This window comes from Nocardia miyunensis NBRC 108239 (genome assembly GCF_001613065.1).
In the GTDB taxonomy this organism is placed as follows: domain Bacteria; phylum Actinomycetota; class Actinomycetes; order Mycobacteriales; family Mycobacteriaceae; genus Nocardia; species Nocardia miyunensis.
In genome coordinates, this window is the sequence record NZ_BDBQ01000078.1 from 1 (window position 1) to 56,377 (window position 56,377).

The window sequence follows — 56,377 nt, forward strand, 5'->3', positions numbered from 1 at the left end:
GAAACCGCTCGATTTTGCCTGTGGTGGTGGGTGATCGGCGTTTGGTCAGGCGCTGGCTGATCCCGTTCTCGCGGCAGACGTGTTCGAACAGCACCTCGGCTGGGAACGGGCGCGTGAACCGGCCGGTGAACTGTTTGCCGTTGTCGGTCAACACCTCTGAGGGGACCCCGTAGCCGCGCACCAGCCGCGACGAACGCCTCCGCGACCGCGCGCCCGGTGGGAACGACAACGACATGGGCGATGACGATGTAGCGAGAGTGGTCGTCGATGCCGGTGACGATCTTGGAATGTCTCCATCTCCTAAAAAACGCAAGCCCGGGCAACTCAATCCGCCGCCCAGGGGGAGGACGATGACTCCGAGAGCTTGTCGGACTCGGGACTCTCATCTGCCAACCACTGGTGGCTTGAAGGCGTTTCCGCATTCGTTCGGTGTTGTTGCAGCCACTGCCGGTAGGTTTCATGCCTGAACTGGTAGGCAGTGCTGGTTACACGGAGGAGGCCACTGCGCCGGGCCCAGTCGAGAAACAGTCTGGGGCGGGCCGGAAAAGGCCCTTTGAATCGGAAGACCAGTGTCGCGATGAAGTACCGACTGGATGCGGTTCCTATTGCGAGCAGGACCGCGAGCCCTAACAAGAGCGTGGCCGCGAAACATATCGTGAGGACGTTTGTGAATTCGATCGTACTGATTGTGTACTGGGCTATTCGGCTGATCGCCACCACGGTTGCGAGTATGCCTAGTCCGGTGACGAGGCCGCTGAGGCCAGCCGTCAAGGCTGTGAACTGGATGTCGGCACGGATGAGGTCTCTTTCGTCGACCGAAAGACGCAACCGGTCCTTCTCATTTACTGAAAGGCCGACAGTTAGTCCGACCGCGAGTCCGACCGCGGGCCCGAAAGAGGTGAATGTGGCCCCGAAAAGGCCGACCGCGAGTCCGGTCGTGAGCCCGCGACGCCATCTCGATCGTCCTGGCACCCGCCACGCTATGCGTCTCGCCGGGGGGTACTTATAAATCGCGGCTGTGATTATGACTGGAAGCCCGTACAAGAGTATGCCTGTGAGCCCACCCCAGGGACCGATCACCAGCCCGGCCACAAGCATTACCGCGAGCACGTGCAGGAGTCGGCAACTGGTGGTCCCTGCGATTTCCCAGATTTCGTCGAGGCGGATGCTGGTGCCGTCGCGGCCGGTGTCGCGGCGATGGTCCAAGCATCGGGCCAATGACTGCATCCATGTTTCGACGTTGTCGCTGCTGTAGTTGCGGAAGGAGCCGTTGCGTGTGGTTCCGGCCACTGCGGCGGGGATCTGCGCGGCGAACAACAGACCACGGACTGCGTCCGAGTCGGGGCAGCCGATCAGCTGATCGGCGGCATCCGGCGTGTGGTGCAGAGCCACCGCCGCGAGTCCGAGCATCCATGGGGTGTCCAGGGCAGTCGCCAACGGTCCGTCGGGTTGGTCGATGATCCTGTCCCAGGCGGGGGTGGTGGCACCGACCGCCTGGCGATAGGTGTTGAGGTAGATTTCGATCTGATCGGCCGCGAAGGAACGCAGGGTTATGGCCGCGGCGCCGTGCAGACCATTGTCGCCGCCGCGGTGGGCCAGGCTCTCGAACTCTCTGCTGCGGCATACGACGACGACCGGCCGGTTCCTCCAGGGGGTTTCGTTGAGACGGTCCAGTGCCGCGCGGGCCCGGGGCTCTTCGGTGTCGTCGGCGTCCATCTCGTCGAGACCGTCGAGCACGGGCAGGACTTGCCCGGCTTCGATCAAGGCTCGCGCTAGGGGTGGACGTAGGCGGTAGTCGAGTCCGAGTCGTGTGGTCAGCCACCCGGAAAGGTCTTCTGTCCCATTCCAGCTGGCGGCGTTGAATCGGACCGGTACCGGTTCTTCGGCGCGGCGGGCATCGGGTAACTCGCGTCGGGCGTCAAGTAGTCCAAGGACCAGGTGTGTGCCGGCTACGGTTTTACCGGCGCCTGGCTCGCCGAGTATGGCCAGCCTTTTGGTGGTGGGCAGCAGGTCGTAGTAGGTGGCGATTTCCGATACTTCGGCGGAGTCGATCACCCCTGCGGGGTGATATCGTGCGGCGGCGGTGAATTCGACGTGCATGAACTCACCCGGTCCTGCCCGCAGCTGGTCACGCAGCCGTTGTTCTTCCCGACGTACCGCTGCCGCCAACTCATCGGACAGCGACGCGATGGCTACCCTATCCGTTTTGGGCCGCCACCACCGCCACAGCATCATCGCCGGTTTGATCAATGACGAAACGCTCCGCAGAGCGACGGCTTCACCCCCTGGCATGCGAACCAGCCTGCCATACAACACCTCCGACAGGCGCGGGTGTTGGATACTTGGCGCAGTCTGCAGTGGAAGTGAGCGGTCCCCGTCGAGTCGTCCTGGTTGATGTACCGGTAGAGCAGGTTCTGGCCGCCGGTGTAGCCGAGTTCGGTGATCTCGGCGAGCAACCGCGGTACCGAGACGCCGGGCTCGGCGGCGCGGCGAGCACGCAGGTGGTCCCGATAGGGGTCGACCAGGCAGGCCCGGTACTGGGGCGGGCGGCGCAGCCGCTGCGGCTCGGGCACCCGCGCGTAGCGTTTCACGGTATCTAGCGAAAGTCCCAGCCGCCGTGAGCAATCCAGCAACCCGGTGCCTTGATCGAGGAGGTTGTGGATGGCGTGCCAGCGTTCGAGGGTGGTCTGTTCCTGGACCAGGGATTGCCGTTTCGGGGCGGTGGCCGCCCAGCAGCGGGAGTGCGCGGCGGCGACTTTCTCGGCCGCCTGCGCGAGGCCGTGCCACAGGTGCCATCGGTCCGATGACTGGATTGCCGCAGGCAGTGCCCGCCGCACAGCCTCGGCATATGCGGTCGACCCGTCACGGACGACGATCTCGACACCGGGGTGTGCGCGCAGCCAGCCGGCGAGGGTTCGGCCTTGCGGTCGGGCAGTACGTCGATGCGTTCGTGGGTTTCAGCATCGATCATGACCGTCGAATATGTGTGCCGACGGCGCAGGGCGAAGTCGTCGACTCCGATCGCTTTCGGGCTCGGCCGCAGCGGGAACGGGACGCGCAGGAGCACCCGGATCGAGGTCTGCCGTGACAGTCTCACCGAGAGTGCCTCCAGCAGCCGCGCCCCGGCGCGGCCGGCCAGTTCAACCGACCGGACCTGCCCGGTCAACCGGGCGGTGCGGCGCTGATAACGCTCCAGCACACCCGGGACCTGCTCACGGAACGTGTTGCGGCAGCCCGTCGTCGGGCATGCCAGCCGACGGACCTGCACCCGGACAACCACCCGGCGGCCATCGAGCGGCACATCCGCCACCGTCTGCTGGTTGTATCCATGCACCCGTGCCGACTCGGCCCCGCAACCAGGACAAACGGCCGGACCGCAGGGCGTCCGCGCCCGCACTGAGACCCACTCACCACCGATATCCACCGTCTCGCCGCGGCGGGCATCGAGGAGATCTTCTTCGACCTGAATTACCTTCCGGGAGCTACAGATCCGCAGTACCAATGGGCCGCGGCGAGCCGCCTGCACGACATCGGCCGCCGCGCCGACACCCTGTTGTAGCCTCTCACCGCGGACTTCGCCCGCCGACGCGGACGCGGCGATCTCCGCGCCGCGCTACGGGCACCAGTGCGTTCCAGTTCGGCGGCGGATGCTACTGCCGAGTCTCGGCACCCTGATCATCGAGGACACGCTCGTCCGACCTCGGCCGTCGAGGCGGCGAGCGAGGTCGTCCGGACCGTACATCCATCCGATCGGATCTACCTCGGCGATTGCCGCCAGCGCCGAACTCGATTGTTGTCAGGGATGTTTCGCCCCTTTAGCGTTCCGCTCCGTTAGTCCGACCGTGCCACGCGGGTCCGGTTCGGTCAGCTTCGAATTCTGGGGGAGAACCCACTATGCGCGTAGGTTTCCTGATGCCCATGGCCGCCGTTTCGGCCGCTCTGTCGATCGGAGTGCCGACCGCCCGTGCAGAGATGCTGCGATTGCCCTCGCACGAACAGAGCGTGACCATGCCCGATGGCTGGAAGCTCACGGTCGGGCATGAGCAGGAGTCGGCGAACCGGGTTCCACCACTCAACTCGATCGGAAGCACGCGCGAGGTCTTCGTGACAAATCAGGCGTACGGATTTCTCTCCGGCAAGGGGGCGAAACTGAAGGACGTGGTGCTCGAGACCGGATACCACCTGGGTTGCGCGGTGAATCTCACCTCGGTGACCGCCGGGGTGACGTTCAGCGCGGGCTTCGAGCCCGGCATCACCATCTCGCCCACGACGATGATCGGCACCGCCTCGATACTCTCGCCCAGTGCCGTGCTCAACATCGGCCCCTCGGCCAGCATCGGCCCCAGCTTCTCGGTGAACCTCGCGCCCGGACAGGTGGTCGATCTGCCGCTGGGTAAGAAGCAACTCGAGGGCCCCAAGGCGTATGTCACCAACCGGGACGTGCACGTGAAGATCGACGGTTGTGTGGGCCCGGCGGCCATTCGCGCGTATACGGTCGTTGCGGCGGAGTCCTCGGAGGCGAACGACTCGGTGGCCGTCTACGGCGCTCCGATCGCGCTGTAGACGGCACGGATCTCCGCACATGCGCACAAGGCTGACGATCGCGACCGGTGTGGTCGCCTCGATATTTCTGGCTTCTCACCTTCCGTCCGCGGCGGCCGATATCGTTCCCGGTGTCGATGCGCACCAGGTCATGAAGATCGCACCGCACGAGCGAACCGTTCGCACCGCGGACGGCCGCACGCTCGTCATCGGGGCTCGTGCGGAACAGGTTCAACGGCTCACGGTCGGTGTTTCGGCGACGCGTGAGGCTCTGGTCACCGACGAGGCATACGCCGTACTGTCTCGCCGAGGCCGTGCGCGGCTGCGGGACGGGACGATCCACATCGGGTACCAGATAGGCTGCGCGGTCGCCCTCGGCAGGTTGTCGACCACCCTCAGCGGCCTGATCTCGGTCCTGGGTATCAACGGGGCCGGAGCACCGGCGTCCACGATTACGGTCACACCGCATCCGGACAAGCCGCCGGAGTTCACCCAGGCCGTTCTGTATCCCGGAATCAGCGTCCAGCAACAGGTCTCGCTCGAGCTCGACCCAGGATCGGTCATCGACGTCCCGCTCGCTACCGGCCCGGTACGGAACTATCACGCCCTGATCGGAGTCCGTAAGACCGACATCAGGATCCAGGGATGCCTCGGCCCGGCGGCGATCCGCTCCTACGCCACCCTGACCACCACATCGGCCCTGTCGGACGACACGGTCGCGGTGTATGGCGATCCGGTGACCATCTGAGTGTTCTCATCCCGGTGGGCTCCTCCTGCGGGAGGAGCCCTTCGTCGTATTTCCTCCGCTCGGAGGAAGAGTTGCGGCACAGCGCTTTTCGATACTGATGTCATGACGAACGGGCTGGGATGGAACGCTATGCGCAGGAATCGGGTGCGTTGTCGCCTCGCTGCGGGGGTCGCGGCCGCGGTCGCGTTCCTGCCGTCGGCGGGGATCGCGCAGGCCATATCGAACGGGACTCCCGTCACCGACCCGAACACGGCGCAGTGGGTCGCGACGATCGATCCCATCGGCACGGGTTCGCTGTTCGACACCGCCGAATGCGGTGCGGCACTGGTCGGTCCGGATCGTGTGGTCACCGCCGGGCATTGTGTGGCCGATGTCGATCCCAATCGGATGCGGATACACATCGACGCCCGCGTGCTGTCCAAGGATCCCGGTATCGAACGTGGCGTGCGGGGAATCGTCGTGGCTCCGGGCTATACGGTCCTGCCGACGCCGATCGACGCCGCAGTGGGCTCCGCCAGCGCGCGCAACGACCTGGCGGTGATCCTGCTCGACAAGCCCGTCACGGGTGTGCCCGTGCTGCCGATCGCGCCGAGCCGCCCCGCGCCCGGCACGACGGTTTCGCTTTTCGCACACGGCAATACCGGCAAGATCGTCGGTTTCGAGGATCCCGACTACCGCGACGACACGCTGCATCGGGGCGACCTTACGGTGGTATCGCAGGCCGACTGCGCGGCGGGCACCCCGGCGACGGTCGACGCGAAGTCGGTGATGTGCGCCCAGGACACCGTCACCCGTTCGGTCGCCACCTGCTGGCGCGACAGTGGCAGTCCCGCGGTGACCTTTCGGGCGGGCCGCGCAGAGCTGGCGGGGCTGTTCAGCTTCGGCGGCGAGACCCTCGGCAAGCCGTGCAGCCCCACGATCGCGGCGTTCGCCGACGCGACCGCATTTCAGGACTGGATCCTCGGATCGCCCGGCGAATTCGAACCGTTCCCGACCGGCAAGCCCGTCGTGCGACGCGTGCACGGATCGCTGCACTGCGATCTGCCGCAGTGGGATCCGGTTCGCGGACGCCGGCCGACGAGCACCTCGGTCGGCTGGTCGACGCTCGGCTGGATGGGGACGCTTCCGGTCATGACTCCGATACCGGGAGCCGATTCCGCGGACATCCCGAATGCCGATGTGGCACAGCGGAAGGCCGATGTGGTCTGCGTCGTCACAGCCACCAACTTCGGCGGGCGCATCCAAACCTGGTCCGACGCTGTGCGTATCGCGGGGTGAGCAATTGCGATTGCGATGTGATCGCGGTGCGAACGAGCGCTGGAAGGCTCGTCGTAGAAGCGAAAAACCGCTTCCGCGAAAACAATTGATGGGAGAAACAATGTCGGACTTCGATCTCGACTTCCAGGTTCGCTCGATCGGCCTGGACGGCCCGGCCAAGCAGGTCACCAGCGTTTCGCTGTGTACTCCCGGCTGTGTCACCGGCGCGATGCAGACCTGCCCCGTGCAGACCGCGACCTGCGGGTGCCCGATCAGCAAGTGATCTGACCGATGAAGGCGGCCCCCGACAGGTGGGCCGCCTTTATCATTTCCCGCGACAACAATTCGTCATCGGAACGGGGGGACGATGGGCGCCGCGTATCGCGCGATCCCTCGCGCAGACATCGTGCTGGGGATCATCGCGCTGTTGTTCGCAGCGGTGTCGTGGCTGCTGGTCGCCCTGACGGTGCACGAGCATCCGATCGAGTACGTCAGCCTTGCCGTATTGGCCACGGGCGTGGCGCCGGCCGTGTTCATCCGGCGCACCCGGCCCGTCCCGGCATTCGTGCTGACCTGTGCACTCTTCGGCGGCATGGCGCTCACGGCGCAGTTGTCGCCCATCTATCTGAGCGTCCCGCCGATCCTGATCTTCGCCCCGATCTCGTTGATGGCGGTCACCGAATACGCGCAGTCCTGGTGGTGGGGCCCGGCCGGGCTGATGGTGGGCATCGTGGAGAGTCTCGGCAGTCCGGCTATCAGGACGGAGAACTACAAATGGTCGATGGCCTACCACATCGTGGTGCTGTCGGCCGCGTTCATCTGGGGAAGCCGCAGACGTGCGGTGCGCACCGCACATGATCGCGAGCTCGAAGCGGCCCGGACCGGGGAACGCAATCGCATCGCCGCCGAGTTGCACGATGTGCTGGGCCACACCCTGGCCGCGGTGCGGGCACAGGCCAGTATGGGGCTCGTGGTCGCCGAGCGTCGCGGTGAATCGACCGCCGAGGTGCTGCGCACGGTCGCCGACATCTCCAAGGACGCCCTCGGCGACGTCCGGCATCTGGTCGGCCTGCTGCGGGACGGTCACGACGGGACGGCGTCCGCGGATTCCTTCACCGACCTGCGGGACACCGTGCGCCGGGCCCGCGCCGCCGGGATCACCGTCCGGGACGATCTGCCCTCCGACGAGACGCTCACGGCCTGGCAACGGGCCTGGCCCGCGGCGACCCGCCTGGCCGTGCTGCGCGTGGTGCGCGAGGCGGTCACCAATGTCATCAAACATGCCGGCCCCGCCGCCACCATGACGGTGGCGGTGATGCTGGAATCCGGCGAGTGCGTGGCGATCGTCGAGAACGTGGGCGTCGTCCCGCACAACCTGGACGCGGGCCGCGGCCTGGCCGGGCTGCGCGAGCGGATGGCCTCGGTCGGCGGCACGCTGGACGTGGCCGCCACCGCGTCCGGGGTGCGCCTGGCCGCCCGGCTGCCGGTCGGCGCCCGGTACGCCGAATCGGCCGAGCACTGGTGACTCCGAACACCTTGTCGCACTTCATATCCCGGCCACCCGCCGGGCGAATGCCCGATTGGCCAGCAGTGCGCAGGCGATCGCCACCACGGCGGCGATGGGTATGGTGACGATCGCCCGAGCCGGTGTCAACAGGACCGCCCACGCCCACGGGACGACCGGTCCGAGCTGCCCGGCCAGGCCGCTGCCGCCGACCAGCGCCCCGAACACCGTTCCCACGACGCCCACCAGCAGGCCGGCCGATCGTCCGGCCGCCGCGGTGACGGCCGCGCCCAGCATGACCAGCATCGCCCCGATCACCGCCGAGACGAAGGTGCACTGCACCGCCAGTCCGAGACGCTGACCCGCGAGGATCGCACCCGCTCCGACGACGACGCAGACGACCGATTCGGTGGCCAGCAGGATCAGCGTCAACCGGACCACCAGCTTGCGCGGATCGTAGGGCCGGACGGCAAGGGCACGGAACCCGTTGCGCAGGCGCGGAATCCAGATCGCCGGCAGAACCGCACAGCCCATCGGCAGCACCAGCAGCGCGAAGAATTCGTATGCCACCCCGGGCTCGTACCGCTGCTGCGTCACGATGACCGCCGCGAGGGCGCCCACCACCAGCGCGCCCACCCAGGAACTGCGCAGAATCAACGTCAGCGCACGAATCGGGCTGTTGTGCAGTCGATCTCGGCCACCGCGGCCGGACCGCGCGAGCCCTCCGGGCAGCCGATACCGCGCCGATTCGACGGCGCTGCGCACGCCGGGTGCGAGCAGCAGCACCGGCACCGCGACCAGCGCACCGAGCAGCACCGCCACCCAGCCGTGGGCTATCCGGTCACCGCCCAGACCGACACCGTTCGCATGCGTGCCGATGAGCGTCAGGGCCGGGCGCACGATCCACGCCGGCGGGACCAGATACCAGCTCGGCGACTCGGCATACAGCGTGCCCAGCGCGCTGAAAACCAGCCCTGCCGCAGCACATCCCGCCATACCGGCGATCTCGCCCGCAACGGTCAGCACCGCGCAGTAACCGAGATAGGACACCCACAGCACGACCAGCAGCCGTGCACCGTCCAGGACCGCCGTCCCCGCGCCGGCCTGGGCCTCCGCGATGCCCGCCGCACCGGTCGCGACGACCACGGCAGCGTGCGCGAGCAGGCACAACGTCGCGGTCACCGCCAGCCGTGCGCTGCGCAACGTCGCGGGCGGCACGGCACGAAAATCGACGCCGCCGGACCGCGCGCGCCGGTCCAGCGTGGCCATCGTGCCGGTCTGGACAGCCACGAACAGCGGTCCCACCGCGACCACCCACATGTTCAGATAGGTGAGCGAATCGGCCCAGGTCGTCGTGCCGGTAGCCGTTTGCAGGCCGACGGCCAGCACCACGTAGATCACCGCCGCCACCGGCAGCGCGAGCAACGGTGCGCGACACCAGATTCGGGCCTGCGACCGCAGCGTCTCGGAGAATCCGGGAACGAGGACACCCATCGGATTCATGCCCGCACCCCACACAGCTCGAAGTACGAATTCTCGATGTTCCCGGTCGGCGCGAATTCGGCCAGCGTGCCCTGGAAGACGGTGCGCCCGGCCACGATGCAGCCGATGTGGTCGGCCGTCGCCGCGACCTCCGAGAGCACATGGCTGCTGAACAACACCGTGCGACCCTGGGCCGCGATGGACCGCATCAGCTCGCGCATCTGCCGGATACCGGCGGGGTCCAGGCCGTTCTGCGGTTCGTCGAGCACCACCAGGGGCGGATCGCCCAGCAGCGCGATCGCGGTCGCCAGCCGGGTCTTCATACCGGTGGAATACCCTCCGGCACGCCGGTCCGCGACCGTGGTGAGATCCACCAGCGCCAGAGCGCGATCGATCTCCCGGTCACCGGCGCCGACCAGATGGGCGTGCACCCGCAGATTCCCGCGAGCCGACAGATGCCCGTAGAAGCTGGGTCCGTTCACCGAGGCGCCGATTCCGGCCAGGGCTTGGCGGCTCCACTCCCGGCCGAACAACCGCAGCGTCCCGCCGTCGGGTCGCAGCAACCCCAGCAGGATGGACAGCGTCGTGGACTTTCCCGCCCCGTTCGGCCCCAGGAGTCCGTACACGGTCCCGGGTGCGACCGACAGGGTGATGTCGCTCAGGGCCTGCGTCCGACCGAATTTCTTGCGTATCTGCTGCATATCGACTATCACCCGAAAAGTGTCGGCGCACAGGGACATTCGCCGCTTCCTCCGGCGGGACGAATCCGGCGGCGGGCTCCTCCCACGGGATGAGCCCTCAGCGCACCAGCCCCGCCGCGTGCGCGAGCACCACCAGCGCGACCCGATCCCGGCACTCGAGCTTGGTGAGCAGATTGCGCACATGCGTCTTGACCGTCGTCTCCGCGATGCAGAGCTGATCGGCGATCTCGGAGTTCGTGCGCCCGGTACCGATCAGGCCTAGCACGTCGAGCTCACGGGGGCTCAGCCGGACCAGGGCCTGATGCGTCCCGGTGTCCGGTCCCGCGGGCGGCTGCTCGGGCGCGGTCTGGCCGCGCCGATACGCGTCGAACAGGTGGGTGGTGGCCGTAGGGGAGATCACCGCACCGCCCGCGTGCACCGCGCGAATCGCCGCGAGCAGTTCGGCCGGTTCGCAATCCTTGAGCAGGAATCCGGCAGCGCCCGCCGCGACCGCGTCCACCACATAGGCATCGACGTTGAACGTGGTCAGCACGATCACCCGCGGGCGCGGGCCCGCGCGGGTGATCTCCCGGGTCGCGGTGACGCCGTCCATCTCCGGCATGCGGATGTCCAGCAGCAGCACGTCGACCGGTTCGGTGCGGCACAGCCGCACCGCGTCGCGCCCGCTCCGACCGCCGGGCAGGACGCGGAAATCCGGCTCGTCGGCGAGCAGCATCTCGAAGGCCGAGGCCACCAGGGGTTGATCGTCCACGACCGCGACGTTGATCGGACCCACTCCGCCCCCCTGTACGGCTCGTCCGGACGTCCCGTCCGGTGACCAGCAGTGCTCGACCGAAAGGATAGCGTCAGTACTGGCCGAGTGAGCCCCGTCGCCGACTCGTGCGCAGACCCCAGCGCAGCAGCAGCGCCCCGGTGGGCACGCTCAGACATGCCCACAGCGCCAATGGCACTGCCGCGGTGAGGATGCTGCGGATACTCGCCCCGCCGAGCAGTGCGGCCCGAAGCAGATCCAGGGCCGTCGTGGTGGGCAGGAAATGGGCCACCGTACGCATCCAGCCGGGCAGCGCGTCCACCGGGTAGAGCACCCCGGACAGCAGCGTCATCGTCGTCACCACGAACCAGGTCACCGGATCACCGCGCTTGGTGACCAGGACGGTGCCGCAACCGGCCATCCCGAATCCGCCGAGCGCGACCAGGGTCAGCAGCAGGCTCACGATCACCCCGCCGACGTTCACATCGAGGCGAAATCCCAGGAGCACCTCGAACAAGCCCATCATCACGGCCGATCCGATGGTGGTGGCCAGGCAGCCGGTGACGGCGGAGAAGATCATCATCCGGGTGATTCCCGGCGGCGAATCCGCCACCGATTCCAGGGTTCCGGTCATCTGCTCCTCCTGCACGTATCGGCTGAAGCCGTGCAGGGCCACCGCGACGAATCCGGTGAACACGGTGCCGGACAGGAAGTACGAGACGATATTCCCGCCGTATCGGGTTATCTCCGGAAAAGTGTTGCCGTGCTGTAGGAACGTGCCCATGAAGGCGAACTGCGCCAGCCCGACGACACTGGTCACCGCGCCGAGCACCATGGCCGTGCGATAGGTGCGCCGTTCCCAGTACAGCCGGAGCAGATAGACGCCGTATTGCCGAAACCAGTTGTGCCGATTCATATTCCCGTCCCGACCTACCGCAACCACGGTGTATCGACCACCTGTTCTACCGCCATGCCGGTCGCTTCCACGAGACCGACCACCTCGGACATCTTCATCTCCGTCGGCACCTCGATCGCGAGTTTTCGCCCGTCGACGGCCGTGGCGAAGCGAGCCGACAGCGTGGTCGGGTCGAAATGCAGCTTGCGCGATCCGACGACCGTCACGGTGCGCACCGGTTTGTGGTCCGATCCGTCCGCGATCCCCGGAGCAGTGATCTCGGCGACGCCGTCGGCGAGGGTCACCACCTTGTTGACCACGCCACGCACATCGGCCATCTCGTGCGTGGTGAACACGGTGGTCAGCCCGTCCAGGCGACGCTGTTCCAGGGCGTCCACGACGACGGCCGTCCCCTCGTCGTCCAGATTGGCGAACGGCTCGTCCAGCACGACCACCGGGGGATCTCCGATCAACGCCCGTGCCAGGCCGAGTCGCTTGCGTTGTCCCAGTGACAGTTCCATGAATTTCGCCCGGGTGTGAGCGGTCAACCCGACCCGTTCGATCAGGCTCGCGCGTTCACGGGAGGCGTTGGCGCCGAACCGATTCCGCAGCGACTGGAAATAGCGCAGATTCTGGTCCACGGTCAGCCGGTAGTAGAAGGCGCGCTCGGAATACATACTGACCCCGATCAATTCGGCGATCTGCCGACGATGCCGCTCGGTGATGAAATCCGCGACTCGTACACTTCCCGCGGCGGGCAGGATATTTCCGGTGATCAGGCGCAGCAGTGTCGTCTTCCCGGAACCGTTGCGGCCCAGGACCGATACGCAGTCCCCCGCCTCGAAACTCGAGGACACGTCCCGCAGGACCCGGACGCCGCCCGCGAACACCACGTCGGCGCCGCGGATCTCGACCAGCGGGCTCATGACGGCCACCGCCCGGTGAACATGCGCACCACGTGCAACGCGTCGGGTGGTGCCGCCAGCGATACCAGCGCCACGGCGGCACCGCCTGACCCGTCCAGCAGACCAGGCGAATCCAAAGTCGGACAGCTGGATTGGATGTTGTCGAAACCGAACGCCCGCTCGGGATTGCGTTGCGCGAGCAGTCCGGCGACATTGTCCGGCACCGTATCCGCACCGAGCATCGCCCGCTCCAGCACCAGCTTCCCGGCAGTGCCGTGACACAGGGTCGGATTGTCCAGGCCCATATCGTCCGCGGTCCGGCCGGAGGTGTCCAGCAGACGGGTCAGCACATCGGGATGGCGGGCCGCGAGGTGGCGGCTGTTGTGGAACGGCAGGGCGGCGCCGAGGTTGCCGTAGCACCAGGCGTATCGGGTACGCGCAGTGCCGGATTCGCTCTCGCCCTCCCGAAAACGGTGCAGCGGCACGTTCGCCGGGACATCCAGGCCCGACCGCGTCGTGGACACCTCGACCAGCAGGTCCGCGAGGCGATCGGTGGCCTCCACGACGACGTCACCGCCGATTCCACGGTCGCACGCCTGCCCCAGCGGATTGAGCACTCCAGCGATGCCGTGCGCGAACCCGCAGTTCAAGTATCCGGCCCACAATTCGGGCCGCAACCGGCCCTCCAGTTCGCCGACCTTCTCCGGCGGGGTCCACAGTCCGCCAGGGAAATCCACCAGCGACAGGGCCGCCAGAGTGCCGATCGCCTGCACGGCCGACTCGCCCAGCTCGGTTTCCCTTGCGGCCGTGGTCATCACGTACGTCACGGCGCCGCACAGCCCGACGATCACGTCGTAGAAATCGGTCGACACACCGGCATGCGGATCGACGCGTTGGAGCTCGCGCCGCAGTCGCGTCGCCAGCATCGCCTCGACGTCGGCGATCGCGCGAGCATAGCGCTCCCCCTCGCGGGACAACGCGCGCAGGCAGAAGGCCAGAGCGCTTGTGCCCGAGAACAATCCGACACCCGCCATGGAGGTGTCCGGGAAGCTCTCCGCCGCGGCGCGCACGTGATCCATGGCGCTGCGATCCCAGCCGCCGTCGGGATCCAGCTGATCGGCGGCCGAGTACACCAGGGCCATCCCGAGATCGCCGTGCCCGATGCCGAGGGGCTGCCAGGTGATGTCGAGTTCGGGATCGAATCCGTAGGGGAACGACATGGTCCTGGCTCGCTCGGCCTCGGTCCGGAACAGCTCGAGCAGTTCCCAGCCCTGCTCCACCGCGAGCCGTTCGGCCGGGCCGTCCGCCCTCGTCGCCGATCTATCGCCCGGCATCGTTGCGCCATCCCTTCGTCGTGATTTCGTTCTTGATCAGCCACATCGCCGCGAACTCCTCGGCGCGCGTCAGGCCGAGCCGGTTGCACATCAGATGACCGGCGCTCTGCGCGATCTCCGGTGTGCGAACCGCACCGACCGGCGGCGCGGTCCAGAATTCGCGCACGGTGGATTCCATCCGCGCACTCGCCGCATCGCGGACGACGGTTCGCCCGCGCAGATCCTTCTTGATGCGATGGGCCGCCTCGGCGAGTTCGTCGAGATATCCGGCGACCGCGAGATCGACTGTGGTGCAGAGCATCTCCTCGTCGCACGCGATACCGGTCAGCCAGCCGGACAGGATCCCCGCCGCCCGTTCGATGCCGTCGCGGATCCCCGCTCGTTCGCCGGATGACGGCTCACCCATGACCGGCAGCGTCGGCAGTATCACGCCGGTCTCGCGGCAGAACAACCGCTCGTAGCTCGGCAGGCTGTCGACGCCGCCGTATCGTTCCAGTTCACGGTGGTGGATCGGCAGACAGAATTCGCCGATCGCGCCCGAGAGCCGGGCCTCGGTCAACCATTCGAGCGCTCGATCCAGCTCGGACAGCGGCCGATGTATCCGCAGCCGGAGTTGTCCGGCGGCGTTCTCCCGATACCTGACGAAGTACCACTGCCCGTCCATTTCGGGAACCGCCGCGCGGAAGTCCGCGAGGACCCGATCGTTCAGCGTGGGCGCGACCCGGACGGTGAGATAGCTCCATTCGCCGCCCGGGGCGAGCAGGCGCTCGGTGTCGGAGCGAGTGTCGAATATCGGATACTGCACGGCTCGTTGCGGTTTCATCGCCTTCGTCGAGCTCGGCACGGTGACGACGACCTCTGTCGCGTGCCGTCGCCGCGCGTCGTCACGGACCACGCCCAGGCCGTCCGGATCGGGTGCATCGTGAATCCAGCGGTGGCCCTTGGCAATCTCCTCCACGAGCAGATCCAGGTGCAACCCGTGGCGGGTGTCCAGGTGCAGCCGGTTGTCCATCTCGCCGACCAGGACGTACCGGCCCACACCGGATTCCGACAACCAGGCCGCCACCGAATCTCTCTCGGCACGAACCGATTCCGGGCACCGCCAGCGGCGTTCGGCGATGACGACGCCGCCGTGACGAACCTCGGGGAAGTAGTGCAGGGTGTCCTCCAGATCCCCCCACCCCCAGTACGGCCGGACGATGCCGTCGTTGGAGATGTCCCGCAGCAGCCGGACCACCTTGGCGCTGGTCTCCACCGCCACCATGTTCAGCTGCTGGCAGCGCAGCGGAGTACCGTCCGCGAGGAACAGCCGAACCCGATCACCGACCAGCCCGAGGTGTACGTCCGCCAGGCGAAGCGTATTTCCCACGCTCCCAGTGGGATCGGCATTCACCACCAGGGTCGCGGGAAAGAATCGTCCGGTGGCGGCGACCTCGTTCACGCCGTCTCGACTACACGCGTAATCGATGTCCGCCACGACTCCGGACCCGTTCTGCGCCCACCATCGACTCTCCCAGGCGGCACACCGCCGGGCGTGCACGTCCGCCCCGGCGATTCCGGGAGTGAACCGGCCGACGGCGGTTCCGCCGGGGAAATTCGCCCCGACCACGGTCGAGGTCGGTCCGGCCGAATCCTGATGCAGCCGAAGGAAGATGTCGTATCCGGAGGCGAGCCGGTCGGGTTCGGGCAGCTCACGCAGATCGTCGTCGGTGATGACGACGGTGTCGGCATCGGCGCGTCGGGCCCGGTCCAACAGACGGCCGCGCAGCTCGCGCTGTGTGCGCTCGCCGGGACTCGGGATGCGCCGAGGCACACTGCCGAGATCGTCGTAGGCGCGCGGGAATCCGATCCCGAGTTCCTCGTCCACGACCCGCATGAGCGGCACCAGGGTGTAGCCGTATCGTTCCTGGAACTCTTCGCAGAACTCGTTCAGCGTGATGTCCCGGCTCCCGAACAGCGCGGTCCGGGCCAGGACGCGCGCGGCTTTCGCGGCGTCCTCGGCGCACCGGGCCGGAATCTCGCCCTGCACCGCAAGTTCCACGTCCACCCGCAGATCCTGCTGAATATCGCCCTCGGATCGGCACAGGTCGAGCAGAGTGCGCAACGCATCGGTGGCCTGCGCGGGCGGGGCACTCGCGTAGCGGCCGATGGCCTCGCGGATCTCGGTCACCCGCGTGCCGTCGGGGAGGCGGTCCAGGACGTCGACGTCGAAGAACGAGGCGTCCGCGGTGCTGAGCAGAACCTCGGCGTCGATCAGTTGGGTGACCAGGTTTTCCACGGTTGCGCGCGGAACGTCCGGATACCGCGCCGCGATCCGATCCTCGACGTCACGGCGCGGGCGCGGTGTCGCGGCGAACTGCCGGGCCAGGGTGACCGGTCCGGTCGCTCGCACCGAGGCGACATCGTGGGCCGAGACACTGCCGCGCATCACCGCGACGACATAGCGGCCACCACGTTCCAGCACAGCGGGATTGGCGACGAGGCCGACCGAGGGACCGCCGCGATCGCTCTCGGCCAGACGTCGTCCCAGCGCCCGGGACGCGAAGACCAACCGGCGGTGTTCGGTCGCGAGGACCGGCTCCCGGTCTCCCAGCGGCAGCATCGTCATACCGGCGAATGTGCCGAAGGGAGTGCAGCGCGAGCTCAGGCGCAGTGCATATTTGAGCAGTCCCCTGTGAATTCGCCGACGCTTCTTCAGCGCGGCGCCCGACTCCTCCGATTCGAGGACCCGCACGGTCTGGGCGGCGAGTACCGGACTGGCCAGCAGAACGGCCTCACGCAACGTCGCGTCCGACCACAATTCCCCGATCGCCTTCGTATCCCCCCATTCCGCGGGGGAATCCGGATACCGGTCCACCGCGCCGATCGAGCACCGCAGCGCGGCGAGTTCGCCCAACGATTCCGGCAGGGGTCGTTCATCAGCCGACATCGGCAATTCTCCACTCCGACAGGATTTCTCGTACGTCGTGCAATGCCTCGTCGACACCATGACAGGCCGCCACCGCCGCGATGTGCACGGCGATTTCATCGATTCCGCACCGGGCGTACGCGCGCATTCGCTCGACGATCTCCGCCGCCGAGCCGTAGACGAACAGCCCGGCACTCAGCGCGGCCGCAGCGGTTGCCGAGTCGTTTCCCGGTTCCACCGCGGCACCGCAGCGCCGAGCGGTCGCCGCGTAATGTGCCAGCGCCAGGTGACCGCCGATTCCGATCTGCGCGAGCCGCCGGGCATCACGGCCGCGCCGCGCCACCGCGACATGCACCGTGGCGACCAGATGAGGTCGAGGCCGGGATTCCCGCGCCGCGGCCGACTCCATCGGCGGAATCAGTTGGTCGCGAAGGTATTCGGGCGTGCCGAGCCAGCTCATCGCCACATCGGCAGACGATCCGGCGACTCGCGCCATCGCCGGACGCAGGACGCCCACACCGATTCGAACCTCCGGCGTCGGAATGACATACAGCAGAGGCGATTCGGTGTCGCGAGCGTGATCGTCCCGCACGGTCGCCGCCCCGGTCGCCACCAGCGTCGACCGCATGTCGTCCAGGTAGCGCCGGGTACTCGCGACAGGCGTGTCGTCGGGCGAGCCACGCAACAGACGCTGCACGTTCCAACTTCCCGGCCCGACGCAGTACATCACCGGCTGCCCGCTGATCACCGCCAGCGAGCGGGCCTCCAACGCCGCCCGCACCGGATGCTGCAGTGTCGTGAGCATGACACCGGTCCCCAGCGCGGGCCGGATCCCGCGCCCGGCAAGATGAGCGAAGGTCGTCGCGGTGTCCACACCGTAGGACTGGCCCTGCCAGAGCCGTTCCAGCAGAGGAGATTCCGACACCAGCCGGGCCGGCTGTTCGGCCTGCTCCGGAACCGCGGGCGCGTTCGGAAGTACCAGAGACACGCGCATCGGCGGCTACCGCCCCGACCGCAGTTCGACCGCGTCGAGCTTGGTCGCCGCGAACTCGATGAACGCCCGGTCGCCGGTCGCCAGCACCGCCCGGGCCAGGCGGGTGTCGATCAGCTCGCGGGTCTCGATCGCCAACGGCGATCGACTGTTCGCCAGACACGGGCCGCTGTAGAGCCACAGTGCCGTGCGGACGTCACCGGACCGCAGTGCGTCGAGTAATTCGATCGCATCGATGACCACCGGCGTGAGCATCCGATAACTCGCTCGCATCGGAATGAATTCGGTGGCTATTCCCAATTTCCGTGCGCGATAGGCCAGGGTCGGAATGGCCGACTTCGACGCGCAGTCCGCGAACAGATCACGCAGCAGCGACGATTGCCGGCGCTCGCCACCGGCCAGCGCAATGGCGAGCACGAATTCGAGTGTTCTGGTCGACACGGATCGATGTCCGTTGACCGATTGATTGCCGAGCACGGTGATGTTGCAACGTCCGACGGCTCCGGGATCTCGCACCCGGAAATCCGAGGTCGTCATCTCCGCTGCTCACACAGCAGACAGCTCGGCCCGTTCGGGCAGGACACCGCCGAGCGCATCGCGAATGTGCTGTAATTCGTGGACATGCAATTCCCGCTGGATTGCACAACGACATCGAGATCGAATTCGGTCGCCATATTTCCCTCCGGTGCGCCGACTCGAAGTTTTCATGGCCGGCGTCTCACGCAGGTACTCTCACACGGCAATCACGGCTACGACGATCGAATGGCCCGGTTGCGGTACGAACCCGCAGGCCAGAACCGGTTACCGGACGTCCGCTCCGGACGTCCGGTAACACTCGGTGTCCGTCCGGCGCGTGCGTACCGAACCGGGCGATGGCTGGTGCTCGGCTATCGGTGCTGATTCATTCGGGTCGGTTCATCTCTCGGGGCGAACCTCGGCTGTCGGCTCGTTGTCCTGCGCGGCAGCGGATACGGATAGCGCGGCCTGGGGCTGCTGGGGTCGAGGGGCGTCAGGCCGGTGGGAGACCGCGTAAATGACGGCGGCTACACCGAGCGCAACGAAGACGCCGACGTTGCTGCTGCCGAGTCCGCCATCGCGGGCGGCCGGGGTGAACAGGTAGCCCAGCAGTGCACCGATATGGGGATCTTTGGAGGTGACCAGGCCCAGCCCGACAGCGGTGGCCGTGATCAGGCTGCCGACCCCGGCCCAGTTGATCCGACCGTAGGCGCCGACGGGGCTGTAGAGCGCCATCCGGTCATAACCGCGACGGCGGCGCTGCCACAGATCGGTCAGGAAAATTCCGGTCCATGCGGCCATCGGCACACCGATAACGGTCAAGAACGCCTGGAACGGGGCAAAGAAGTTCGGGGCCGCGAAGGCAACGTACCCGCCGGCAATCGTCACCAGGCCGGCATCGATCAGCACCGCCCGTTCACGAGGAAGCCGTACACCCATCGTCAGCAGCACCAGGCCGGATGAGTAGAGATCCATGATCGACGCCGACACGAACGCGAGCACTGCCAGGGTGACGTATGGAACGAGGAACCACGTGGGTAGGTGTGCGGCGAGTGCGCCGACCGGATCAGTGGCAGCGGCACGCGCGACGGCTGGGTCCCCGGCTGCCAGAAGAATCCCGAACATCAACAAAACGACTGGTGGCGCACTGCCGGCGAACGTGGTCCAGCCGATCACACCGCGTCGGCTCGCCGACCGCGGCAGATAACGAGAGTAGTCGGCGGCGCAGTTGACCCATCCCAAACCGAACACCGTCGCGGTGAATGCCACTCCACCGCCGAAGGCGCCCCAGCTGAAGTGGCCGGTTGTTGCGAACGAGATCCGGGGGAGAGTCAACACCAAATACACCACGGTGAGAGCGGCGAAAGCCAGTGTGAGCCACTTCTGAACCCGCACAATCACGTGAAAGCCATAGATACCCACCGCCGTCGAAACGGCGATCACCGTCACGAACGCGGCAACCATGACCACTGTCGTATTCGCATGCGGGTTCAGGCGCACCGCAACCGTTTTGGCTGCGAGAGTGGCCAGGACAGCGCCCACCGTCTCCCACCCGACCAATGCCAGATAGCTCAACACAGCCGGGATCTTGTTGCCGTGAAACCCGAACGCCGCACGACTGGCGACCATGGTCGGTGCCCCACCCTGCTGCCCCGCCAGCGCCGCCACACCGACCAGCAGAAACGACAACACCGCACCCACCGCCGCCGCCACGGTCGCCGACAACCAGCCCAAACCGAGCGCCGCGACATACATGCCGAACGACACAATGACCACGTTGATGTTCGGGGCAGCCCACGGCCAGAACAAACTCCGCGGAGCACCCCGACGCTCATGATCGGCTACCCACTCGAGCCCCTTGCGTTCTACCACCCACGCCGTTCGCTCAGCCGGACCGGTTGAAGGCTGTATCGGAGCTGTGGCGGTCCCGGCAAGTCTCGACGCCGGACCACCAGGCTGCACATCCGTTTCAGACACCCGGATAGTGTACCGCTAAATAACGGCTCATTAAATAGCGAAAACCATGTCTCGGCGTGGACCGGCCTGCCGAGCATCGACTCCCGTGTCCGCGTTGTGTCCGTACTCCACCGCGATGGTGGTGATCTGCTGCATCGTCGCCAGGGTGGCGCGTGCAGGTGGTGTCGCACCGGGCCGCAGGGGCGAATTCGCCCATCCAGAAGGCGATCAAGGACTCCGGCGGACCATCCGGGGTTGCAACGCGATGGATGCCTCCGTCGTTGCGCAGGGATCGCAACATTGGCCATGGATCGTGCGCGAAATGCTCGTCGAAGATAGTCAACACACTGCCATCATCTGCTCGGACCGCCCGGAAAGCGTGATCAGGCAACACCTTCCGGGAAGCCGACACGGTGTCCCGCCATGGCGCAGTTGGTTCCCCAGCGATGGCGGGGGTGTTCGGTGTCACTGTCCACCCGGTTGCCCCGGGTCCTCGTCCCCTTCGGGGTCGGCCAGCAGATGGTCACGGGCGAGACTGTCGACCTGGTCGGCGACGATCTCGCTGGTGGCCCGCAGGGAATCGCTACCCGCGTCGAAATAGTGCAGGTGATCTTCGGGGGTATAACCGACGATCGGTGTGTCGTACTTCGCGGGCGCTTCGGCTCGGATCCGGACGGCGCCGTAGTCCGATGAGGTGGGATCGGCCTCTCCGCCCTGCGAGGTCAAATGGCTCACGGTGTTCAGATAGGTATGACCGCCGTGGGCGTTCAGGTCGTGGGATGCCTCGCCGACGTAGACGTGTCCGCCGCGGTCGAGATGGAAGTCGGCGGCGTTGTGGGCTTGATCGGTGCTGACGGGGCCCAGCAGCACCACGTCGTCGGCGTGCATGTGACTCGCGGCGGCCGCGTCGGAGGTCACGATGGCTCCGGCGGAATATCCCACCACAGTTACATGTGAGGCGCCCTGGTGGGTGGCTTGTAACCCGTTGACGTCCTGGGCCAGGAGGTTTCCGCCGGCACGTTCTGCGCTGGGGTTGGCACTTGCCACAGCGGTGATGCCGTTCGTCGGGGCGTCGTATCCCATCCAGGCGACGACGGCGGTGTGATGGTTCGGGTCGGCCGTGTTCGATTCTTCGTACAGGTTCTTCGCTTGCGCGTTCTGTACCGCGAACCAGCCCTTGTCCGAACCGTCGCTGGCGCGCACGCTCTGGCTGGCTCCGGGTACGACCACCGCGGTATTGGCTGCGGTGTCCGGGTTGCCGATAGCGATTGCGGCCCTTCCCTTTCCGCCGAATGCGAGTGGCTGGTAGGCGTACAGGTAGGTGGGGTAGCGGCCGGACCTGGGGGCACTCGGAAGACCGTAGGCTGCCAGACCGGCTCGCACGTTGGCCGCATTTCGGTAGCGTGTCACAGCGTCGGGGGTGAGGCAGTACTTCGCGGGATCCTTCAGAATCGCGTCGACCGAGACCCCTTCGGTTTTCGCCAGGCCCTCGACCAGACCGAGATCGGCGTTCATCACCTGTCTGTTCGCGGTGTCACGGTCGGTGACAGGGATTCCATTGAGATTGCCGATCACATCCGCGTGCGCGTCGATCATCGCCTTCTGCTCGGCGGGCGTGAGGTGCTTCCACCAGGTGTACACCTCGTTCGGGTCGGTATTCTGGGCGGCGCTGTCGAGTTCGATCGGTGGCAGATAACCGGCGGATTCGAGCTTGTTCATGTGTTGGTCGAGAACATTCTCGTAACCGTCGACGATCCCCTTCAATTGTCGATACGTCGCGGCCACTACCTTGGCCGCGGTGTCCTTCAGTTCGGGCAAAATCTCGGCCTGAAATTGCGCTCTGCGGGCTTGCATACTGACCGGCACATCGTCGTACTCCGATTCGAGTGCCTTCAGTTCATGATTGAGAGCATTGATGGGAGCGTGTGTCGTTTTCTGCGCGGTGGCGAGCGCCGCCGCGATCTGCTCCAGACTGGTGCCGATCTTGCCCAGCGCATCAGTTGAACCATGCAATCTGGATGAGGCATCCTTCACCGTTGCCGAGTCATCGATCACATCGGTTCCACCCGAGGTGTACGCATCGCGAAAATGCCGGCGAGCGGTGTCGAACGCGCTGTTGGCCTGCCCGACATGAGATCCGGTCTTGTGGAAAGCCTCGGCCATCGTGCTGATACGAAGCGGATCACCTGCCAGTAGCTGATCCTGCAGGTGCCACGGATCGCCTCCGGCCGATTTCGTCAGGTCGGACGCCGAGAGAACATACAGCTTCGGTGGTGGCATCTCACCCCCGCCGGTCGGCGGTATCCCCTACACGCACCGCCGCACCGCCTGCCACGTCCGCCTCCCACAGACTGGTCGTGGCATCGTTGGCCTGCTCGCTGATCCAGGTCAGCCTCCCATGATGATCGTCCAGCGCCCGGACATGCCTCGCATGAATCCGGGACACCACGGTCTCGGCATTCGGAGCCGCTCGGGTCGATCCGAACATTCCCGTGTTCACCTCGGCCGATCGCAGGTGTGCGCGTGCCTGATCCACATGGTCCGCAGCGGTACAGGTGTGCCTCTTGCCATGAGTGAGGCGATCCAGATCCGCGTACATCGGTTCCCTTACCTGTGGAAGTTTCAGAAGACCGAGTTACGGTACATGCCATGGAGAGTCGTCTCCGTCTCTCGCACACTCACCCTTGGGCACTGCCTGAAGCAACAGGCGTATTCCCTCCGACGATCCGTGGCTTCACCGGTATATGTCAGTGTGGCTCAGCCGCAGTGGCCGGGTTGAGAAAACCACACATCGGTCGCCCCGATCCCCGGGCCGGCACCCCCACCCCATCGGATGCACTCGCCCGCTGCGTCAAGTTTGACGGGACCCCCATAGAACTCGAACTGCCCCGGGTCGCTCTTCGCGCGATTGGAGCCTACCGAAACGAATGCGCTCACGAACGTCTTTTTCCCTACGTACTTCGTTTTCCATGTCACAACACAGTTCGTTTTGCCGTTGTAGAGCAGGTGGATGCGCGCGCCATCGATGTCGTGGTGGTCGATCTCGTGGTAGCTACCCCCGCCGCAGGCCTCGATCGGGGAGGACGCCGCGTTCGCCGGGCCGGCCAAGGTCAGCGATCCAGTGAGGACAGCGACTGCCGTGAGGCCCACCCGGGCTCCGCGTGTAAGCATGCGCACTTTTCAAAATCCTTGTCTAGGTGAAGAACTGGTCATCAGGAGCGTTCAGGGGGAATGTGCGGAACGCTACGTTGTTCACCATCGCCTGCCGGATGGCGCGGAATCAACGACAATGTCGGCAACCGATTGTTAAGCCACGGGTTCACAATGAGACGGGTATGGAACTGCGGGACATCGAAATATTCCTGACCTTGGCCAAAGAGCTGCACTTCGGGCGTACCGCCGAGCGACTGCGTATCACCCCCGCGCGGGTGAGTCAGTCGATCAAGAAGCAGGAACGCCGAATCGGCGGACCGCTCTTCGATCGGACCACGCGAGCAGTTCGACTCACACCGCTCGGAGAACAGCTTCATCGCGAGCTCGATGCCGGGTACCGGCAGATCATCGACGGTATCGAAGCGGCCTCCGTCGCCGTGCGCGGCACCACTGGGACACTGACGCTGGGCTGCATGGGGCCATACCCGTTCGGGCGCGCCAGCCTCGTCGATGCGATCGAGCTGTTCCAGAGCCGCCACCCGAAGGCGTGCATGCAGTATCGCGAGATACAGCCATCGGCGCCGCTGGACTCATTGCGGCGCGGCGAGGTCGATGTCGCGTTGGTGTGGTTGCCGGTGAACGAACCGGATCTCACTGTGGGGCCCGTCACGCACACCTCACGGGTGTGGCTCATGGTTGACGCGAACCACCCCTTCGCGCAACGCGTTTCGATCTCCCTGGAAGATCTCGGTGACTGCACCGTAGTGGCCGGCAGCTCGATTCCCCGCTACATGGAACAGGCCCTGAACCCCTACCAAACCCCATCGGGACGACCGATAGCCCGCGGCCCGGTGATGTCCACCTGGCAACAGGTGCTGTACACCGTTGCCTCGGGCCAATGCGTTGCCGGGGTCGTGGAAGAGGTCGCGGACCACTATCCCTGGCCCAGCCTGGCCTTCATTCCGGTTCGCGACGCTCCGCCATGCCGATTCGCGTTGATATGGCGCACCGCTTCGGAAACACCGCTGATCCGGGCATTCGCCCGCACAATACCGCCCGTCGGGACGCCCCACGGCGACCCGGTCGCGCCCGTCCAGCCGTAGCCGCCGCCCGAACGGCGAAGCACGTTTGAACTGCGGAAACAGTGTCGCAGGTTGGTGCCCCCGGCGAGGACCAACTCCACCCCGATGGCTACGGCTGGTTCGAACACGACGGCCGCGTGGTGCGGTTCTTCCTCGAATACGACACCGGCACAGAGTCGTTGAAGACCGTGACGTCCAAACTCGCCGACTACCAAGGCTTCCCGACCGACAAGTTCGGTGTGCTGCTGTTCTCGGTGCATTCGGCCTGCCGCGAGATCGGGTTACGGACCGCGCTGAGTCGCGCGTTGGGCAGCTACGGCCCCGGCCTGGTGATCGCGACCACCAGTCGCGACCTGAGTCACCCCCACGGCCCGGCAGGGCCGGTGTGGGCACTGTGGCCTGCTGAGAGCGGTGCTGCCGTCACCCAACGGCTGCGGCTGGCCGATCTCCCCGAACGCGGTCCGCGCATCGCACACCACACCAGCACATGTTGGTAACCAGCAGAAGCACACTCACTGACGCGATGCGGGCGACTTCACGCCAGCCCGGCCATTTCCATGTGCGGGCGAGCGGGTGGATCAGGATCGCCGCGACGATGGTCTTGAGCACGAGGAACTGCAGTGGTGTGGCGTGGCTCTGGTAGCCCAGTTTCACCAGAATCGGTTCCGCGTCCGCGGCGAGCAGCGCCAGCAAGGTCCAGGCCAGGGCCGCGCTTCGGCGTCCATCTGTGCCGGGGGGCGTGGTCATAGCATCGCGTCGACGATGCCGCAGACATCCAGGCCGTCCCAGCCCAGACGGGTCAGTGTGCGTCCGGTTGACAGGAAGTCCTCGCCGCACAGTACCGAGGCGATGTGCACGACCGAATCGAGCATGGGTGTGGACAGCCCGGCCACCCGTGCGAGCCCGAACAGTGGCACGAGTGTGCAGGGGACGTCTTCGGTCAGGTAGCGGTGGTCGAGGGTGTCGGGTGCGAGGCTGTGCCGATAGTTCGGCACCGACCGCATGGCGTCCAGCAGCGAGGTCGTTTCGCAGCCGTAGTAGCGTGCCAGCAGCTGGCTCATGGAGATCAGGTTGGTGTCGTAAGCTGCGGCCACGGTGTGGAATTCGTGTTCCATGCGTTCGAGCAGGGTGATGGTGCGTTCGGTGAAGCCTTCGTAGTAGAACTTGAAGGGTTGCTGGCGGTCGACCTGGTTGGCGTTGGCGATCATGGTGACCGGGTGGCACAGGGCACCGAAGTCGGTGAGGCCACCGATCCCGCGAGTTTGCCGCTGAACAGGACGAGCGTGTGCTGTTCGCTCAGATGCGGACCCAGCCGCGCCACCACCTCGGGATACGCACCGGTCGGGGTGGTCAGGAAGATCGTGGTGCACTCGGTGGCGGCGCGCCAGTCCTCGGTGATGGCCTGCAGGGGATAGACGCCTTCCAAGCGGCCGATCGCGCGCACCGTCCGCGTCCGTCGAATCGGACCCGTCTTGGCCGCATCGCGCACCAGCAGGCGGACGCCGTAGCCCTCGGCCGACAGCCACGCGGCAAGAGCGCGCGCCGAGCCGCCGCCGACGACAGCGATCTGCTCGGTGCGCGGTGTTGGCGAATCAGACTCCCCGGGCCGCGTCATGAGAAGCCTCTGCTTTTCCTGCTCCCGTACCGATGCCCAGGAATCCCCGCCGGTTCAGCGGCGGGTGGGCAAACCGGCTGGACGACATGGATTTCTCCCGGTGAATTGTGCGAAAAGGGTTGTGACAGATCGGAACCCGCGTCCGGACGTTTGCCTGTGGAAGCGCGGGAGGACCTGTCAGACCCGCAGGATCGACAATTCGGCCAGGGACGGCACAGTCCAGGGTGGCGGCCGCTCACGATACGTGTGCCCGAGCAGGGCCTTGAACCGGCTCACCGCCACCGACGCAGTCCCCGACCACGCGAGCACGACGAGACCGATCACGATCGCTGTCGCCGAGAGGATGAATTCGCACGCATGCATCGCACCGGGGCAGGACATGTCGTGGCCGATGAAGGCTGCCGGGCCGGGCCCCGGCGAGGGTGCGACGATCGAGTGCTCGGGCATGATCCGGTGCGTATCGGCGCAGATCGAGAACACCCCGGCGTGCATGGCCGCGACACCGAATACCAGCAGCAACAATCCCAGTAACCGGGTTCGCCCGGATACCGCAGACAGCACACGCTGTTCGCCCACGACGTCATGATACGGACACCCGAAACCCGCCCCTACCACGCACAAGGCACGAATCCGGGACTGGTCCCCACGGAATCAGGCTCACGCAGAGCCGCTGCGGGCACGAGGCCAGCGGCAGTGCCTCGCGCCCAGCCGGTGGGATAGATGATTCGAGTTCCCTGGCGTGCTCAGCCTCGAGTGGGATGGCAGCTAACGGTGCCCGCCCGGCAGGTGCCAGTGATGGTCACCGAGCGCCGCCGTTTCCGAGGCGCCGTCGGCGAAGATGATCTGACCGGTCACGAAGCGGTTGTCTGCGCTGGCCAGCCAGCAGATTAGCTGAGCGACCCATTCCGGGTGACCCGGGAAACCCCGCCGAACGGTTGCGGCGCAGCGCTTTCGACGGTCATGTGCACGTTCTCGCCGGTGAGTATGTAGGCGGCTGCGCGGACAACTACGGGTATCCGCTGATCTTCAGTCCGGTTTCGGACAGCCTTTTCAGTACCGAGTCGGGGAATAGCTCACGCGGGATCACGTGGAACATCGGCGACCGCAATCGGATGACAATCACGGAACCGCGCACCTCGAGCCGTCCGATGTCGGCGTGGTACAGCCTGAAATATGTTGTCGGCGAGGCGAAATCGGCCGCTTCCGCGCCATGGCGGGCAGTCGAGACTGCGCCGTCTGCATAGGATCTGCCGAGCCGCTGCTCGAATACTTTCTCTGTCTGTTGTGTCTGCACCCAGGAGCGCCAGGCAATGATCAAGACGGTAAACAATGCGAGCAGGGCGCCGCCCTCGCCCCAGGCAGCGCTGGCCAAGGCGATGATAGTCACGGCGTAGGCCATCAACCACGCGAGGCGTCGCAGCTGAAACGTCATGTAGCGCACGTAGGTTCGGGACAGCTGCCCTGCGGTGTCGGGCCCTGCGGTGAAAGTCGCAGTCGGATCATTCAGCGTGGGAAATGCGGGTAGGGGCCTGTCCGGGTGTGCCGAGTTCGCCTCTGGCAGCGGGGGATCTGTCATGCGCATGGATTTTAACCCGGCTGATACCGACGATCGGGCGTATCCGCGTAATACGGTGACCACTATCGGTCCGGTCAATCCCCGACTAGCACAAAAACAGTGGATTGCAGTGTCGCTGAACAGCGCCGGTGACCACTACACCCTGCGCACAGTGACACCCATCGTCTGTGGCGCCAGCTGAGGCGCAGCCAGCCCACCACAGCGGTGACAACTGCAACCTGCAAACCGTGACAACTACGATCTGCAACCTCTAACGAAGCAAAAGGCCAGCTCGCCTCACCGGTGACAACCAAAACCTGTCGTCACACCGAAACTGTGGGGAAGGGTGACAGCTGGTGACCGCGCGTCGCGGCGATTCGGCTGCCATGACGCCGGATCAGGCGATCAAGCTGCTTGCCGTCCGATTATTGGGCCGGGAGGAGGAACCGGATCGGCCACCAGTACGGGTAACTGCCGGGCGCGGTCTCGGCCTGTGGCGCGATCAGCGCGACCTCGTCCTCGATCTCGGTAACCGCGAAGACTTGGTCGCTGTCGGCGGACGTTTTGACCAGGTCACCAATTTCGATCACGTGTCAACAATATCGGCCCGGTTCACGCTTCCGTGCGGGCAATCTCGAGTCCCAACCGCACACCACCGCGCCCAGTGGCGGCATCCGGTCGGATCCCGGTGCGAGAACATCCGAAGCCCGGTCAGCAACATCCGATGCCAATGAATGATCAGCTCGGCCACCCGATCTCGGTGACGTCGACGTCGCTGCGGACGCCTTTGAACGAGGGCTGGCGCAGCACGCCGTATGGAGTTGGTTCGTTTCAGCACGATGCCCTCCAGCCCGGCATCCGCCGCGATCCGCGGCATCCGCTCGGGATCTTCACCGATCCACGTCGGCGGCACGCGTATCGGTCCGCCATCGAGGTGCAGTTCGTCCAGGCGTTCGCGGCGTTCGAGATAGGGCAGGTCCATGACCGATTCCGCAGCGATTTCCAGAACGTCGAACACGAAATAACGCACCGGCACCGCTGCCCGCAATGCGGTGGACGGGCGTGTGCCGAGTCGGCGCTGGAGTCGGCCGAAGTTCAGAGCGCTTTATCTCCAGTTGTCAATGCAACTCCCTGATTGAGCCGCAATTAGCGAAGAGGCACGTGAGTTACGTCGACGTAGGTGCGGTGACAGCTCGGGTGGGTCGTGGCCTGATGTCGGTCGGGGTTTTCGGGGTTGCATCCTGTACCTGGGTACAGGCTTACCGTTGCGGCATGACGATTTCGCCTGCTGAGGGCAATTGGGTACCGGATGCGTGCACGCTGCCGACGGTCGAGCAGCCGATCCGGGTCGCCGAGTTCGGCCGCTTCTTCGCCGAGTCGGTGCGGCGCCCCCGCCGCTCGGCACCCACGGTGCTGGAGGTGGTGGCAGACCCCGGTGCCGAGCCGGTCGCCCGGGATCTTGCCGCGCGCGAGTCGAGGTGTTGCTCGTTCTTCGGGTTCGAGTTCGCTTCCACTGATGCCGAACTGGTGATGCAGGTCGGTGTCCCCGATGTCTACGTCGGGGTGCTCGACGCCTTCGCTGGGCGCGTGGAGGCCGCGAGCGGCGGCAACCGATGAGCGCCGGTTTACGCACGAGCGAACTGGCCGCTGCAGCGGGCGTGAACACCCAGACCTTGCGCTATTACGAGCGTCGGGGTTTGCTGGCCGAGCCGGACCGCACTCTCGGCGGGCACCGGGTATATCACGATCAGGCGCTCACGGTGTTGCGGGGAAGGCGTTTCGGCCGTCCGGCCTGCGCCCAGCTGCGGCTGATGTGGGGAGCCGGGCCGGTGTTCGCACCGGCCTGGTTGCTGGTTATCCGCCCGTGTCGACGTTGACTTCGAGCGGGATGACGTCGCTGCGCACCCAGGTGTCGTAGACGTCGTACCGGTCGCCACCAGGGGTCCAGGAGGTGGATTGGATGTGCAGGAGCGGGGTCGAGGCTGTGACTCCCAATGCGGCCGCGATCTCCGGCGTCGGCGCCACCGCACGGATCGCGCGGTGGGCGCCGCCGAGGGTGTAGCCCGCGTTCGCGAGAAGCTCGCTGAGCGAGGCCCGGCCCTCGAGTACTTCCTGTGCCGAGGCCACCACCGGGACGAGATCGGGTGGGCTGTAGTTGACGCTGTAGAGCGCGGGGACGCCGTCGAGCGAGCGCAGCCGGGTCAGCCGATAGCCCGCGGTGTTCTGCGCCACCTGCAGTGCCTGACATGCGTAGTCGGGCAGGATGGTCGGACCGTGACTCAGCACCGTGGTCGTCACCGAGCGATTCTGGTGGCCGATCGCGTTCTCCAGAAACCCTTCCGGGCCCTGGATCACCCAGCCGCGCTCGGCGCTGGGTTCGCTGGCGAAGACCCCGCGCCCGGGTACCCGGTTCGCCAGTCCACGCGATTCGAGCAACTGGAGCGCCTGACGGACGGTGGCCCGGGACAGACCGAACTCGGTGCACAGCTCGTTCTCGCTCGGGAGTCGCTCCCCGTGCGCGATCGTTCCGCTGGCCAGGCGCCGCTCGAGCGCCGCGAACAGCTGTTGGTAATAGGGGGTCGACGACTGGCGATCGATCGCATCGGTGGCCGCTACCACACGTACTCCCTCCCGTAGTTCGCAACGATCGCATTCGAGTCTAATCGTCCGTACGGTCCGTACGAAGTCAGCCGATCCAGCTCGTGTCGACTGTCACAGGATTCTCCCCGACCGCCGCGAACGCCGACTGGAGAACCAGTGCCGCCGCTGCCGCGCCGGGGTCGGGCACGCCGCGCGCCACATCGCCGACGTAGCTCGCACGTCCGCGCTTGGCGACCAGCTCGGCCGTGCTCAACGCTCCTGCCACGGCGGCGCGTGCCGTTGCCGCAAGCACTTCGGCAGGCTCGGCCGCTGCAGCGATCAGCGATTCCAACGTGCGGGCGGCGGGGCTGAGCGCGTCCACCATCGTCTTGTGCCCGACCTGTGCCTTGCCGTAGCGCTGCACGGTCGCGAGGCCGGCGCTCAAACCCGCCGAAAGCTCGGCCAGCGTGGGCTCGGGGGCCTCGCAGCAGCGTGCCAGCTCGCGGAAGAACATTCCGAACAGCGGCCCGCTCGTCCCTCCGGTTCCGAGGAAACCGCGCGATACGGCCGTGAGCCAGCCCCGGTAGTCCCGCGGCGGCTCAGCGTCGATGTTCTCCTGCGCGCGGCGCAGGGCCGCGGCGATATTGGCGCCGAAATCGCCGTCTCCGGACCGCCGGTCCAGATCGGCGAGCGCCTCGGTGCGTTCGACGAACGTCGCGAACAGAGTTTCGACCCAGCGCCGGCCGAAGCCGTGTGGAAGTGGTGTATCGGTCATGGCAGGTCCCTTCACCAGGTCCAGGCAGGGGTGCGCACGGGCGCTTCCCACAGAGGTATCAGGTCGGTATCAGCGGGCAGCAGGGTGAGTGAAAGTCCGACCATGTCGAGCGAGGTCACGTAGTTGCCTGCCAGCGAGCCGGCGATGGCGATGCCGCGGTCTGCAAGAATCCGGTGCACCGCGCGGGCGGCGACGCCGATCTCGATCGGGTACGTGCCGCCGAGACCGTTGACGATCGCGATGACCGACGATCCCCGCGTCAGCCCCAGGTCCGTGACCAGCGGGTCGATCAGCAGGGCTGTCAATGCGTCGGCGTCGGCGAACCGCACGCGACCGGTGCCTCGTTCGCCGTGGACCCCGACCCCCAACTCGACCTCGTCCATGCCCAGCGTGAAAGCCGGCTCGGTCGCACCGGGATGGGTGCCCGCGCTGAGCGCGAAGGCGAGTGTGCGAGAGTTGCGTGCTACGCGTCGGCCCAGTTCGGCCACCTCGCCGAGTTCGGCGCCCGCTTCGGCGCTCGCGCCGCAGATCTTCTCCACGGCGAGCACCGCGGCCGTCCCGCGGCGGCCCGGCCCGTCGTCGTTCTGCGTGGCGAGATCGTCGTCCACGAGTACGACCTCGGTCTCGACCGCATCGTTGCCCGCGAGCTCACTGGCGATCTGAAAGTTGAGCACGTCCCCGGTGTAGTTCTTGACGATCTGAACCACACCGCGGCTGGAGTCGGCCGCGACGGTGCCCTCGTGGACTTGCAGGGCGGTCGGGCTGGCGAACACCGCGCCGGGCACCGCCACGTCCAGCATGCCGGTGCCGACGAAACCGGCATGCAGCGGCTCGTGTCCCGCCCCGCCGCCCGAGACCAGCCCGACCTTGTCCCGCGCGGGAGTCGCCCGGGTGACGATCCCGGCCCGCGGGTCGTAGGCGATCAGGGTGGGATGAGTGAGTGCCAGGCCTTCCAATGCCTCCGCGGAGGCATCTTCGGGCCGGTTCAGGATCTGACGACGCACGTCGCTGTTCTCCTTCGATCGACTGTTGACGAGTACAACTCCAGCTCGTACTGTATGGACAGTACAGTCTGTACGTACAATACGGAAGGCGGAATTTGGCATGTCCATGGAGTACCGGATGCGGCGGACGCTACCGAGCGATCGCGTCGCGATCATCGTGCCTGTCGACCACGGCCTGATCTTCAATCGGATCGCCGGGTTGGAAACCCCCTCGGCTCCCTTCGAGACGTGGGGCTCGCAGGATGTCACCGGCTTCATGATGACGCCCGGTCAGGTGAAGCAGACCGAGCGCTTCTTCGCCCGCAACCCGCACCTGACGCGAGTGCTCACCGTCGACACCTACTACGACTACACCCAGCTCGATGGTGGTGGCTCCCATAAGCTGATCACCACGGTCGAGGAGGCCGTGCGCCTGGGCGTCGACGCGGTGAAGATGCTGTTCCCGTGGAACATGTCCAACGCGGAGCGGGCCGCGCTGTGCGACCGCGTCGGCAAGGTCGTCGCCGCGTGCGACGCGTGGGATATTCCGCTGGTGCTCGAGCCGGTGCTCATCGGCGCCCCACGGACCGAAGAGGTCATCGAGGAGGAGGAGAAGATCGCGCGGATCGCCTACGACCTCGGCGCCCACATCATCAAGATCGCGTTCCCCGGTGAGGAGCGCACCCGGCGCCTGATCGAAGAGCTGAAGGTGCCACTGGTGATCGCGGGCGGCCCGCTGTCGGGCGACCCGGCGGATACGGTGGATGCGGTAGCGCAGACCATCCGCGCCGGTGCGCGCGGCGTGATCGTCGGGCGCAACATCTGGCAGCGTGAGCGCACCGAGGGTGAGAAAGTGCTCGCCGAGATTGCGACGCTCACGCACAGCGTCGGTTTCACCGACTGACCACCGGCGAAGGGAGGTGACGAATATGCGCAGGCGGGTGCGGGTGGTGCTCGGTGTCGATGTGGGCAGCACCAATGTCAAGATCGTCGCGCTCGACGCCGACGGTCACGTCGTGGCCCGGGTGCGCCGCCTGACCCCGCGCGGCCCGGACGGGCTGTCCATCGATGCGATGGAATTGTTCGACCTGCTCGAAGAATTGGTCATCGCGGCATGTGGCGACGACTACGCCGTCGCTGCCGTCTGCGCCGCCGGGATCGGCGAGGATGGTGTCCTGGTCGACGTCGGCGGCCGGCCGCTGAGTGCCGCTCTGTCCTGGTTCGACCCGCGCCGGACCGCAGTGTTCGACGATCTCGCCGCCGAGTTGCCGCTCGCCACGGGTCTGGGTGTCGCCACCGATCCTGCCCGCACGCTGGTCGGGTGGGCCTGGTCCCGGAGTCGGCTGGGTGACGTTCCTCCGGCGGAGTGGCTGGCACTGACGGATTTCGCGTCCTCCCGCTGGTCGGGCGTGCACTTCCTCAGCGACACCCTGGCGGCTCGCACCGCTGCCTGGCGGGTCGAGAGCCGGACTTGGGTACAGGACCGGGTCCTGGCGACGCTCGGTGCGCTGGAGTTGCTACCCACAGTGCTGCGTGCGGGGGAGTTGGTGGGCCCGCTGCGCTCGCAGCGGCTGCGGGCCGCGGGCGTGCTCGCCGAGGACGCGGTCGTCGTCGCGGGCGGACACGACCACCCGATCGGCGGCTGGGGCGTCGACCAGCTCAGCCCCGGGGCGATCCTGGATTCGATGGGCACTGCTGAAGTCGTTGTGGCACAGGTGAAGTCGGTGCCATTTCCAGTGTACGACGGGCTCGATACCGGACCCGGGATCGGAGGCGGCGGCCTCACCGTGTTGCGCGTCGAGGAACTGGCACGCAACGTAGCATGGGCCTCGCGGGACCAGGCCGTGGCTGCGGCGCTTCAGAAAATGCTCAACGGCGATCTGCAACCGGACGAGTACCTCAATTCGCACGTATTCCGGCCGGGCGCGGCCGGTGGATCCCCGCCGTGCTATACGCCGGATGCACCCACCGAGGCCGTTTCACGCGCGTCGGCGGTGCTCGGCGCGCTCGCCGCTCTCGGTGGGCAGGCCATCGCCCACATCTCGGCGCTGATGCCCCCCGATGCCAGAGTTTTCACCGCCGGTGGCTGGGCACGCTCGCGTGGCTGGATCGAGATCAAACAGGCCGTCACCGGACGGGAAGTCACCGCGATCGCCGAGCCCGAGACGACTGCCGCGGGAGCCGCGCTGCTCGCGGCGAACATGCTCGGCTGGAGGCTCGACCCCGCCGTGACGCTCACCCATCACGCGGTTCCCGCCGTTCCGCACCTCTGAATTTTTCCCGCATCCGAAAACCTTCACCTTCGAACCTCAACGCTGAGGGAGCATCATGCTGTCCGAACAATCGCGCACACTCGTCGACCGACTCGGTATGCCGACACCACTGATCTGGGGTTACCTGGGCGTTCTTTTTTTCATGATCGGGGACGGCATCGAGAGCAACTACCTCTCGCCCTATCTCGTCGGCCGGGGCTTCGCCGAGAACCATGTCGCGGCAGCCGTCAGCGTTTACGGGATCTTCGTCGCCCTCGGCTCGTGGCTGGCCGGAACCCTCTCGGCGATGCTCGGTCCGCGGCGGGTCATGTTGGCCGGCGCGATCGTGTGGGCGGTCCTCGAGGTTGTTCTGCTGGCTCTCGCAATCCCCAGCGGCTCGGAGCTTTTCGTCACGATCGTGTACGGATTGCGCGGTGTCGGATACCCGTTCTTCGCCTACGCCTTCCTCGTGTGGATCAACAGCGCGGCCCCGGCTCGGCAACGCGGAACCTCGGTGGGCTGGTTCTGGTTCGCCTTCGGCGCCGGACTTCCCACTCTGGGATCGCTGGTGGCCAGCGCAAGCATTCCGTTCCTGGGGGAGTACGGCACCTTCTGGGTCGGGCTCGGGCTCGTCGTGCTCGGCGCGGTCGGTGCGCTGCTGGGAGTGCGGGACCTGCGCCATGCCGGACCGACCATGATCGAAGAGGGCTCGTCGTTGCGGAGTCTGGTCAGCGGCATCACGATCCTGTGGCGCGAGCCGAAGGTCAGCGCCGGCGCCTTCGTCCGGCTCGTCAACACCGCCCCGAACTTCGCCTTGTTCGTGGTCGCACCTATTTTCTTCACTCACACCATCGGTTTCAGCCAGGGCGAGTATCTGCTGCTGGTGACCTGTGTCTACACCACGAACATCTTCGCCAACCTGGTCTTCGGCATCGTGGGCGACAAGTTCGGCTGGCGCCGCACCGTTACCTGGTTCGGTTGTGTCATGTGTGCGGTCGGGGCACTGCTGCTGTACTACGTGCCCCTGGCCGTCGGCCCGAACTTCGTCGTAACCCTGTTGTGCTGGGCGGTTTTCGGCATCGGTCTGGCCGGGTTCGTGCCGCTGACCGCCCTGATGCCCGCCGTCGTCGACAAGGCGGACTCCGGCAGCGCTCTGGCGATCTACAGTCTCGCTGCGGGACTGTCCGCATTCGTCGGCCCCGCCATCGCCGCCCTGCTCGGCGGCAGCGCCCACATGGGGATCGCCATATGGATATTCGTTGCGCTCTACCTGGCGGCGGCGCTGGTGAGCCTCACTCTCGGGTCCGAGGTGGACCCAGGCGTGGCGACCACCTTCGGAGTTCGTGCCGAAGTGGGATAACCGGGTTGTGCCAGTTGGCCTGTGCGGGCATGTGCGCGGGAGGCACACATGCCCGCATTGGCATGGCAGGTTGGTCGGTCGGAGTTGGCCGCAGTCTTGCCGCGCCGCTGTGCCCATATCGAGCGTTTCCTCGCCGCACGAGCTTGTCCGCCACGCTGAACGCGCGACGCCGCCTGGGCTCGTCAGCTCGTAGCCCCGGTGAATCCATCGGTCCGTTGTGGCCCCCGCTCGTCGAGGTCCTCGCTCTGGTGGTCATGAAGAAATTGATCCGTATCTTCGCCCCGCGTCATGCCGACTTGCTGTGAACCAGTGGACTCAACTCGGCCTGACACGCAGGGCAGTGAATCGTGTAAAGCAAGTGGCTCATTAGGCCATGGTTTCATGGTCGTGACCGGCTCGATTGTGCGCTTTCAACTTAGTTTTGTGGCCGATATATCTGCACTTGGAACAGATATTCCCTTCTTTTTCTGTGACATAACGGAGTTCGGCCCAACCCTGAACACGAAATCGGCCCTTTCAGTTCCCTGGAAAGTCTGCGTTGATGTGATGTTGCAGTGGATCGCGCCTGACGTCTCGCGAATGTCGGAGATAGGCGCCCCGGTGGCGCGCGTGCCGTCTTCAGTATGTGGGTCGGGAGCGACGATGTCTCGGGTATCGCACAACTTGAATTCGGATCGAGGGCCTTCGCGAAGTCGCGTCGGCATACTCGCCCTCAACAACGAGATAGCCACTAGAATCAGTAACGTCATACCTGTTTGGATCAACAGACGATCGGTCTCTGGCGGCTTTGAGTCGCGTGGTGAGATGGCGGGTTCGGGCTGACCGTCCGAGCGATCTCCCGGAGTACCCGCATTCATAGGTTTGCCCTGGCAATTCAGCCTGGAAAGGGGCGAGGGGCATGCTGGTACGGATCCATCACGACGGTGACGACGTGCTGATCGCATGGAAGCCCGACGGATTCATTCCCGGGTGCCGCGGCTTCGCGCTGCTACGTCGCCGCAACGGAATCGAAGAGGTCGTCAGCACCTGGGTCGGATTCGCCGACGACCAGGCCGCGGCCGGCGAACGTCGTGCGTCTACGAACTGGCCGATCCAGAAATACCAGTGGACCGATTACATGACCAACCCGGGTGACAGGGTGGCGTACCGGGTACTGCCGATGGTCGGGGCCGACAAGGCCAACCTTCGACCGGACCCTGACTCGGCGAGCGATTGGACCGACGAGATCACGCTGACTCACGAGGCATCGTCCAACATCGAGGCGGTGTTCAACCGCGGAGTAGTTGCCGCGCAGTGGGTTTCACGCCGGTTGGGGGTCACCGGCCACGAACTGCAGAACACCAAGCTGGAAACCGTGATCGGGACACCCGGGGATCCACTACGGGACTACCTCGCCGGGCCACTGGGAACGCGGTTGTTCGCGCTGCTGGACGCCGCTGCCCGGGACGGGCGCGAGGTGTACGCGGCGCTCTACGAACTCGACGACCCCCAGCTGACAGCCGCTCTGGCGCGGCTCGGTGACCATGCGCATGTTGTTTTGGCGAACGGGAGTGTGAAGAAGAAGGGGGATGATCAGAACGCCGAGGCCCGCGATGAGTTGCGTGGGCAGATCGAGTTGCATGATCGGATGTGTTCGCCGCGCGCTTTGGGGCACAACAAGTTTCTGGTCGTTTGTGACCAGGACGCCACGCCGCGATGGGTGTGGACCGGCAGCCAGAACTGGACCATGACCGGGTTGTGTACCCAGGCCAACAACTCGCTGTTGATCGAGGACCCCGACCTGGCTGAGCATTACCGGCAACAATGGACCTTGCTCGAGGATGCTGGCGACGCTACACCGGAAACCCTGCGTGCCCACAACAGTGAACCCTCGGACCGCCCGGTGGGCGCGGCCCGTATGCGACTGTGGTTCACCCCCACCCATGAACACGTCGATCTCGAAGATGCACGGCCGATCATCACCGGCGCACAGACCGCCATCCTGTTCCTGATGTTCAACCCTGGTCCGAAGGACTCCCTGCTCAACACGATCCTCGACACCGCCCGCGCGGGACGCCGCGGCGAGCGTCTCTACATCCGCGGCGTATTGAACCAGGACCCGAGCACTACGGCCAACCCGGTGCATCTGTTCGATCAGGAGAACACCGAGAAGGCCGACTTCGACGTCGTCCTGCCCGCAGCCATCGACGCACCAACGACGTTCTTCCAGGAAGAACTCGAGAAGCTGGATCGAGCGTTCGCGATGGTGCACAGCAAGGTCATCGTGGTCGACCCCTTCGGATCGAACCCCGTCGTGCTCACCGGCTCACACAACCTCGGCCCGAAGGCCAGCGGGACCAACGACGAAAACCTGCTCGTCATTCGCAACACACCGGGCCTGGCGGACGCTTACGCGACGAACATCATGTCCGTCTACAACCAGTACCGGTGGCGCTTCCGCCGGCACCTGCAACCAGCGGCCAAACGATGGAAAGGCCTGGCCGACAGCGACTCATGGCAAAGCTGGCATCTGAAACCCGACAGCCCTCAGCTTCGTGAGATCAACTTCTGGGTCGAGTAGCCCGGAACACACACCGTATATATCCAGGCGACTCCTGAGCAGAATCGTTCAACGTCTTTCGCGTTGTCCCCGGTAGGTGAGAGCACATGAACTGTCTTCCCATCATCTATATCCGCGGGTACGCCGGCGCCACAAGCGGAATCGACAGACAGGTTGACGATCCCTTCTACGGGTTCAATGAAGGCGCTACCCACATCCGGGTCGGAGGAGGCGATGGAGATCCGATGTTTTATCAGTTCGAGGGCCCGTTGCTTCGGCTGATGATCGACGAGAATTACAGGCTGCTCGTCCAAGGAGATCAACACGCCTACCTCGAGACCGCCGAGGACGACGAGATCGACGCGGCATCGATCTGGGTGTACCGGTTCTACGACCAGGCGGCGACAACCTTTTCCGCCCCGCAGCACCACAATGCCTGGCAGCGAATTCAGCGGCATTTCCGTGCCGACGGCTTCGATATCGAAGGGGCCGCTGCAGGGCTCTACGATCTGATTGAACTCGTCTTACGCAAGACCAAACCCCCCGCAGTGGCGGCAGAACCCAAGAAGGTGTTTCTAGTCGCGCCGGCAGTGACGTCATCGCGCACGACGCCTGCCGTGCGTGCACGATTGAGCAGGTTGGCGACGTGACCGGTGAGTTCTGCCGCGACTCCCGGTGCGGCGGTGCGCAAGTCGAACTCGGCCGCGGTGAGTGCACTTTTGACCGTGGCGTTCTCGGCGCCGTTGGCCATCATCCGTGACAGCAGCGCGAACACGGCCTCCGGATCGTCGGTGGCGGCCAGCGTTGCCGCCTCGGCGATCAACTGCTCGAGCTGATCGATCGCGACGGCGAGATACAACGCCTCTTTGGTGGGAAAGTGCCGATGGACCGTGCCGGGGCCGACACCGGCTCGTCGCGCGATCTCGTCGAGCGAGACACCGAGACCTTCCCGGGCGAACAACTGCTGCGCGGTCTGCAACACGCTAGCCACAACTACCTCCGAGGTCCCTTCGTCACTGCGTGACCCCTCGATGGTCACACGACCAATGTGATTTGCGAGAGTGGCGGCAGCTCTTGTGGCCGGTCGTCGGTGATCCAGGCGTACTCGATGCCGGAGAGGTAGCCGTCGGTGACCCACACTGTGATCTCGCCGGTGTAACCGCCCTGTGTGTCGTGGACCTGAGCGGCTACGGGGATCTCGCCGTCTGCGATGTCTGCCCGCGTGCACGCCGGGGCGACCCTCAGATCGACGCTGGGCGATCCTTCTCCCCAAGTCGCGACGACCTCAGTGTGGGGCACCTGTGCGCGAAGCTGCTGTGCCCCATCGAAATCCGCCGAGAGCAGGCTATTCAAGATCTCGGCCTCACGACCAGTCAGCGGCCGGGGGTACCGGTACTACACCTAACGTCGTTCACCTTCCGGTTCAGGGAATGAAGGCTGTGCTGATCTTGAACACGCCGTTGTCATTGCGCCTCGAATGGTAATTTCCTGCCCGTTGATCGTCCGAACCAGCCACCGGGCACCACTTTCATATCTGCAGTGGCCCCGGACTGTGGATGGTCTCCGAGTGTGGGTCGATTGCTGTCCTGGACGAGAATCATTGCCGTGGCGTATTCGGCGGCCCGCCACAGACTGGAGTGCCCCGGCGCCGCAGGCGCCGGGGCACTGAAAGGGGGAATTACTGCGTCTTCCGACATGTAACCGAAACGTCGGTGATTACCCGAACCAGACATCTCTGCGGGTGACCCGACGGGCAATGCCTCCTCTCTCCTGACGGACTAATTTCATCCTGCCGTGCAACTTCATCGTGCTTCCCAGCGGGCGGTGGGACCTCGTACATGCTGGTCCCGTAGCCGCGCCCGCCGTCCTACCATCACGGGCAGTTCATCATCTCCCGTGCCGTTTCGACTCTTCTTTCTCCAACAACGAGAGAGAAACTACCGCGCAATGAACCAGATGTCTACTGTCGTCGCTGAAGAGTTTTTGCAGCGCGTCTTGCCGGCGCGAGGTCCTGCCGCGTCTGCGCAGTGTCTGCACGAGCACAGGACCTGGACACCGACGCACCTTCGACCGCATTTAGTGAGTGATCGCACCGCGTTCCGGGCGGATCGACATCGACGTCCCCCGGGCCATGAATCCCGCTGTGCTCGATGCCTCATCCGAGTTCATGTGGAATCGGCTCTGCGCAAAACCGGCGAATGGCCGGCCCGAATCGAGAGAGGCGTCGGCTACGAGCCTTGTGCCGGTGTCACCCGCTGGCCGGTGACCTACCTGACCGGAACACCACAACCCCTCACCGGCATGGGTCACAGCCCCGGCCGGGCGTGCACTCCGCGGTTACCGCAGTCGCGGGCGGGGGACCCGGTCAGCGCCGCGGGTCCCGTGATTCGTGCTCGTCCAGGGCGTGTTGCAGGGTGGCGTTCAGGGCTTGGGCCTCGGTGAGCTGATCTTCGAGGATCACGATCCGGCAGGCCCCTTCGAGGGAATTGCCGGTGTCGATCAGTTCGCGCACGCGCGCGGCGATCCGCAGCTGGTAGCGCGAGTAGCGGCGATGCCCGCCTGCGGATCGTTGCGGGGTCAACAGGCGCGCGGCGTCGAGGCTGCGCAGGAACGCCTGGGTAACGCCGAGGATTTCCGCCGCGCGGCCCATGCTGTAGGCGGGGAAGTCCTCGTCATCGAGTCTGCCGGTCCCAGCGGCACCGCCGGTGGGAGTCGTATCTGATTGCTGCACAACACCTCTCGAGATTTGAAACGCCGGGAGGCCCCGGCGCGGGTGCGCCGGGGCCTGGAATCTACGGATATGAACGGATCAACTGTTCACCGGCCTCGAGGGCCGATGGTTGCACCGCACCCGAAATTCCTCGGGTCGCGGAACAGACTGGGGACTACTCAGTGGCCACCACCTCCACTTGTGCCGGGTTCTGCCTGCGAAGGTCCTTGTTGTGCTGTGCGCCGTCCCCCTCCGGCGGCGGTCCAGGCCGGGAGGTTGGCCGGATTCTCGTCTGCGCCGGAGGGGACGGGTATACCGCATGCCAGGCAGTTCACCTGCCCAGCCAACTCGATCTCTCACTTCAACGACAGTGAAGTTACACACCGGAACACGTAATGTCTAGAGCTTCCACTACAGATTTTCGGCGAGCTGCGTATCGTCCCCGCCGCAGTCGTGCGCAGAGCACAATCGGCTGATCGCCACCACGATCGCCTGCAGCGCATCATTACCCGCTTCGAAGAGGAACGCGCCATGCACCACCACACCGGCTCAGGCGGCCAGGAGCCGCGCGATGCAGACGATCATCCAGCTGAGGAAGCAACGACCGAGCATCCCGTCCCCACGTGTGGTGCCCGCGCTGCACCGGCCACCGACGCCAACGACGGCGGCCCGGCGGGAAGGCACGCGTATTCGACGGCACTCAAACGCACCGTGATCACCGCCTGGGACGACAGCATCACCGACTGGGCGGCCGCCATGACCTACTACACCTTCCTAGCCCTGTTCCCCGTGTTACTGGTCATCGTCTCCGTATTCGGGCTGTCCCAGCCCGCCGCGATGCCTGGTCTGATCGAGCACGTCACAGCCCTGGTTCCCGCGCAATCGCGGGACTTGATCCGCAGCGCCCTGCAAGCAATGATCCGCCAGCGCTCGGATGCCTGGCTGCTGACCGGCTTCGGTACGGCTGCTGCCCTGTGGTCAGGATCGAGTTACCTGAGCGTCTTCCGGCGCGCCATCTACGCCATCCATCACACCGACAGCCGCCGCCCTGTATGGCGAACGGCCCCACGCATCCTCATCAGCGCGGCCATCGTGGTCTCGCTGCTCGTCGCCAGTGCCCTCGCTCTCGTCCTCACCGGAACCCTGACGGCCAAACTGGGCCGCCTGCTGCGAATCGGCAGCGCCCCACTCACGGTGTGGGACGCGCTGCGGTGGCCCGTGCTCCTCACCCTCGCCATCACCCTGGTACTCGTGCTGTACCGGTCGGGGCCGAGCTGGACGCGCCCGATACCTCTGATGGCGCCGGGCGGAATCCTGGCCGTCGCGCTGTCACTGGCCTCCTCCGCCGGCTTCGCCCTCTACGCCTCCCACGCAGCCACCTACGGCCGACTCTACGGCTCGCTGGCCGGACTGGCCGTCTTCCTGATCTGGATTTGGCTTTCCAACCTCGCCCTGGTCATCGGTGCCCAGTTCAATGCCGAACTGGCGAAGATCCGAGCCCAACGCGCACCGCACCGATCAAACGCAGGTACGCGGTAGTCCGTGGATACGGCGCGACGTCTGCGCACCGGCAGGGCTCCGGCCGTCTCGGATGAAGGATGCCCCAGGCCGTGGCGGGATGCGAGCGCGGCGGGTGGACCGTGATGCACGTCGGCACGACCGGGTGTACCCGAGGTGCCCCAACGGGTCGCGGTTGCTGATCCTGCACGGCCGATCCCGCCAGTAGTTCTGCGACGTCCCGTAGGTTCGAGTGGCCGCCCGAACGCGGCTGACATGTCAAGAAACTCGTGTCAAGACTCTAATCTGACGCCATCTACCCCGGTCACGTGTGTGGTGTTGGGGCTGTAACCCCAAAGCGACAGTTGTCAGGGTGATGGCAGGTCGGACACCAGCGTTGCGCGCGAATATACGTAAGTATAAACTTACCGTTCGTGGGGACTTACCAAAGTGAGGCGCTCGACGCGCTGGGCGATCCGACTCGGCGGGCGATCTTCGAGCGGCTGGGGCGCGGGCCGTGCGCGGTCGGCGAACTGGCCGCAGAACTGCCGGTGAGCCGACCCGCGGTGTCGCAGCATCTGAGGGTGCTCAAGCAAGCGGGCTTGGTGGTCGACGAAGCGTCGGGCACCCGCCGGATCTACCGGCTCAACCCGGCCGGAATCGACGCGTTGCGCACGTATCTCACCCACTTCTGGTCGACAGCGATGTCGGCTTTTCGCGACGAGGTGAACAAACCGGCCCGCACGGGCGAACCCGAGGAGCAGTCATGACCCAGCAGTTGAACGACAATGAAGTACGCGTCGAATTCACCGTCGATTCGCCGATCGAGAAGGCATACGACGTGTTCACCACTGGCATGAACAGCTGGTGGCCGCGTGAGCATCACATCGGGGTGGGCGCTCTCGCCGAGGCTGTCGTCGAGCCTCGCGTCGGTGGGCGGCTGTTCGGCCGTGAGACCGACGGCACCGAATGCCCGTGGGGTCGGGTGCTCGTGTGGGATCGTCCCACCCACTTCGCCTTCTCCTGGGACATTTCCTTGGACTGGCAGTTCCAGCCCGACCAGGCCAAGACCAGCCGGGTCGACGTCACCTTCACCGCTGTCGATAGCGGGCGCACCGCGGTCACATTGGTGCATTCCGGATTCGAAAACCACGGCGAGGGTTGGCAATCCATGCGCGACGCGGTCGGCTCCGATGGCGGCTGGCCGGCGCTGAAGGACGGCTATGCGAAGGCCGCCTCCGCCGCGTGAACCTGTGCCGGTGGTGCGGTCGATGCCGCGGAAGCATCCGCACCACCGGAATGCCGCCGTCGAGGTTCGGGCGGGCGTCCGCGCTGTTGGCGAAAAACTGGTCCCACGACCGGACAGGTCGAGACGACCGTGGATGAGAATGCCGGGGATCCCGGCGAGGCGGTGGGCGTCACGGAGCAATTGGCTGTCGTCGAGCCAGGCGGCGTGGGCGAAGTAGTGGGTGCAGATCCGCACCAACGCCATCCGTGCCGCATCCGGTTTGGCGTTGTGTTGGTCTGGTGTGCTGAGGGTTTCGTGCGCGATGACGCGTCCTCCCGGGCGCACATTCCCACGCGGCCGTCGCGCGCACTCCCGCTGTCGCGTGTCGGGGCGCGCGCGGGTGTTGAGCGGTCGAGAAGGGAGCGTCGTGCCGGGGTGAACAATTCGGTGTGATGCCATCGCGAAGTTGACGCGTCTCGGTGACTCAGTCGGTGTGGTAGTTGTGGGCGTGCGCGTGTGCCGGATGTGGCGGCGGGTCAGCAATCGCGGTTTCCGGCCATCGGCTCCACCTGAGAACGACAAATCCGATCGAATCTACTTTCGCGACAGTGCGATTGAGGAGCAAGGTCACCAAAGGGCCGGGCTCACGCGCCGCCGGGAGCGCGATGGTGTTCAAGCTGGTCGAGTCCGCTCGAGCCCGCTGGCGCGCCGTCAACGCCCCACACATGGTCGCCCTCGTCCGCGCCGGAGCCGCCTTCGACATGGAGCCACCAAATGCTCGATCCGCGGTGTTCAGGCGCTTCCTCGGTTGTCCAGGGACTGGCGAAGGAACCGTCCGACATTCTCCAGCGCCCAGGCGGCTTCCGGCACTTCGGAGCCTTTTGCCTGAAACACATGCGACATGCCCGGGGTGACTTCGAGCGTCACGGCGACGTCGGCCGCTGCGAGCCGGGAGGCAAGTCGAGTCGCGTCGTCGAGTAGTACCTCATGCGAGCCGGCCTGGACGAGCGTCGGCGGGAGCCCTGCGAGGTCGGCGAACAACGGGCTGACGAGTGGACGACCCGCGTTGGTTCCGCCGAGGTATGCGTGGAATGCTGCCTGCAGTGCCTCGGCTGTCACCACCGGATCGACGGTCGCCTTGGTACGGTAGCTCTCACCCGCCATCGTCAGGTCGCTCGCCGGTGAGAAGACGACGGCCGCGCGGGGCAGTGGCAGGCCGGCATCGCGTGCGGCGACCAGCAGCCCGAGCGCGAGGGTGCCGCCCGCGGATTCGCCGCCCACAGTGATCTCGTCGATGGGCACCTCGTCCAGCAGCGCCCGGTAGGCGGCGAGCGCGTCGTCGAGAGGGGCGGGATGTGGATGCTCGGGGGCCAGGCGGTAGTCGATCGAGAGCACCCGGGTCCGCGCAGCGCGGGCGACGTTCGCCGCGGGGGCGAGCGTATTGCGGGGTGAACCGGCGACAAAGGCACCGCCGTGGATCCACAGCATGACCCCGCTCGGCCGAGTCCCCTCGATGGTGACCTCGAGGGTCGGGATTGCTCCCAGTGCCGTGTCGCGCAACCGTACGTCGTCGGCGATCGGCCGGAAGGCCATTACCTCGGTGAAGAAGCGGCGCTGTCGGTCGATCAGTTCGGTCATCTTGTTCGTGTCGACGATAGTCATGTACGGTCAAAACATGCTTCCCCAGAATTATCTTCCCAGGAATACAATTGGGTGAGCTGGATCACGCAGTCCTCTTCGAGCGGATCGTGCGGCTGCAGGTGGACCTTTTCGACGCCGTCGACACCCGCTTGCGTCGCGAACTGGACCTGTTGCTGATCGCGCTGTTGCCGCTGCGGATTGTCGCGGCGCATCCAGGCTGCCGGGTACAGGACGTCGCCGACGGCCTGGGCATCAGCGTTGGCGGGGCCAGCAAGTCGGCGGATCGCCTGGAGCGCAGCGGCTGGGTACGCCGGGTCGACAACCCATCCGACCGACGGTCGTCCATGCTCGAACTCACCGCAGCGGGCAAACGAATGGTCGCCGCCGGTTCTGCGATCGTCCGCGAAGAGATGGATGCGCGGCTCGCCCCGATCCTCGGGACGCGGGAACTCGCGCACTTCGCCGCAGACATCGACCGGCTACTCGGGCTACACCAGAACGGCCGTGACTCGGACACGCTCTGAACTGATACTCACCGATCCACAAGATTTGACAATTTCTCCAATCGATTCCGCGATACCCGACTCGCGCAGCGCCTCGGCGAACGCCAGCGACGTCTATTGGGCGGATTCAACTGTTCGTAGCAACACAGTCCTGTTGGAGTGAGCGTAGGTGGTCGTCGAGGGCTTCGGCAGGGGTGCGCCAGCCCAGGACCTTCCGTGGCCGGGTATTGAGGACGTGGGCGACTGCTGCGAGGCTGGCGGCGGAGTGCCGGCTCAGGTCCGTTCCTTTCGGGAAGTACTGGCGCAGAAGGTCCTCTACAACCCGGCGACGATGCAGGTGCGGCGGTATCGCTATCGCGGCACGCGCATTGCCACACCATTCAATATCGACAGTCTCGACCCGGCCGGAGCTCGTTTCCGCCGGACGAGTCACGATGACACGGCGTTCGTCGGGCAGGTGTCCGAACTCGTCACCTGAACCCATCGAGGCACGTGGAGAGCCCGGTGCGGGGACAACTCGCACGCCGGGTTCGACGGGCGGAGACGAGGAAACCGACAGCCGAAATGCTGCACGGCGCCTCGTCTCCGACCCAACAGATGCAAGCCCTGGACCGTTCACAGCCGCTACTGCCGATGATGCCGGGCATGCCCGAGCGCCGCACCCACGACTACGCCCGTCACGGCACCACGAGCCTGTTCGCCGCGTTCGACATCGCCGATGGCACCGTGATCGTCAACGAATGGCTCGCCCGGCCCCCTCGCTTCCATATCCATTTCACCCCGACCGGGTCGTCCTGGATCAACCAGGTCGAACGCTGGTTCGGATACCTCACCGATCAGCTCACCCGCCGTGGTGTCCACAAAAGCGTTGCGGCACTGGAGAAAGACGTCACCACGTGGATCGAGTGCTGGAACGAGAATCCCCGGCCGTTCGTCTGGCGCAAGACCGCCGACCAAATCCTCGACAGCCTCGCCCGCTACTGCCACAAACTTACGGCGCTGAACAACGACTCAGCACACTAGCGGCAAGTCAACGATTCTGTCGTTGGGCATCTACTGCGATCCAGGCCGCGATCTGTGCGCGGGAGGTGAATCCCAGTTTGGTGAGGATGTGTTCCACGTGGCCCTGGGCGGTGCGTGGGGAGATCACCAGTTTGGTGGCGATCTGCTTGTCGGTGAGGCCTTGGGCGATGAGATCTGCGACCTGACGCTCCCGCTTGGTCAAAGCCACGTGCGGGCCCGACGTGGGCGCGGTATCGGTGGGTTGCTCGCCGAGTGCGTATGCTACGGCTTCGTCCATGCCCATCGCCCGGCCGTGCCGAAAGGCCGCGTCGAATCCTCGTGCACCGAGGGCGGATCGCGTCAGCCGGACACATTCGTCGTGATGCTGCGGCATTGCGGGGACGATGCTCGCAACGTTTCCGCCTGACCGGTCCAGCTCGTGCGCGGCACCCATCAGCACGGCTGCGCGCTCGGCGTCACCGTCGGGACCGACCATCCAGGCCAGCGCCTCGAGACTCAACGCGGCGACGTACGGGCTGCGCATTCGCCGGTTGACGCGCAGCGCATTCTCGAGTAACTCCACCGCCCGGGACCGCTCACCTTGCTGCCAGACGGCAACACCTATTCCCCACGACGCTGTCGACCGTAAGAGCGATTCGCCAGCCGCTTGGGTGATGGAAAGCACTTCCCGCTGATACTCGATCGCCCGCTGCGTATCACCGCTCCGTTCGCACACCCAGCCGATCCCGGTCAAAGCGCAGAGGTAAAGATATCCTCGCCGATTCGAGCCGAGCGCCTCGACGGCACGTTCGAAGTGGGAGGACGCGGCCGCAAGCTGCCCGCGATAGAACGCCACGGCGCCGTCGGCATAGGCGATCAGCGCCTGCGTCATCGGGGTGGGGGCCTCTTGGACGAGCACACGCGCCCGCTCCGCGAAGGCGGCCGCCGCCTGCACATCGCCCTGCATTGCCGCCATGACGCAGCCTGCATGGAGCGCTTTGACACCGTCGGGTATGGGTTGCTGGGCGGGGTGGTTGACGACCCGCTCGATCCAGCGCCGACCTTCGCCGTACAGACCCAGATAACTCCAGAACAGCAATAGTGCGGCAGCAGTCTGGAGTCCTGCTTCGGCCGCCTGCTCGGTGTCCTCCGATAGGCAGTATTCGAACGCGTCGCGCAGGTTCGGCAGTTCGCGCTCGAGTCTGACGACCCAATAGGGTTGCCGGTCGCTGATCCACCCGGCCTCTGCGTCCAGCGCCAGCCGTCGGCACCAATCGAGGTGCCGGCGCCGAATCAGCTGATCCTCGCCGGACTCCCGCAGCTTCTGCCGCCCGTAGTCGCGGATCGTCTCCAGCATCCGGAACCGCACCACGCCGTTGGACTCGGCACGGATCAGGATGGACTTGTCCACCAGCGAGGACAGCTCATCGAGCGGACTCTCGGGGGGCAGACCTTCACCGCATACCTGTTCGGCGGCGTCGAGTTCGAAGCCGCCGGCGAAAACCGACAGCTGGGCCCACAGTCGCTGCTCGGCCAGGGTGCACAACTGGTAGCTCCAGTCGACACACCACCGCAGGGTCTGCTGCCGCGTGGGCGCGGTGCGGCTGGCGCGGGTCAGCAACGCATACCGGTCGTCCAGTCGCTGCAAAATCTGCTCGGGCGACATTGTCTGCATCCGGGCCGCGGCGAGCTCGATCGCCAGCGGCAATCCGTCCAGCCGGGAACAGATCCGGGCGACGGTGGCTCTGTTGTCCTCGGTCAGCTCGAAATCCGGCACGACCGCGGTGGCGCGGTCGGCGAACAACGTCACCGCGTCGTATCTGGGCAGTCCCCGCAGTGACGGCTCTTGATCCGGGTCCGGCACCGTCAGCGGCGGAACCCGTAGCACCGCTTCCCCGGCGATGTCCAGGGGTTCACGGCTGGTGACCAGGATCCGCAGGTCCGGACAGGCCCGCAACCAGGTCTCGACCAGCCGCGCCACCGCCGCGACCAGTTGTTCGCAGTTGTCCAGCACCAACAGTGTCTCTCGTGTGGACAGGTATTCGATCACCACCTCGGGCAACGCGCGCGCCGGGTCGTCGCGTAAACCCACGGTGGCCGCCACCGTGTTGACCAGCAGCGACGGGTCGGACACGTCGGCCAGTTCGACCAGGCGCACCCCATCGGTGAACTCGCGTCGCACGGTGGACGCGACACGCAGCGCCAGCCGTGTCTTGCCGACCCCGCCGATCCCGGTCAAAGTCACAAGCCGGGACGAGGACAGCAAGTTCTTCAGCTCCGCGACCTCGGTGCGGCGATCGACGAAACTGGTCAGCTCCAGCGGTAGAACGTCGGAACCCCATGAAGTCTTCGCCGGCACCGCGGATGGATGTAACCTTCGTGCGGCTGGGGTGCGGTGCCGGTGCTCGCGGGCCTGTTCGGTGTGCAGTGCGATCTCGTCGACGGCTAATCCGTGGCGGTACTGCGCCTGCTGGATCGCTTCCCCGAACGCTGCCGCCGACGGCCGCTGGTGCGGGTCGCGGCTCATCGCAGTGGCTACGACCGCGGAGATATCCTCGGCGATGCCGCTGTCGCGTAGGTCGGGCACGGGTTGGGTGGTGATCCGCAGGAACTGGGTGACCACGTTCTCCCCGCTGTGGCGTTCGAACGCCGCATGCCCGGTCAGTGCACAGAACAGGGTGGCGCCCAGTCCATAGACGTCCGCCGCTGGTGTGGGAATCCCGCCCTCGAGCACCTCAGGGGCGGTGAATGCCGGCGACCCGGTCAGGGTACCTGCGGTGGTCTGGAACCCGCCGACGATGCGGGCGATGCCGAAGTCGGTCAACGCGGGCTCCCCGTAGTCGGTGAGCAGGATGTTGCCTGGTTTCACGTCCCGATGCACGATGCCCAACCTGTGCGCGGTCTCGAGCGCGCCCGCGATCTTCACCCCGATCCGCAACACCGTCTCCGTAGGCAGTGGACCCTGCTGGCGGATCCGCGCGTCCAGGGAATCCGACGGGTGATACGGCATCACCAGGTAGGGCCGACTGCTCGCGGTGGTGCCGGACTGTAGCACGGTGACGATGTTCGGATGCCCGGTCAGTCGACCCATCGCCTGCTGCTCCCGGAAAAAACGAGCCCGGTTCTCGGTGTCCAGTTCGGCGGTCAGGATCTTCACCGCCACCGTCCGGTCCAGCTCCGTCTGCGCGCAGCGATACACCACGCCGAAGCCACCGCGCCCGACTTCTTCGGCATCGACGAACCCCGCCGCGCTCAACTCCTCGATGACTGGGTCGGACACGTCACGCAGTGTCCGGAACTGATCGTCCTCGCTCATCGGCCGCACACAATCCGCCAGCGCTTCCCTGGTACAGGGTGGCAGGGGTTAACTCTTCGTTAATGAACAGACTATCCCATTGAACGGCAGCGACTGAGCCTACGGGAACGCGCTTCGGATCGGTCGGCAAACGCGGATTCAAGCGGTCGGCCCTGGCCACGCGCTGCCCCGGTAATCAGGGCGACTTTGTCAGCAACTCGTCCAGCCATTGCCTGCATCACGGCCGGTTTCGTCGGTGCATCGGCTGGCTGAGCAACGGCTCGTTCATCGACGATCAAGGCGCGGTAGACGACATCGGACAGGCGCCGACGCAGCAGGCGCATGGCTTCGACGCGGGCCTTGCCGCGTCCGGTGAGCTTGTCGAGGTAGTCCTTGCCGGGCCCGAGGCCACGGGTTTGGGTAAGCGCGATCATATGCGGGGCGCAGTTGATCCAGCGATTACCGCCGCGGTTGAGCCTGACCTTGCCAGAGGTGCTGCCTGACCACACCGGGATCGGCGCGGTGCCGGTGAACCGCGCATAGGCATCCTTGCTCCGGAATCGTTGTGCCCCAGCAGTTTCGCCGATGATCACCGCGGCCGAGAGCACCCCGCATCCGGGAACGGCCAGCAGGCTCGGCGCCAGCAGCCGGACCCGTTCACGCAACTGCCGTTCCAGATCGTTCCGCCAGCCGGCGCCCAACCATGTCGGCAGCCACCAGAGTATGGCTGCGCTTATGGGCATCCACGCCAATAACGACCAGGTTCAACGGGTTTCATCCTCTCCAACGGCACCGAGACTTCCCAGTCGAGTGAGGACGGGCACGCGTCAATCGGGCATAGAGCGCGCTCCTATCAGGCCACGAACCCCACCAGCTGGAACCCGGCGGGGCCGCACATCGTGACAAGCCACCAGCATCGAAGCCGGGGCAGCGAAGAAAAGCGCGAACCCCGCCGGGCTTGATCATCTTTACATTGACGCGAAGAAAGCCGACGCGGCTTTCAGAATTGCGTTGGCGCGCTCGAGTTCTGCGTTCTCACGCCGCAGCCGCTTCAACTCCTCCGACTCGTCCGTGGTGGCGCCGGGACGAGCACCGGTATCGACCTCGCTTTGACGCACCCACCCACGAACCGTCTCCGGATGCCCTACAACCCAACAACTCGGCGACCGCCCGCATCGCCGCCCATTCCGACCCATGCTGATCACGGATCTCACCAAACATCCGCACGGCCCGCTCACGCAGCTCGTCCGGATACTTCCTCCTCGACACGACTCCATCCTTCCCAAGAGATGAAGTCTCCGGACTCACCGGGGCGGCTCGAGAGCGTCGGTCGCAGTCGAGGCCGACTGTCCGATTGTGGTCAGCGAATGGTGTTCCTCGTCGATCTGCTTGCTGACCTTGTGAACGAATTGGACTGCCTGGTCTGCGGCCGGTGATCTGCTCCACCGCGCCGGAAGTTCGGTCGAGCGGTCCTATCAGCGTACCGGTGTGATGGTTCCGTTCGAGTTCGGCGTGGCTCAGGTCAGGCGTGCGGCACCCGCGCGCCCTGGCCGAAGGTGCCGACGCCGACCGAGCCCTCGGGCAGCACCAGGTCGCCGGATTCGATCCGGGTCCGCAGATAGCGGAAGACCTGCGCGGTCTGCGCGAACAGATGCTCACCGGCTCGCAGCGGCGCCCGGTTCGGCCGGCCGGGTCCGGCGAACTGGGGCAGTGGGGCGACCACCGTGTCGTAGTCCACGTTGAAGAACAGCGGGAACGAGTACCGTTCCTCGGTGACCTTGCGGACTCGGTGGGTGGTCGCCACGAACTCGCCGTTTGTCCACAGTTCCAGCATGTCGCCGACGTTGATGACGAAGGTGCCGGGAATCGGTGGCACGTCGATCCACTGCCCGGCGCCGTTGAGCACCTCGAGGCCAGGGGCGGTCGGCTTGAGCAGGGTGAAACATTCGAAGTCGGTGTGCGCCCCGATGCCCTGGGCGTCCTGCGCGCCGGGGTCTTCCCAATAGTGGATCAACCGCAGCTGGCTGGGCGTCTTGGTGGCGAAGCGCAGGAAGGTATCCGGATCCTCGCCGAGCGCGACGGCAAAGGCCCACAACAGGTCCCGGCCGATCGCCAGCACCGCCTGGTAGTAGTCCGTCACCGCCGTGGCGAAACCGGGCAGGTCCGGCCAGGTGTTCGGGCCCAGCATGGGATTGCCCGCCAGATGGTCGGGGTCGTCGGCGGGCAGGTCCAGCGCGGTGTCGAAGGCTTCTTTCAGATCCGGTGTACTGCCGGGCGAGTAGTGGCCCTCCTCGCCCAGCGGCACGTAGCCGCGGTGGCAGCGCGATCGGCCGATGTAGGAGCGCATCTTCTCCTCCAGCGGCAGCGCGAACAACTGTTTCGTCGCGGCCAGCAGCTCATCGAACAGTACCGGATCCAGGCCGGTGCCAGCGATATAGAAAAACCCGACTTCTCTTGCGGCACGGCCGATCTCGGTGGCGACGGCGGTCCGGTCGGTGGTCTCGGCCGAGCGCAGGCCGCTGATGTCGATGACCGGGACCGAGGTGAACGAGGTGAGACCACTCATAATTGTGGTTTTCCTTCCGTGTCGGTGACGGTCCAGGCGCGGCGCACCGGCCGGCCGTCGGGACCGATGTCGTGGGTGTGCACAGTGGCGGAATCGGTTGCAGTCGGGGTCAGCTCGCAGCCCTCCCGCCACGGAATTGCGGAATCGGTGATGGTCCAGTGGGATTCGGTGACCGTGCCGAGGGACAGCTCGACGCCGGCGCCGACCCGGGCCGCCCAGCCGAACCGGTCGCCCACGCGGACCAGCAGCGCGCGGGCGTCCGGGCCGGACAGTTCGAGGGCCCAGCGGGCCGAATCCGGTTCGGCCGGTTCGTGTTCCCAGTGTTCGACGTAGTCGGCGTGCACGCCGGTCTCGACGATCACCGCGCCGGCGAGCCGCATGCGGCCCTCGTCCGGGAACGGCCCGGCCGGCTGCAGGCCGATGTCGCGACCCCAGTGGAACAGGTCGCCGTCCCGGACCAGGGTGCCGGCGAACCCGTCCACCGCCGCCAGCCAGTCCCGATGTGCCGTCGGCAGATCCTGGACCTCGGCGGCGCAGCGTACCCCGGTGAAGTCCGGTCGCGATGCCGGCCGCCGCAGGTCCACGAACCGCGAGAGCCCTTGCAGCCAGCGGACATCGGTGGTTGTGTCGGTGACGCCGGGGGCGGTCAGCAGAGTGCGCCGCCACAGGCCCGCGCAATCCAGGGTCGTGATCGGGGCCGTCATTCGCCGAACCGTTCGCGGAAGTGCTCGGTCCAGTGCGGCCAGGCGTGCGGATCATGGCCGGGAATGAGGGGGTAGCCCTTGTCGGCCGCGAGTTTCTTCAGCCGCCGGATCGGTTCCACCGTCTCCTGCGGATCGACGTCGACGTAGCCGCCGATGGCCAGCTCCTGCTCGATGTTCTCGGTGAGATCGGCGGCGTCGAAGGCGAAGACGAAACCGCCTCCGCCGACCGACTCGTCCAGTTCGACCACGAAACTCTGGTGCCCGGGCGTGTGCCCGTAGGTGGGCACCGCCCGAACCCCCGGCGCGATGTCGGCCTCGCCGTCGGCGAGCCGCCAGTCGATGCGCGGATCGTCGAAGTCGACGCGGGCCATGGCGTGATGCTCGGGCTCCGGATGATTCGCCAGCCCGTACTGGAGTTCCCGCCGCTGGGCGTGCACGGGCACTCGCCCGGCGAACAGTTTCAGCCCGCCCGCGTGGTCGTGGTGCAGATGGCTTACCGCGACCGTGTGGATGTCGTCGATATCGATGCCGATGTCGTGCAAGGACTCCTCGATGGGTTCACCGGGCCCCGGCAGCACCGGGATGTACTCGACGTTCGGGTAGAAGCGCCGGTACAGCGCCGGATCCCGGATGAGCGCGGTGTTGAAGCCGGTATCCAGCAGCACCCAGCCGCCGTCGGTCTGGATCAGCACGCCCGGAGTGGGTTCCCGCAGCCGCTCGTGCGGCGGCGCGCCGTGCACCGAGATCGCCTTGGGCAGGTCCTCCCAGCCGAGGGTGAGCAATACGATTCGCCGGGCGCGGGCCGGCCGTATGAGCGTCGCCATCACGTCACCGGACCGACAGGGAGGCCAGCCGCAGCGTGTTCGGCTCGGATACAACGTGCGATTCCGCGACACCCGCGAGCCACGGCTGAGCGACCATGAAGTCGTCGATGTCGACCATGTTGAGCCAGCAGCCGGTGGCCAGGGCCTTCTCGGCGGCGTCGGAGAAGGCGTCGTCGCTGCCGGTCGCCTTCCCCGCGCTCGAGGCGGCGGTCACCTCGGGCGCGGAGCAGCCGAGGTAGTTCAGGCCGCCGTCCGGGTCGAAACTGATGTGCCCCCAGGTGTACGGCGACGGCGCGTCCGGCCAGCCGACCAGGGCCAGCATATCCGGGGCCTGGCTCTCGTCGGTGCCGATCCAGCCGTAGATCTGCGAGGTCGGGTAGCCCTGCACGGTGGCGGTGATGCCGAGTGCGGCCAGCTGCGCCTGAATCAGGTTGCCCACCAACAGGTTGTCCGGATTGGAGGAGTCGTAGCCGATGGTGATCGACTTCTTGTCCGCCGGCAGCGTCGCCACCAGCTTGGCCAGGGCGGTGGTGTCGTGGTTCACGTGCTGTTGCGCGAATTCGGGCGCGATCATGTTGGGCGGGTACACCTGTGGCGCGATCTTGCCGCGCCCCGAGAACGCCTGCTGCACCAGCTGCGAGAGGTCGATCGACTTCTGGGCGGCGGTGCGGACCGCCTGATCGGCAAACGGGCCGTGGTGCGGATTCAGGTACAGGTAGTCCGACATCATGGACGGCAGTGAATAATGGGCGTACTTGGCGTTGCCGATGTAGGACGCGACCGCCGAGGACGGCAGGTCGTGCATGATCGCCGCGAGCTGACCATTGTTGAACTGCAGTTGCTGCGCCGAGGTGTCGGTGATCACCGGGATGTCGACACTCGTGAAATACGGCTTGGCGCCCCAGTATCGGGGGTAGGCGGCCAGCGCGTAGTGGGCGCCGACCCGGGCGTCGGTGAGAGTGTAGGGGCCGGTGCCGAGGTCGTGGGTGGTCAGATAGGTCTGGTCGTGGTCGGTGCCGGCGTTGGCGGCCAGCCCGGCCGGGCTCATCATGCGCGGGCCGTACGGGGAGGCGAGGTAGTCGAGGAAGGCCGAATTGGGCGCTTTCAACGTGATCGTGACCCCGAAATCGCCTTGGGTGGTCACGGAATCGACCTCCGAGACCATGTACGCCGGGCCCTGGTTCACCGCGAGCCGGCGGTCGAAGGACGCCTTCACGGCGGCTGCGGTGAATGGGGTGCCGTCGTGGAAGGTGACGCCCTGGCGCAGCTGGAAGGTGAAGGCCTTGTTGTCGGGCGAGGCCGTCCACGAGGTCGCCAGCAGCGGCTGCAGCTGAGGCTTGTCGGTGCCCGGCGCGAACTGCAGCAGGCCCTCGTAGGTGTTGGTGGTCAGCAGCAGGCCCTGGGCGGCGTAGAAGACGTCCGGGTCCGGCGGCTGGCCCGGGTCCTGCAGGAACGACAGGTGCAGCACGTGATCGGTGGGCGCAGCATTGGGACCGGTACTGCCCGAACCACATCCGGTGGCGGCCAGTGCCACCGCGGTGGCGGCGGCGAGGGCGCCGAGGTGACGGCGACGCGGAATTCTCATGGGGTCTCCTGGGATTCGGGAACGAAGTCGGATGAGGAAAGGACCGGACGGAGGCGGGCCCGGCAGGGTCAGCGTGCGGTGGCCAGGCGCGGATCGGCGGCGGCTTGCAGCAGGTCCACCACGGTGTTGAGCACGACGTAGAAGGCGCCCAGCAGCAGGGCCACCCCGGCGATGGCGGGGAAGTCGGCGACCGGAATGCTCTGCGCGACGTACTGTCCGAGGCCGGGCCAGCCGAACACCTGCTCGACTACCAGCACTCCCGAGAACATCAGGCCCACTTGCAGTCCGGTCATCGACAGCGCGGAACCGACACAGTTGCGCAGGATGTGGCGCAGCAGCACGCGAACCGGGCTGAGGCCCTTGGCGATCGCGGTGCGGGCATAGTCGCTGTCGAGATCCTCGAGCAGGCTGGAGCGCAGCACCCGGCCGATCGCGACG

53 protein-coding genes and 6 pseudogenes (1 of these 59 cut by a window edge) are annotated in these 56,377 nt (G+C 66.1%); 20 read left to right on the forward strand and 39 right to left on the reverse strand.

Annotated elements, in window-relative coordinates:
* The 3 genes and pseudogenes from NM2_RS31610 to NM2_RS48020 form a co-directional block, all read right to left on the reverse strand.
* Positions 1-287, reverse strand: a pseudogene (locus NM2_RS31610) (DDE-type integrase/transposase/recombinase); the annotation flags it as partial.
* Between the two features lie 37 nt (positions 288-324).
* The gene (locus NM2_RS31615) at positions 325-2,250 is read right to left on the reverse strand and encodes an NACHT domain-containing protein (protein ID WP_157121428.1); all 1,926 of its coding nucleotides are present in this window, start codon (positions 2,248-2,250) and stop codon (positions 325-327) included.
* Positions 2,239-3,412, reverse strand: a pseudogene (locus NM2_RS48020) (ISL3 family transposase); the annotation flags it as partial. The pseudogene NM2_RS48020 and the gene NM2_RS31615, both read right to left, overlap by 12 nt.
* 506 nt (positions 3,413-3,918) lie before the next feature.
* Between NM2_RS48020 and NM2_RS31630 the strand changes: the two are divergent.
* The 5 genes from NM2_RS31630 (at position 3,919) to NM2_RS31645 (ending at position 8,072) form a co-directional block, all read left to right on the forward strand.
* The gene (locus NM2_RS31630; protein ID WP_169816271.1) at positions 3,919-4,563 is read left to right on the forward strand and encodes an MspA family porin; all 645 of its coding nucleotides are present in this window, start codon (positions 3,919-3,921) and stop codon (positions 4,561-4,563) included.
* A 19-nt stretch (positions 4,564-4,582) separates the two neighbouring features.
* A complete protein-coding gene (locus tag NM2_RS31635; protein WP_067676645.1) occupies positions 4,583-5,290 on the forward strand; it encodes an MspA family porin in 708 nt (235 codons plus the stop codon).
* Positions 5,291-5,392: 102 nt separating this feature from the next.
* Complete coding sequence (locus tag NM2_RS31640) at positions 5,393-6,568, forward strand: S1 family peptidase (protein WP_067676648.1); 1,176 nt, start codon at positions 5,393-5,395, stop codon at positions 6,566-6,568.
* A 100-nt stretch (positions 6,569-6,668) separates the two neighbouring features.
* Entirely contained in the window at positions 6,669-6,830 is a 162-nt protein-coding gene (locus NM2_RS48025) for a gallidermin/nisin family lantibiotic (RefSeq protein ID WP_083895979.1), read from the forward strand.
* An 84-nt stretch (positions 6,831-6,914) separates the two neighbouring features.
* Positions 6,915-8,072: a sensor histidine kinase gene (locus NM2_RS31645; protein WP_067676651.1), complete on the forward strand. Its 1,158-nt coding sequence runs from the start codon at positions 6,915-6,917 to the stop codon at positions 8,070-8,072.
* Positions 8,073-8,093: 21 nt separating this feature from the next.
* Here the strand turns inward: NM2_RS31645 and NM2_RS31650 are convergent, their stop codons facing one another.
* The 13 genes from NM2_RS31650 to NM2_RS31710 all read right to left on the reverse strand — a co-directional run bounded on the left by NM2_RS31650 (position 8,094) and on the right by NM2_RS31710 (position 23,640).
* Positions 8,094-9,554, reverse strand: a complete 1,461-nt coding sequence (locus tag NM2_RS31650) for an ABC-2 family transporter permease (protein WP_157121430.1) — start codon at positions 9,552-9,554, stop codon at positions 8,094-8,096.
* A complete protein-coding gene (locus NM2_RS31655) occupies positions 9,551-10,273 on the reverse strand; it encodes an ABC transporter ATP-binding protein (RefSeq protein ID WP_174575709.1) in 723 nt (240 codons plus the stop codon). The genes NM2_RS31650 and NM2_RS31655 overlap by 4 nt, the downstream gene beginning before the upstream one ends.
* A 58-nt stretch (positions 10,274-10,331) precedes the next feature.
* Positions 10,332-11,009, reverse strand: coding sequence for a response regulator (locus NM2_RS31660; RefSeq protein WP_245718308.1), 678 nt, complete (start codon positions 11,007-11,009; stop codon positions 10,332-10,334).
* A 70-nt stretch (positions 11,010-11,079) separates the two neighbouring features.
* Complete coding sequence (locus tag NM2_RS31665) at positions 11,080-11,901, reverse strand: ABC transporter permease (RefSeq protein ID WP_067676657.1); 822 nt, start codon at positions 11,899-11,901, stop codon at positions 11,080-11,082.
* 14 nt (positions 11,902-11,915) lie between these two features.
* A complete protein-coding gene (locus NM2_RS31670) occupies positions 11,916-12,806 on the reverse strand; it encodes an ATP-binding cassette domain-containing protein (protein ID WP_157121431.1) in 891 nt (296 codons plus the stop codon).
* A complete protein-coding gene (locus tag NM2_RS31675; protein ID WP_067676664.1) occupies positions 12,803-14,119 on the reverse strand; it encodes a lanthionine synthetase LanC family protein in 1,317 nt (438 codons plus the stop codon). Before NM2_RS31675 ends, NM2_RS31670 begins: the two co-directional genes overlap by 4 nt.
* Positions 14,106-17,048: a lantibiotic dehydratase gene (locus tag NM2_RS31680; RefSeq protein WP_067676667.1), complete on the reverse strand. Its 2,943-nt coding sequence runs from the start codon at positions 17,046-17,048 to the stop codon at positions 14,106-14,108. Before NM2_RS31680 ends, NM2_RS31675 begins: the two co-directional genes overlap by 14 nt.
* Complete coding sequence (locus NM2_RS31685) at positions 17,038-18,021, reverse strand: LLM class flavin-dependent oxidoreductase (RefSeq protein WP_067676670.1); 984 nt, start codon at positions 18,019-18,021, stop codon at positions 17,038-17,040. Before NM2_RS31685 ends, NM2_RS31680 begins: the two co-directional genes overlap by 11 nt.
* 6 nt (positions 18,022-18,027) lie before the next feature.
* On the reverse strand, positions 18,028-18,555 hold the full coding sequence (locus NM2_RS31690; protein ID WP_067676672.1) for a hypothetical protein: 528 nt from the start codon (positions 18,553-18,555) through the stop codon (positions 18,028-18,030).
* 378 nt (positions 18,556-18,933) lie between these two features.
* Positions 18,934-20,511, reverse strand: coding sequence for a purine-cytosine permease family protein (locus tag NM2_RS31695; protein WP_218026029.1), 1,578 nt, complete (start codon positions 20,509-20,511; stop codon positions 18,934-18,936).
* Positions 20,512-20,955: 444 nt separating this feature from the next.
* Positions 20,956-22,770 (reverse strand): putative alpha/beta hydrolase, encoded by a 1,815-nt coding sequence (locus NM2_RS31700; protein ID WP_067676675.1) that lies wholly within the window; start codon positions 22,768-22,770, stop codon positions 20,956-20,958.
* 1 nt (position 22,771) lies between these two features.
* Entirely contained in the window at positions 22,772-23,089 is a 318-nt protein-coding gene (locus NM2_RS31705) for a DUF2563 family protein (protein WP_067676677.1), read from the reverse strand.
* A gap of 158 nt (positions 23,090-23,247) precedes the next feature.
* Positions 23,248-23,640 (reverse strand): hypothetical protein, encoded by a 393-nt coding sequence (locus tag NM2_RS31710; RefSeq protein WP_067676679.1) that lies wholly within the window; start codon positions 23,638-23,640, stop codon positions 23,248-23,250.
* A gap of 185 nt (positions 23,641-23,825) precedes the next feature.
* Here NM2_RS31710 and NM2_RS31715 point away from each other — a divergent pair, with 185 nt between their 5' ends.
* Positions 23,826-24,746 carry a LysR family transcriptional regulator gene (locus NM2_RS31715; RefSeq protein WP_067676681.1) on the forward strand — a complete coding sequence of 307 codons (921 nt, stop codon included), beginning with the start codon at positions 23,826-23,828 and terminating at the stop codon, positions 24,744-24,746.
* Positions 24,747-24,787: 41 nt separating this feature from the next.
* Positions 24,788-25,222, forward strand: coding sequence for a replication-relaxation family protein (locus NM2_RS31720; RefSeq protein ID WP_245718309.1), 435 nt, complete (start codon positions 24,788-24,790; stop codon positions 25,220-25,222).
* A gap of 246 nt (positions 25,223-25,468) precedes the next feature.
* Here NM2_RS31720 and NM2_RS31725 read toward each other — a convergent pair whose 3' ends face one another.
* From NM2_RS31725 to NM2_RS31740, 4 genes are all read right to left on the reverse strand, one after another.
* Positions 25,469-25,933, reverse strand: coding sequence for an NAD/NADP octopine/nopaline dehydrogenase family protein (locus tag NM2_RS31725; RefSeq protein WP_067676683.1), 465 nt, complete (start codon positions 25,931-25,933; stop codon positions 25,469-25,471).
* Positions 25,930-26,340, reverse strand: a complete 411-nt coding sequence (locus tag NM2_RS31730) for an NAD(P)-binding domain-containing protein (protein WP_067676685.1) — start codon at positions 26,338-26,340, stop codon at positions 25,930-25,932. Before NM2_RS31730 ends, NM2_RS31725 begins: the two co-directional genes overlap by 4 nt.
* 177 nt (positions 26,341-26,517) lie before the next feature.
* A complete protein-coding gene (locus tag NM2_RS31735; protein ID WP_067676687.1) occupies positions 26,518-26,916 on the reverse strand; it encodes a DUF6153 family protein in 399 nt (132 codons plus the stop codon).
* A gap of 430 nt (positions 26,917-27,346) precedes the next feature.
* On the reverse strand, positions 27,347-27,916 hold the full coding sequence (locus tag NM2_RS31740; protein WP_157121432.1) for a hypothetical protein: 570 nt from the start codon (positions 27,914-27,916) through the stop codon (positions 27,347-27,349).
* Between NM2_RS31740 and NM2_RS49495 the strand changes: the two genes are divergently transcribed.
* Positions 27,915-28,097, forward strand: coding sequence for a hypothetical protein (locus tag NM2_RS49495; RefSeq protein WP_157121433.1), 183 nt, complete (start codon positions 27,915-27,917; stop codon positions 28,095-28,097). The genes NM2_RS31740 and NM2_RS49495 overlap by 2 nt on opposite strands.
* Positions 28,098-28,320: 223 nt before the next feature.
* Here NM2_RS49495 and NM2_RS49500 read toward each other — a convergent pair whose 3' ends face one another.
* Together NM2_RS49500 and NM2_RS31745 are read right to left on the reverse strand one after the other, a co-directional pair.
* On the reverse strand, positions 28,321-28,485 hold the full coding sequence (locus NM2_RS49500) for a hypothetical protein (RefSeq protein ID WP_157121434.1): 165 nt from the start codon (positions 28,483-28,485) through the stop codon (positions 28,321-28,323).
* On the reverse strand, positions 28,482-28,994 hold the full coding sequence (locus NM2_RS31745; protein ID WP_084531763.1) for an ATP-dependent DNA ligase: 513 nt from the start codon (positions 28,992-28,994) through the stop codon (positions 28,482-28,484). The genes NM2_RS49500 and NM2_RS31745 overlap by 4 nt, the downstream gene beginning before the upstream one ends.
* A gap of 173 nt (positions 28,995-29,167) precedes the next feature.
* On the opposite strand from NM2_RS31745, the gene NM2_RS31750 reads away from it, so the two are divergent.
* Both NM2_RS31750 and NM2_RS53470 read left to right on the forward strand, forming a co-directional pair.
* A complete protein-coding gene (locus NM2_RS31750) occupies positions 29,168-29,512 on the forward strand; it encodes a hypothetical protein (RefSeq protein ID WP_067676693.1) in 345 nt (114 codons plus the stop codon).
* The gene (locus tag NM2_RS53470) at positions 29,509-29,772 is read left to right on the forward strand and encodes a MerR family DNA-binding transcriptional regulator (protein ID WP_067676695.1); all 264 of its coding nucleotides are present in this window, start codon (positions 29,509-29,511) and stop codon (positions 29,770-29,772) included. Before NM2_RS31750 ends, NM2_RS53470 begins: the two co-directional genes overlap by 4 nt.
* Here the strand turns inward: NM2_RS53470 and NM2_RS31760 are convergent.
* The 3 genes from NM2_RS31760 to NM2_RS51985 form a co-directional block, all read right to left on the reverse strand.
* Complete coding sequence (locus NM2_RS31760; RefSeq protein ID WP_067676697.1) at positions 29,750-30,514, reverse strand: GntR family transcriptional regulator; 765 nt, start codon at positions 30,512-30,514, stop codon at positions 29,750-29,752. The two genes, NM2_RS53470 and NM2_RS31760, sit on opposite strands and share 23 nt — an antisense overlap.
* Positions 30,515-30,581: 67 nt before the next feature.
* On the reverse strand, positions 30,582-31,250 hold the full coding sequence (locus NM2_RS51980; protein ID WP_067676772.1) for a dihydroxyacetone kinase subunit L: 669 nt from the start codon (positions 31,248-31,250) through the stop codon (positions 30,582-30,584).
* Positions 31,251-31,261: 11 nt separating this feature from the next.
* Positions 31,262-32,254, reverse strand: a complete 993-nt coding sequence (locus NM2_RS51985; protein WP_067676699.1) for a dihydroxyacetone kinase subunit DhaK — start codon at positions 32,252-32,254, stop codon at positions 31,262-31,264.
* A 100-nt stretch (positions 32,255-32,354) separates the two neighbouring features.
* Between NM2_RS51985 and NM2_RS31775 the strand changes: the two genes are divergently transcribed.
* From NM2_RS31775 to NM2_RS31790, 4 genes are all read left to right on the forward strand, one after another.
* Positions 32,355-33,137, forward strand: a complete 783-nt coding sequence (locus NM2_RS31775; protein ID WP_067676700.1) for a class I fructose-bisphosphate aldolase — start codon at positions 32,355-32,357, stop codon at positions 33,135-33,137.
* A gap of 25 nt (positions 33,138-33,162) precedes the next feature.
* Entirely contained in the window at positions 33,163-34,506 is a 1,344-nt protein-coding gene (locus NM2_RS31780; RefSeq protein WP_067676702.1) for an FGGY family carbohydrate kinase, read from the forward strand.
* Between the two features lie 55 nt (positions 34,507-34,561).
* The gene (locus NM2_RS31785; RefSeq protein ID WP_084531765.1) at positions 34,562-35,845 is read left to right on the forward strand and encodes an MFS transporter; all 1,284 of its coding nucleotides are present in this window, start codon (positions 34,562-34,564) and stop codon (positions 35,843-35,845) included.
* 898 nt (positions 35,846-36,743) lie between these two features.
* Positions 36,744-38,405 (forward strand): phospholipase D-like domain-containing protein, encoded by a 1,662-nt coding sequence (locus NM2_RS31790; RefSeq protein ID WP_067676706.1) that lies wholly within the window; start codon positions 36,744-36,746, stop codon positions 38,403-38,405.
* Here the strand turns inward: NM2_RS31790 and NM2_RS49505 are convergent.
* The 4 genes from NM2_RS49505 to NM2_RS31805 all read right to left on the reverse strand — a co-directional run bounded on the left by NM2_RS49505 (position 38,372) and on the right by NM2_RS31805 (position 41,115).
* The gene (locus NM2_RS49505) at positions 38,372-38,842 is read right to left on the reverse strand and encodes a hypothetical protein (protein ID WP_157121435.1); all 471 of its coding nucleotides are present in this window, start codon (positions 38,840-38,842) and stop codon (positions 38,372-38,374) included. The genes NM2_RS31790 and NM2_RS49505 overlap by 34 nt on opposite strands.
* Positions 38,843-38,886: 44 nt before the next feature.
* Positions 38,887-39,423, reverse strand: coding sequence for a TetR/AcrR family transcriptional regulator (locus NM2_RS31795; RefSeq protein WP_245718310.1), 537 nt, complete (start codon positions 39,421-39,423; stop codon positions 38,887-38,889).
* Positions 39,420-39,683 carry a hypothetical protein gene (locus NM2_RS31800; RefSeq protein ID WP_245718311.1) on the reverse strand — a complete coding sequence of 88 codons (264 nt, stop codon included), beginning with the start codon at positions 39,681-39,683 and terminating at the stop codon, positions 39,420-39,422. Before NM2_RS31800 ends, NM2_RS31795 begins: the two co-directional genes overlap by 4 nt.
* 1,066 nt (positions 39,684-40,749) lie before the next feature.
* On the reverse strand, positions 40,750-41,115 hold the full coding sequence (locus tag NM2_RS31805; RefSeq protein WP_439956950.1) for a helix-turn-helix domain-containing protein: 366 nt from the start codon (positions 41,113-41,115) through the stop codon (positions 40,750-40,752).
* Positions 41,116-41,625: 510 nt separating this feature from the next.
* Here NM2_RS31805 and NM2_RS31810 point away from each other — a divergent pair.
* From NM2_RS31810 to NM2_RS48040, 4 genes and pseudogenes are all read left to right on the forward strand, one after another.
* Entirely contained in the window at positions 41,626-42,633 is a 1,008-nt protein-coding gene (locus NM2_RS31810; RefSeq protein WP_084531767.1) for a YihY/virulence factor BrkB family protein, read from the forward strand.
* A gap of 392 nt (positions 42,634-43,025) precedes the next feature.
* Positions 43,026-43,361, forward strand: coding sequence for an ArsR/SmtB family transcription factor (locus NM2_RS31815; protein WP_067676710.1), 336 nt, complete (start codon positions 43,026-43,028; stop codon positions 43,359-43,361).
* On the forward strand, positions 43,358-43,840 hold the full coding sequence (locus NM2_RS31820; RefSeq protein WP_067676712.1) for an SRPBCC family protein: 483 nt from the start codon (positions 43,358-43,360) through the stop codon (positions 43,838-43,840). Before NM2_RS31815 ends, NM2_RS31820 begins: the two co-directional genes overlap by 4 nt.
* Before the next feature lie 536 nt (positions 43,841-44,376).
* A pseudogene (locus tag NM2_RS48040) lies at positions 44,377-44,580 on the forward strand (IS256 family transposase); the annotation flags it as partial.
* A 31-nt stretch (positions 44,581-44,611) separates the two neighbouring features.
* Here the strand turns inward: NM2_RS48040 and NM2_RS31830 are convergent.
* Positions 44,612-45,481, reverse strand: coding sequence for an alpha/beta hydrolase (locus NM2_RS31830; RefSeq protein ID WP_067676716.1), 870 nt, complete (start codon positions 45,479-45,481; stop codon positions 44,612-44,614).
* 47 nt (positions 45,482-45,528) lie between these two features.
* Between NM2_RS31830 and NM2_RS31835 the strand changes: the two genes are divergently transcribed.
* Positions 45,529-45,984, forward strand: a complete 456-nt coding sequence (locus NM2_RS31835) for a MarR family winged helix-turn-helix transcriptional regulator (RefSeq protein WP_169816272.1) — start codon at positions 45,529-45,531, stop codon at positions 45,982-45,984.
* A 106-nt stretch (positions 45,985-46,090) separates the two neighbouring features.
* On the opposite strand, the pseudogene NM2_RS48045 reads toward NM2_RS31835, so the two are convergent.
* Positions 46,091-46,273 (reverse strand): annotated as a pseudogene (locus NM2_RS48045) (IS30 family transposase); the annotation flags it as partial.
* 284 nt (positions 46,274-46,557) lie between these two features.
* Here NM2_RS48045 and NM2_RS31845 point away from each other — a divergent pair.
* Positions 46,558-46,986 (forward strand): annotated as a pseudogene (locus NM2_RS31845) (IS630 family transposase); the annotation flags it as partial.
* A gap of 7 nt (positions 46,987-46,993) precedes the next feature.
* Here NM2_RS31845 and NM2_RS31850 read toward each other — a convergent pair.
* From NM2_RS31850 to NM2_RS31885, 8 genes and pseudogenes are all read right to left on the reverse strand, one after another.
* Positions 46,994-50,281 carry a protein kinase domain-containing protein gene (locus NM2_RS31850; protein WP_067676721.1) on the reverse strand — a complete coding sequence of 1,096 codons (3,288 nt, stop codon included), beginning with the start codon at positions 50,279-50,281 and terminating at the stop codon, positions 46,994-46,996.
* A gap of 71 nt (positions 50,282-50,352) precedes the next feature.
* Entirely contained in the window at positions 50,353-51,003 is a 651-nt protein-coding gene (locus tag NM2_RS51030) for a transposase (RefSeq protein WP_218026030.1), read from the reverse strand.
* 231 nt (positions 51,004-51,234) lie between these two features.
* Positions 51,235-51,481 (reverse strand): annotated as a pseudogene (locus NM2_RS49510) (transposase); the annotation flags it as partial.
* 301 nt (positions 51,482-51,782) lie between these two features.
* Entirely contained in the window at positions 51,783-52,826 is a 1,044-nt protein-coding gene (locus NM2_RS31865) for an isopenicillin N synthase family dioxygenase (protein ID WP_067676723.1), read from the reverse strand.
* Positions 52,823-53,530, reverse strand: coding sequence for a hypothetical protein (locus tag NM2_RS31870; protein ID WP_067676725.1), 708 nt, complete (start codon positions 53,528-53,530; stop codon positions 52,823-52,825). The genes NM2_RS31865 and NM2_RS31870 overlap by 4 nt, the downstream gene beginning before the upstream one ends.
* On the reverse strand, positions 53,527-54,354 hold the full coding sequence (locus tag NM2_RS31875; RefSeq protein WP_067676779.1) for an N-acyl homoserine lactonase family protein: 828 nt from the start codon (positions 54,352-54,354) through the stop codon (positions 53,527-53,529). Before NM2_RS31875 ends, NM2_RS31870 begins: the two co-directional genes overlap by 4 nt.
* Before the next feature lie 4 nt (positions 54,355-54,358).
* Entirely contained in the window at positions 54,359-55,939 is a 1,581-nt protein-coding gene (locus NM2_RS31880) for an ABC transporter substrate-binding protein (protein WP_067676727.1), read from the reverse strand.
* A 68-nt stretch (positions 55,940-56,007) separates the two neighbouring features.
* A protein-coding gene (locus tag NM2_RS31885) for an ABC transporter permease (RefSeq protein ID WP_067676729.1) crosses the window boundary here: on the reverse strand, positions 56,008-56,377 show its final stretch. The gene runs 632 nt beyond the window's last position; only the last 370 of its 1,002 coding nucleotides appear in the window; the start codon falls outside the window, past its right edge — the gene reads right to left on this strand; its stop codon occupies positions 56,008-56,010.

What these genes read in the sequence shown, in the direction of transcription:
- NM2_RS31655 (WP_174575709.1), bottom strand. Translation starts at nt 10,273, where the DNA reads ATGTCCCTGTGCGCCGACACTTTTCGGGTGATAGTCGATATGCAGCAG.
- NM2_RS31870 (WP_067676725.1), bottom strand. Translation starts at nt 53,530, where the DNA reads ATGACGGCCCCGATCACGACCCTGGATTGCGCGGGCCTGTGGCGGCGC.
- NM2_RS31730 (WP_067676685.1), bottom strand. Translation starts at nt 26,340, where the DNA reads ATGACGCGGCCCGGGGAGTCTGATTCGCCAACACCGCGCACCGAGCAG.
- NM2_RS31670 (WP_157121431.1), bottom strand. Translation starts at nt 12,806, where the DNA reads ATGAGCCCGCTGGTCGAGATCCGCGGCGCCGACGTGGTGTTCGCGGGC.
- NM2_RS51030 (WP_218026030.1), bottom strand. Translation starts at nt 51,003, where the DNA reads ATGCCCATAAGCGCAGCCATACTCTGGTGGCTGCCGACATGGTTGGGC.
- NM2_RS31725 (WP_067676683.1), bottom strand. Translation starts at nt 25,933, where the DNA reads ATGATCGCCAACGCCAACCAGGTCGACCGCCAGCAACCCTTCAAGTTC.
- NM2_RS31675 (WP_067676664.1), bottom strand. Translation starts at nt 14,119, where the DNA reads ATGCCGGGCGATAGATCGGCGACGAGGGCGGACGGCCCGGCCGAACGG.
- NM2_RS31650 (WP_157121430.1), bottom strand. Translation starts at nt 9,554, where the DNA reads ATGAATCCGATGGGTGTCCTCGTTCCCGGATTCTCCGAGACGCTGCGG.
- NM2_RS31780 (WP_067676702.1), top strand. Translation starts at nt 33,163, where the DNA reads ATGCGCAGGCGGGTGCGGGTGGTGCTCGGTGTCGATGTGGGCAGCACC.
- NM2_RS31645 (WP_067676651.1), top strand. Translation starts at nt 6,915, where the DNA reads ATGGGCGCCGCGTATCGCGCGATCCCTCGCGCAGACATCGTGCTGGGG.
- NM2_RS31750 (WP_067676693.1), top strand. Translation starts at nt 29,168, where the DNA reads ATGACGATTTCGCCTGCTGAGGGCAATTGGGTACCGGATGCGTGCACG.
- NM2_RS49505 (WP_157121435.1), bottom strand. Translation starts at nt 38,842, where the DNA reads ATGCCGCTGAATTCGCTGCCAGGCATTGTGGTGCTGCGGGGCGGAAAA.
- NM2_RS31635 (WP_067676645.1), top strand. Translation starts at nt 4,583, where the DNA reads ATGCGCACAAGGCTGACGATCGCGACCGGTGTGGTCGCCTCGATATTT.
- NM2_RS48025 (WP_083895979.1), top strand. Translation starts at nt 6,669, where the DNA reads ATGTCGGACTTCGATCTCGACTTCCAGGTTCGCTCGATCGGCCTGGAC.
- NM2_RS31680 (WP_067676667.1), bottom strand. Translation starts at nt 17,048, where the DNA reads ATGTCGGCTGATGAACGACCCCTGCCGGAATCGTTGGGCGAACTCGCC.
- NM2_RS31640 (WP_067676648.1), top strand. Translation starts at nt 5,393, where the DNA reads ATGACGAACGGGCTGGGATGGAACGCTATGCGCAGGAATCGGGTGCGT.
- NM2_RS31810 (WP_084531767.1), top strand. Translation starts at nt 41,626, where the DNA reads ATGCACCACCACACCGGCTCAGGCGGCCAGGAGCCGCGCGATGCAGAC.
- NM2_RS31850 (WP_067676721.1), bottom strand. Translation starts at nt 50,281, where the DNA reads ATGAGCGAGGACGATCAGTTCCGGACACTGCGTGACGTGTCCGACCCA.
- NM2_RS31875 (WP_067676779.1), bottom strand. Translation starts at nt 54,354, where the DNA reads ATGGCGACGCTCATACGGCCGGCCCGCGCCCGGCGAATCGTATTGCTC.
- NM2_RS31700 (WP_067676675.1), bottom strand. Translation starts at nt 22,770, where the DNA reads ATGCCACCACCGAAGCTGTATGTTCTCTCGGCGTCCGACCTGACGAAA.
- NM2_RS51980 (WP_067676772.1), bottom strand. Translation starts at nt 31,250, where the DNA reads ATGACCGATACACCACTTCCACACGGCTTCGGCCGGCGCTGGGTCGAA.
- NM2_RS31690 (WP_067676672.1), bottom strand. Translation starts at nt 18,555, where the DNA reads ATGACGACCTCGGATTTCCGGGTGCGAGATCCCGGAGCCGTCGGACGT.
- NM2_RS31790 (WP_067676706.1), top strand. Translation starts at nt 36,744, where the DNA reads ATGCTGGTACGGATCCATCACGACGGTGACGACGTGCTGATCGCATGG.
- NM2_RS31630 (WP_169816271.1), top strand. Translation starts at nt 3,919, where the DNA reads ATGGCCGCCGTTTCGGCCGCTCTGTCGATCGGAGTGCCGACCGCCCGT.
- NM2_RS31685 (WP_067676670.1), bottom strand. Translation starts at nt 18,021, where the DNA reads ATGCGCGTGTCTCTGGTACTTCCGAACGCGCCCGCGGTTCCGGAGCAG.
- NM2_RS49495 (WP_157121433.1), top strand. Translation starts at nt 27,915, where the DNA reads ATGCGCATGGATTTTAACCCGGCTGATACCGACGATCGGGCGTATCCG.
- NM2_RS31830 (WP_067676716.1), bottom strand. Translation starts at nt 45,481, where the DNA reads ATGACTATCGTCGACACGAACAAGATGACCGAACTGATCGACCGACAG.
- NM2_RS31775 (WP_067676700.1), top strand. Translation starts at nt 32,355, where the DNA reads ATGTCCATGGAGTACCGGATGCGGCGGACGCTACCGAGCGATCGCGTC.
- NM2_RS31820 (WP_067676712.1), top strand. Translation starts at nt 43,358, where the DNA reads ATGACCCAGCAGTTGAACGACAATGAAGTACGCGTCGAATTCACCGTC.
- NM2_RS53470 (WP_067676695.1), top strand. Translation starts at nt 29,509, where the DNA reads ATGAGCGCCGGTTTACGCACGAGCGAACTGGCCGCTGCAGCGGGCGTG.
- NM2_RS31865 (WP_067676723.1), bottom strand. Translation starts at nt 52,826, where the DNA reads ATGAGTGGTCTCACCTCGTTCACCTCGGTCCCGGTCATCGACATCAGC.
- NM2_RS31740 (WP_157121432.1), bottom strand. Translation starts at nt 27,916, where the DNA reads ATGACAGATCCCCCGCTGCCAGAGGCGAACTCGGCACACCCGGACAGG.
- NM2_RS31880 (WP_067676727.1), bottom strand. Translation starts at nt 55,939, where the DNA reads ATGAGAATTCCGCGTCGCCGTCACCTCGGCGCCCTCGCCGCCGCCACC.
- NM2_RS31785 (WP_084531765.1), top strand. Translation starts at nt 34,562, where the DNA reads ATGCTGTCCGAACAATCGCGCACACTCGTCGACCGACTCGGTATGCCG.
- NM2_RS31705 (WP_067676677.1), bottom strand. Translation starts at nt 23,089, where the DNA reads ATGTACGCGGATCTGGATCGCCTCACTCATGGCAAGAGGCACACCTGT.
- NM2_RS31715 (WP_067676681.1), top strand. Translation starts at nt 23,826, where the DNA reads ATGGAACTGCGGGACATCGAAATATTCCTGACCTTGGCCAAAGAGCTG.
- NM2_RS31665 (WP_067676657.1), bottom strand. Translation starts at nt 11,901, where the DNA reads ATGAATCGGCACAACTGGTTTCGGCAATACGGCGTCTATCTGCTCCGG.